Source organism: Candidatus Mycobacterium wuenschmannii, assembly GCF_030252325.1.
GTDB lineage: Bacteria > Actinomycetota > Actinomycetes > Mycobacteriales > Mycobacteriaceae > Mycobacterium > Mycobacterium wuenschmannii.
In genome coordinates this window covers 1,940,415-1,997,619 of record NZ_CP126981.1, presented here as the reverse complement: position 1 = coordinate 1,997,619, position 57,205 = coordinate 1,940,415, and the positions used below count along the sequence as shown (strand labels likewise).

The 57,205-nt window shown below is 65.5% G+C and carries 55 protein-coding genes (2 of these 55 only partly in view); 26 read left to right on the top strand and 29 right to left on the bottom strand.

What is annotated here, in order from left to right; translation table 11 throughout:
• Positions 1-721, bottom strand: the 5' portion of a protein-coding gene (locus tag PT015_RS09485; RefSeq protein ID WP_285190369.1) for an acyl-CoA dehydrogenase family protein. It extends 443 nt beyond the left edge of the window; 721 of the gene's 1,164 nt are visible here — the first part of the coding sequence; the start codon lies at positions 719-721; the stop codon falls past the left edge of the window.
• Between the two features lie 143 nt (positions 722-864).
• Here PT015_RS09485 and fabG point away from each other — a divergent pair, with 143 nt between their 5' ends.
• From fabG to PT015_RS09460, 5 genes are all read left to right on the top strand, one after another.
• A complete protein-coding gene (gene fabG, locus PT015_RS09480; protein WP_285190367.1) occupies positions 865-1,605 on the top strand; it encodes a 3-oxoacyl-ACP reductase FabG in 741 nt (246 codons plus the stop codon).
• A 59-nt stretch (positions 1,606-1,664) separates the two neighbouring features.
• On the top strand, positions 1,665-2,819 hold the full coding sequence (locus tag PT015_RS09475) for an acetyl-CoA C-acetyltransferase (RefSeq protein ID WP_285191022.1): 1,155 nt from the start codon (positions 1,665-1,667) through the stop codon (positions 2,817-2,819).
• Between the two features lie 68 nt (positions 2,820-2,887).
• Positions 2,888-4,012: a CoA transferase gene (locus tag PT015_RS09470; protein WP_285191021.1), complete on the top strand. Its 1,125-nt coding sequence runs from the start codon at positions 2,888-2,890 to the stop codon at positions 4,010-4,012.
• A 16-nt stretch (positions 4,013-4,028) separates the two neighbouring features.
• On the top strand, positions 4,029-5,222 hold the full coding sequence (locus PT015_RS09465; RefSeq protein WP_285190366.1) for an acyl-CoA dehydrogenase family protein: 1,194 nt from the start codon (positions 4,029-4,031) through the stop codon (positions 5,220-5,222).
• Between the two features lies 1 nt (position 5,223).
• Positions 5,224-5,898: a GntR family transcriptional regulator gene (locus PT015_RS09460; RefSeq protein ID WP_285190365.1), complete on the top strand. Its 675-nt coding sequence runs from the start codon at positions 5,224-5,226 to the stop codon at positions 5,896-5,898.
• Here PT015_RS09460 and PT015_RS09455 read toward each other — a convergent pair.
• The 6 genes from PT015_RS09455 to PT015_RS09430 are packed head-to-tail and all read right to left on the bottom strand — an operon-like array spanning position 5,895 to position 12,824.
• Positions 5,895-7,394 carry a class I adenylate-forming enzyme family protein gene (locus tag PT015_RS09455; RefSeq protein WP_285190364.1) on the bottom strand — a complete coding sequence of 500 codons (1,500 nt, stop codon included), beginning with the start codon at positions 7,392-7,394 and terminating at the stop codon, positions 5,895-5,897. The genes PT015_RS09460 and PT015_RS09455 overlap by 4 nt on opposite strands.
• Positions 7,387-8,931, bottom strand: a complete 1,545-nt coding sequence (locus tag PT015_RS09450) for a class I adenylate-forming enzyme family protein (RefSeq protein ID WP_285190363.1) — start codon at positions 8,929-8,931, stop codon at positions 7,387-7,389. The genes PT015_RS09455 and PT015_RS09450 overlap by 8 nt, the downstream gene beginning before the upstream one ends.
• A 1-nt stretch (position 8,932) precedes the next feature.
• Positions 8,933-10,393 (bottom strand): class I adenylate-forming enzyme family protein, encoded by a 1,461-nt coding sequence (locus PT015_RS09445; RefSeq protein WP_285190362.1) that lies wholly within the window; start codon positions 10,391-10,393, stop codon positions 8,933-8,935.
• Positions 10,390-11,172, bottom strand: coding sequence for an enoyl-CoA hydratase/isomerase family protein (locus PT015_RS09440; RefSeq protein WP_390887960.1), 783 nt, complete (start codon positions 11,170-11,172; stop codon positions 10,390-10,392). Before PT015_RS09440 ends, PT015_RS09445 begins: the two co-directional genes overlap by 4 nt.
• On the bottom strand, positions 11,169-11,981 hold the full coding sequence (locus PT015_RS09435; RefSeq protein ID WP_285190360.1) for an enoyl-CoA hydratase/isomerase family protein: 813 nt from the start codon (positions 11,979-11,981) through the stop codon (positions 11,169-11,171). Before PT015_RS09435 ends, PT015_RS09440 begins: the two co-directional genes overlap by 4 nt.
• 24 nt (positions 11,982-12,005) lie before the next feature.
• Complete coding sequence (locus PT015_RS09430; protein WP_285190359.1) at positions 12,006-12,824, bottom strand: enoyl-CoA hydratase/isomerase family protein; 819 nt, start codon at positions 12,822-12,824, stop codon at positions 12,006-12,008.
• 118 nt (positions 12,825-12,942) lie between these two features.
• On the opposite strand from PT015_RS09430, the gene PT015_RS09425 reads away from it, so the two are divergent.
• Genes PT015_RS09425 through PT015_RS09415 form a run of 3 tightly spaced genes read left to right on the top strand, consistent with a single transcriptional unit; the run spans position 12,943 to position 15,291 of the window.
• On the top strand, positions 12,943-13,611 hold the full coding sequence (locus PT015_RS09425; protein ID WP_285190358.1) for a hotdog family protein: 669 nt from the start codon (positions 12,943-12,945) through the stop codon (positions 13,609-13,611).
• A gap of 1 nt (position 13,612) precedes the next feature.
• Positions 13,613-14,410, top strand: coding sequence for a FadR/GntR family transcriptional regulator (locus PT015_RS09420; protein WP_285190357.1), 798 nt, complete (start codon positions 13,613-13,615; stop codon positions 14,408-14,410).
• Positions 14,407-15,291, top strand: coding sequence for an enoyl-CoA hydratase/isomerase family protein (locus PT015_RS09415; protein ID WP_285190356.1), 885 nt, complete (start codon positions 14,407-14,409; stop codon positions 15,289-15,291). Before PT015_RS09420 ends, PT015_RS09415 begins: the two co-directional genes overlap by 4 nt.
• Positions 15,292-15,315: 24 nt before the next feature.
• Here the strand turns inward: PT015_RS09415 and PT015_RS09410 are convergent, their stop codons facing one another.
• Positions 15,316-16,095: a TetR/AcrR family transcriptional regulator gene (locus PT015_RS09410; protein WP_285190355.1), complete on the bottom strand. Its 780-nt coding sequence runs from the start codon at positions 16,093-16,095 to the stop codon at positions 15,316-15,318.
• Positions 16,096-16,406: 311 nt separating this feature from the next.
• Between PT015_RS09410 and PT015_RS09405 the strand changes: the two genes are divergently transcribed.
• Genes PT015_RS09405 through PT015_RS09380 form a run of 6 tightly spaced genes read left to right on the top strand, consistent with a single transcriptional unit; the run spans position 16,407 to position 23,192 of the window.
• On the top strand, positions 16,407-17,297 hold the full coding sequence (locus PT015_RS09405) for an enoyl-CoA hydratase (protein ID WP_285190354.1): 891 nt from the start codon (positions 16,407-16,409) through the stop codon (positions 17,295-17,297).
• Positions 17,278-18,480, top strand: a complete 1,203-nt coding sequence (locus PT015_RS09400; protein ID WP_285190353.1) for an amidohydrolase family protein — start codon at positions 17,278-17,280, stop codon at positions 18,478-18,480. The genes PT015_RS09405 and PT015_RS09400 overlap by 20 nt, the downstream gene beginning before the upstream one ends.
• 22 nt (positions 18,481-18,502) lie before the next feature.
• Positions 18,503-20,122: an acyl-CoA synthetase gene (locus PT015_RS09395; protein WP_285190352.1), complete on the top strand. Its 1,620-nt coding sequence runs from the start codon at positions 18,503-18,505 to the stop codon at positions 20,120-20,122.
• A complete protein-coding gene (locus PT015_RS09390) occupies positions 20,119-20,949 on the top strand; it encodes an amidohydrolase family protein (RefSeq protein WP_285190351.1) in 831 nt (276 codons plus the stop codon). Before PT015_RS09395 ends, PT015_RS09390 begins: the two co-directional genes overlap by 4 nt.
• Positions 20,950-20,951: 2 nt before the next feature.
• Positions 20,952-21,989, top strand: coding sequence for an acyl-CoA dehydrogenase family protein (locus tag PT015_RS09385; protein WP_285190350.1), 1,038 nt, complete (start codon positions 20,952-20,954; stop codon positions 21,987-21,989).
• 15 nt (positions 21,990-22,004) lie between these two features.
• On the top strand, positions 22,005-23,192 hold the full coding sequence (locus PT015_RS09380; protein ID WP_285190349.1) for an acyl-CoA dehydrogenase family protein: 1,188 nt from the start codon (positions 22,005-22,007) through the stop codon (positions 23,190-23,192).
• 7 nt (positions 23,193-23,199) lie between these two features.
• On the opposite strand, the gene PT015_RS09375 is transcribed toward PT015_RS09380, so the two are convergent.
• From PT015_RS09375 to PT015_RS09365, 3 genes are read right to left on the bottom strand one after another with little or no spacing between them, the layout of a single operon-like run.
• Entirely contained in the window at positions 23,200-24,405 is a 1,206-nt protein-coding gene (locus PT015_RS09375; RefSeq protein ID WP_285190348.1) for a PPE family protein, read from the bottom strand.
• Positions 24,406-24,450: 45 nt separating this feature from the next.
• Positions 24,451-25,719: a PPE family protein gene (locus PT015_RS09370; protein ID WP_449248151.1), complete on the bottom strand. Its 1,269-nt coding sequence runs from the start codon at positions 25,717-25,719 to the stop codon at positions 24,451-24,453.
• A 13-nt stretch (positions 25,720-25,732) separates the two neighbouring features.
• Positions 25,733-26,755 carry a PPE family protein gene (locus PT015_RS09365; RefSeq protein ID WP_285190346.1) on the bottom strand — a complete coding sequence of 341 codons (1,023 nt, stop codon included), beginning with the start codon at positions 26,753-26,755 and terminating at the stop codon, positions 25,733-25,735.
• Positions 26,756-26,951: 196 nt separating this feature from the next.
• Between PT015_RS09365 and PT015_RS09360 the strand changes: the two genes are divergently transcribed.
• A complete protein-coding gene (locus PT015_RS09360) occupies positions 26,952-27,902 on the top strand; it encodes a LysR family transcriptional regulator (protein ID WP_285190345.1) in 951 nt (316 codons plus the stop codon).
• A 4-nt stretch (positions 27,903-27,906) separates the two neighbouring features.
• On the opposite strand, the gene PT015_RS09355 is transcribed toward PT015_RS09360, so the two are convergent.
• Both PT015_RS09355 and PT015_RS09350 read right to left on the bottom strand, forming a co-directional pair.
• Positions 27,907-29,058, bottom strand: coding sequence for a thiolase family protein (locus PT015_RS09355; protein WP_285190344.1), 1,152 nt, complete (start codon positions 29,056-29,058; stop codon positions 27,907-27,909).
• Positions 29,055-30,278 (bottom strand): cytochrome P450, encoded by a 1,224-nt coding sequence (locus PT015_RS09350; RefSeq protein ID WP_285190343.1) that lies wholly within the window; start codon positions 30,276-30,278, stop codon positions 29,055-29,057. The genes PT015_RS09355 and PT015_RS09350 overlap by 4 nt, the downstream gene beginning before the upstream one ends.
• Positions 30,279-30,644: 366 nt before the next feature.
• On the opposite strand from PT015_RS09350, the gene PT015_RS09345 reads away from it, so the two are divergent.
• On the top strand, positions 30,645-31,124 hold the full coding sequence (locus PT015_RS09345; protein ID WP_285191020.1) for an Hsp20/alpha crystallin family protein: 480 nt from the start codon (positions 30,645-30,647) through the stop codon (positions 31,122-31,124).
• A 68-nt stretch (positions 31,125-31,192) separates the two neighbouring features.
• On the opposite strand, the gene PT015_RS09340 is transcribed toward PT015_RS09345, so the two are convergent.
• Positions 31,193-31,681: a winged helix-turn-helix transcriptional regulator gene (locus PT015_RS09340; protein WP_285190342.1), complete on the bottom strand. Its 489-nt coding sequence runs from the start codon at positions 31,679-31,681 to the stop codon at positions 31,193-31,195.
• Positions 31,682-31,772: 91 nt separating this feature from the next.
• Here PT015_RS09340 and PT015_RS09335 point away from each other — a divergent pair, with 91 nt between their 5' ends.
• Positions 31,773-32,957 carry a thiolase family protein gene (locus tag PT015_RS09335; RefSeq protein WP_285190341.1) on the top strand — a complete coding sequence of 395 codons (1,185 nt, stop codon included), beginning with the start codon at positions 31,773-31,775 and terminating at the stop codon, positions 32,955-32,957.
• 55 nt (positions 32,958-33,012) lie between these two features.
• Here PT015_RS09335 and PT015_RS09330 read toward each other — a convergent pair whose 3' ends face one another.
• The 9 genes from PT015_RS09330 to PT015_RS09290 form a co-directional block, all read right to left on the bottom strand.
• A complete protein-coding gene (locus PT015_RS09330) occupies positions 33,013-33,531 on the bottom strand; it encodes a hypothetical protein (RefSeq protein WP_285190340.1) in 519 nt (172 codons plus the stop codon).
• Positions 33,532-33,539: 8 nt separating this feature from the next.
• The gene (locus tag PT015_RS09325; protein WP_285190339.1) at positions 33,540-34,574 is read right to left on the bottom strand and encodes a hypothetical protein; all 1,035 of its coding nucleotides are present in this window, start codon (positions 34,572-34,574) and stop codon (positions 33,540-33,542) included.
• A 364-nt stretch (positions 34,575-34,938) separates the two neighbouring features.
• Positions 34,939-35,643, bottom strand: coding sequence for a hypothetical protein (locus tag PT015_RS09320; protein ID WP_285190338.1), 705 nt, complete (start codon positions 35,641-35,643; stop codon positions 34,939-34,941).
• A gap of 13 nt (positions 35,644-35,656) precedes the next feature.
• Entirely contained in the window at positions 35,657-36,355 is a 699-nt protein-coding gene (locus PT015_RS09315; RefSeq protein WP_285190337.1) for a hypothetical protein, read from the bottom strand.
• Positions 36,356-36,625: 270 nt separating this feature from the next.
• Entirely contained in the window at positions 36,626-36,997 is a 372-nt protein-coding gene (locus PT015_RS09310) for a DUF2255 family protein (RefSeq protein WP_285190336.1), read from the bottom strand.
• A gap of 2 nt (positions 36,998-36,999) precedes the next feature.
• Positions 37,000-37,536: a hypothetical protein gene (locus PT015_RS09305; RefSeq protein ID WP_285190334.1), complete on the bottom strand. Its 537-nt coding sequence runs from the start codon at positions 37,534-37,536 to the stop codon at positions 37,000-37,002.
• 16 nt (positions 37,537-37,552) lie between these two features.
• Positions 37,553-39,271 carry a GMC oxidoreductase gene (locus PT015_RS09300; protein WP_285190333.1) on the bottom strand — a complete coding sequence of 573 codons (1,719 nt, stop codon included), beginning with the start codon at positions 39,269-39,271 and terminating at the stop codon, positions 37,553-37,555.
• Positions 39,268-40,764, bottom strand: coding sequence for a flavin-containing monooxygenase (locus PT015_RS09295; RefSeq protein ID WP_285190331.1), 1,497 nt, complete (start codon positions 40,762-40,764; stop codon positions 39,268-39,270). The genes PT015_RS09300 and PT015_RS09295 overlap by 4 nt, the downstream gene beginning before the upstream one ends.
• An 87-nt stretch (positions 40,765-40,851) precedes the next feature.
• The gene (locus PT015_RS09290; RefSeq protein ID WP_285190330.1) at positions 40,852-41,913 is read right to left on the bottom strand and encodes an AraC family transcriptional regulator; all 1,062 of its coding nucleotides are present in this window, start codon (positions 41,911-41,913) and stop codon (positions 40,852-40,854) included.
• Positions 41,914-42,059: 146 nt separating this feature from the next.
• Here PT015_RS09290 and PT015_RS09285 point away from each other — a divergent pair, with 146 nt between their 5' ends.
• Positions 42,060-43,292 (top strand): cytochrome P450, encoded by a 1,233-nt coding sequence (locus tag PT015_RS09285; protein WP_285191019.1) that lies wholly within the window; start codon positions 42,060-42,062, stop codon positions 43,290-43,292.
• On the opposite strand, the gene PT015_RS09280 is transcribed toward PT015_RS09285, so the two are convergent.
• Genes PT015_RS09280 through PT015_RS09265 form a run of 4 tightly spaced genes read right to left on the bottom strand, consistent with a single transcriptional unit; the run spans position 43,281 to position 47,197 of the window.
• Complete coding sequence (locus PT015_RS09280; RefSeq protein WP_285190329.1) at positions 43,281-44,951, bottom strand: acyl-CoA synthetase; 1,671 nt, start codon at positions 44,949-44,951, stop codon at positions 43,281-43,283. The genes PT015_RS09285 and PT015_RS09280 overlap by 12 nt on opposite strands.
• Before the next feature lie 7 nt (positions 44,952-44,958).
• Positions 44,959-45,579: a PaaI family thioesterase gene (locus PT015_RS09275; RefSeq protein ID WP_285190328.1), complete on the bottom strand. Its 621-nt coding sequence runs from the start codon at positions 45,577-45,579 to the stop codon at positions 44,959-44,961.
• Complete coding sequence (locus PT015_RS09270) at positions 45,576-46,208, bottom strand: cysteine hydrolase (RefSeq protein WP_285190327.1); 633 nt, start codon at positions 46,206-46,208, stop codon at positions 45,576-45,578. Before PT015_RS09270 ends, PT015_RS09275 begins: the two co-directional genes overlap by 4 nt.
• Positions 46,205-47,197 carry a Rieske 2Fe-2S domain-containing protein gene (locus PT015_RS09265; protein ID WP_285190326.1) on the bottom strand — a complete coding sequence of 331 codons (993 nt, stop codon included), beginning with the start codon at positions 47,195-47,197 and terminating at the stop codon, positions 46,205-46,207. The genes PT015_RS09270 and PT015_RS09265 overlap by 4 nt, the downstream gene beginning before the upstream one ends.
• A 77-nt stretch (positions 47,198-47,274) precedes the next feature.
• On the opposite strand from PT015_RS09265, the gene PT015_RS09260 reads away from it, so the two are divergent.
• From PT015_RS09260 to PT015_RS09240, 5 genes are read left to right on the top strand one after another with little or no spacing between them, the layout of a single operon-like run.
• Entirely contained in the window at positions 47,275-47,715 is a 441-nt protein-coding gene (locus tag PT015_RS09260) for a nuclear transport factor 2 family protein (protein WP_285190325.1), read from the top strand.
• On the top strand, positions 47,708-49,330 hold the full coding sequence (locus tag PT015_RS09255) for a flavin-containing monooxygenase (RefSeq protein ID WP_285190324.1): 1,623 nt from the start codon (positions 47,708-47,710) through the stop codon (positions 49,328-49,330). Before PT015_RS09260 ends, PT015_RS09255 begins: the two co-directional genes overlap by 8 nt.
• A 9-nt stretch (positions 49,331-49,339) precedes the next feature.
• Positions 49,340-50,458: an alpha/beta hydrolase gene (locus tag PT015_RS09250; RefSeq protein WP_285190323.1), complete on the top strand. Its 1,119-nt coding sequence runs from the start codon at positions 49,340-49,342 to the stop codon at positions 50,456-50,458.
• A gap of 40 nt (positions 50,459-50,498) precedes the next feature.
• Positions 50,499-51,572 (top strand): TIGR03857 family LLM class F420-dependent oxidoreductase, encoded by a 1,074-nt coding sequence (locus tag PT015_RS09245; protein WP_285191018.1) that lies wholly within the window; start codon positions 50,499-50,501, stop codon positions 51,570-51,572.
• 9 nt (positions 51,573-51,581) lie between these two features.
• Positions 51,582-52,418, top strand: a complete 837-nt coding sequence (locus tag PT015_RS09240; RefSeq protein ID WP_285190322.1) for an SDR family oxidoreductase — start codon at positions 51,582-51,584, stop codon at positions 52,416-52,418.
• Between the two features lie 7 nt (positions 52,419-52,425).
• Here PT015_RS09240 and PT015_RS09235 read toward each other — a convergent pair whose 3' ends face one another.
• Positions 52,426-53,922, bottom strand: coding sequence for an acyl-CoA carboxylase subunit beta (locus tag PT015_RS09235; protein WP_285190321.1), 1,497 nt, complete (start codon positions 53,920-53,922; stop codon positions 52,426-52,428).
• 68 nt (positions 53,923-53,990) lie between these two features.
• Here PT015_RS09235 and PT015_RS09230 point away from each other — a divergent pair, with 68 nt between their 5' ends.
• From PT015_RS09230 to PT015_RS09220, 3 genes are all read left to right on the top strand, one after another.
• Positions 53,991-54,446, top strand: a complete 456-nt coding sequence (locus PT015_RS09230) for a pyridoxamine 5'-phosphate oxidase family protein (protein WP_285190320.1) — start codon at positions 53,991-53,993, stop codon at positions 54,444-54,446.
• Positions 54,447-54,507: 61 nt separating this feature from the next.
• Positions 54,508-55,527, top strand: coding sequence for an LLM class F420-dependent oxidoreductase (locus tag PT015_RS09225; RefSeq protein ID WP_285190319.1), 1,020 nt, complete (start codon positions 54,508-54,510; stop codon positions 55,525-55,527).
• A gap of 26 nt (positions 55,528-55,553) precedes the next feature.
• Positions 55,554-56,774, top strand: coding sequence for a cytochrome P450 (locus PT015_RS09220; protein ID WP_285191017.1), 1,221 nt, complete (start codon positions 55,554-55,556; stop codon positions 56,772-56,774).
• On the opposite strand, the gene PT015_RS09215 is transcribed toward PT015_RS09220, so the two are convergent.
• Positions 56,771-57,205 carry the final stretch of a 13E12 repeat family protein gene (locus PT015_RS09215; RefSeq protein WP_285190318.1) on the bottom strand. Its footprint extends 927 nt past the window's final position, so 435 of the gene's 1,362 nt are visible here — the last part of the coding sequence; the start codon falls outside the window, past its right edge; its stop codon occupies positions 56,771-56,773. The two genes, PT015_RS09220 and PT015_RS09215, sit on opposite strands and share 4 nt — an antisense overlap.

Genomic DNA, 57,205 nt, shown 5'->3' with positions numbered 1-57,205 from the left:
GCGACGTCATCGCCGCCCGGTAGCCGATGTCCTCGCTACCACCGATCAGCGCGCTGTCGGGCACCCGCACATCGGTAAAGCGGACGTCGGCGGTCCAGGCGCCCTCCTGGCCCATCTTGGCGTCCTTCGGCCCCACCTCGACGCCGTCGGCGTCGGCGGGCACCAGGAACACCGCGATCCCGGGTCCGTCGTCGTCGGCGGGGCGCGTCCGTGCGAAGACGACGAACAGGTCGGCGACCGGGGCGTTGGTGATGTACTGCTTCTCGCCGTTGATCACCCAGTCGTCGCCGTCGCGAATTGCCTTGGTGCGCAATCCCGCTGGATTCGATCCAGCTCCGGGCTCGGTGAGTGCGAACGAGGCGACCTTGCCGGACGCCAGGCCCTCCAACCAGGTTGACTTCTGCTCATCGGTACCGAACCCGACCAGTACCTGGCCGGCGATGCCGTTGTTGGTGCCGAACATCGACCTCAGCGCCAGCGAGGTGTAGCCGAGTTCCATCGCCAACTCGATGTCCTGGGTGATGTCGAGCCCGAGCCCGCCCCACTCCTGCGGGATCGCGTAACCGAACAGCCCCATGTCTTTCGCCTGCTGTCGCAGATCGTCGGGCACCTTGTCGCTTGCGAGAATCTCCTGCTCTCGGGGCATGACCGCGGTGCGGACGAACTGGCGGGTCGCCGCCAGGATCTGCTGGAAGTCGTCGTCGTCGACGGCAGCAGGCATGAATCAACGCTCCTTCTTCGGCGATCGGCCTCGGATCCTGCAATTGCGGGACCCCACCGACCGCTGCTCGGCCGCGATCATATATGAAATATGATGTAGACGATGCCTCGGCGTGGAGGCCCCGACAGGAAGACGGTGATCGTGTGTCGTTGTTGAGCGGTAAGACTGCAGTGATCACAGGGGGAGCCCAGGGTCTGGGGTTGGCCATCGCGCAACGCTTCGTGGACGAGGGCGCTCGGGTGGTACTGGGCGACGTGAATCTCGACGCGACACACGAGGCGGCCGCGAAGTTGGGCGGGGACACCGTGGCCCTGGCGGTGCGCTGTGACGTGACCTCCGGTGCGGACGTCGACGCACTGCTCGGCGCCGCCGTGGACGGCTTCGGCGCGCTGGACATCATGATCAACAACGCCGGCATCACCCGCGACGCGACGATGCGCAAGATGACCGAGGACCAGTTCGACGAGGTCATCGCCGTCCACCTGAAGGGCACGTGGAACGGGCTGCGCAAGTCCGCGGCGATCATGCGCGATAACAAGAGCGGCGCGATCGTCAACATGTCATCGATCTCGGGAAAGGTCGGCATGATCGGTCAGACAAACTATTCGGCCGCCAAGGCGGGCATCGTCGGCATGACCAAGGCGGCGTCGAAAGAGCTTGCGCACCTGGGCGTTCGGGTCAATGCCATCCAGCCCGGGCTGATCCGCTCCGCGATGACCGAGGCCATGCCGCAACGGATCTGGGACGAGAAGCTGGCCGAGATTCCGATGGGGCGCGCCGGCGAGCCGGAAGAGGTGGCCAAGGTCGCGCTGTTCCTGGCCAGCGACCTCTCGTCGTACATGACCGGAACCGTCCTCGAGGTCACGGGCGGACGGCACCTGTGAGCCTGCGCGAGGCGGTCATCTGCGAGCCTGTCCGTACGCCGATCGGGCGGTACGGCGGAATGTTCAAGTCGCAGAGCGCCGTCGAACTCGGCGTCGCCGCGCTGACCGGTCTGCTCGACCGGACCGGCGTGCCGCCCGAAGCGGTCCAGGACGTCATTCTCGGCCACTGCTATCCCAACAGCGAGGCCCCCGCGATCGGGCGGGTGGTTGCGCTCGATTCCGGTCTGCCGGTGACCGTGCCCGGCATGCAGGTCGACCGTCGCTGCGGTTCGGGCCTGCAGGCTGTCATCCAGGCATGCATGCAAATCGGTTCCGGCGACAACGATCTCGTGGTGGCCGGCGGGGCGGAGAGCATGAGCAACGTCGCGTTCTACTCGACCGACATGCGCTGGGGCGGGGCCCGCGGCGTGCAGGTGCACGACGGTCTGGCGCGCGGCCGGACCACCGCTGGTGGCCGCGACTACCCGGTGCCCGGCGGAATGCTCGAGACCGCGGAGAACCTGCGCCGCCAGTACGACATATCCCGTCAGGAACAAGACGAACTCGCGGTGGCGTCGCATCAGCGCGCGGTCGCCGCACAGCAGGACGGCGTGCTGGCCGAGGAAATCATCCCGGTCACGGTGGTAAGCCGTCGCGGCGAGGAGGTGTTCGACACCGACGAGCATCCCCGCGCGGACACTACGATCGAATCGCTGAGCAAGCTCAAACCCGTTCTGCTACAGAATGATCCGGGTGCGACCGTGACGGCCGGCAACGCCAGTGGTCAGAACGACGCAGCAGCAATGTGCCTGGTGGCCACCCCGGAACGCGCGGCCGAACTCGGCCTGACGCCGTTGGTGCGCATGGTGTCGTGGGCGAGTGCGGGTGTGGCGCCCAACGTGATGGGGATCGGACCGGTGCCGGCCACCGCGGCCGCATTGGCCAAAGCCGGACTGCAACTCAGCGACATCGACCTGATCGAACTCAACGAGGCGTTCGCTGCCCAGGCCCTTGCGGTCATGCGGGAGTGGAACTTCGGCGCCGCCGACCACGAGCGCACCAACGTGCGCGGGTCAGGGATCTCGCTCGGACACCCAGTCGGCGCGACCGGCGGCCGGATGCTGGCGACGTTGTCCCGCGAATTGCATCGTCGTGACGCGCGATACGGACTGGAAACCATGTGCATCGGTGGCGGCCAAGGCCTGGCCGCGATCTTCGAGCGGGTTGTGCCGTAGTGACCGCGCCGCTTGCCGACCTCACCGTGATCGAAGTGTCCAGCTTCGTCGCGGCGCCGCTGTGCGGAATGACCTTGAGCCAACTCGGTGCGCAGGTGATCCGCATCGACCCGATCGGCGGAGCCTCGGACACCAGCCGGTGGCCGCTGACCGAGGACGGCACCTCGATCTACTGGACCGGACTGAACAAGGGAAAGCGTTCGGCCACCATCGATCTGCGCTCAGCCGAAGGACAGGAACTGGTCCAGCGGCTGATTGTCGAAGGTGACGGCATCGTGGTGACCAACATCGCGGGGCCGTCCTGGCTGTCGTACGAGACGCTCGTCGCCGATCGTCCCGACCTGATCCACCTCCAGGTGCTCGGTCGCCACGACGGTTCCACCGCCGTCGACTACACCGTCAACGCCGGCATCGGCTATCCCTTGGTCACCGGACCGGCGGACCACGCCGGACCCATCAATCACGTGCTGCCGGCCTGGGACGTCTGCTGCGGCCTCTACGCTGCGCTCGCCATCGTGACCGCGGCACGCCGTCGCGACCAGTCAGGGGTGGGCGCGCAGATCAGCGTGCCACTGGAGGACGTCGCGCTGGCCACCGCCGGCAACCTGGGATTGCTGACCGAGCCCCAGATCAACGGCACTCAGCGTGCGCGACTCGGCAACGCGATCTACGGCCAGTACGGGCAGGACTTCACCAGCCGCGACGGTGTCGCGTTCATGGTGGTGACGTTGACCAAGCGGCACTTCCAGGACATCGTCGCGGTAACCGGTTGCGGTGCAGCCGTTTCCGCGCTCGCCGAGTCACTTGACGCCGACTTCGCCGACGAGGGGGTGCGCTACCGCTACCGCGACGTCTTGAGCGCGCTGTTCGCGACCTGGTTCGCCGAGCACTCGGCCGACGACATCACCGCGGCCTTGTCCGCCACCAGCGTGCTGTTCGCGCGTTACCGTACCTTCGCCGAGACCGCCGCCGACGAGCGAGTCATGAAGAACCCCCTGTTCTCTCGGCTGCATCAGGACGGGCTCGGCGACTACCTGGCGCCCGGCCTGCCCGCCGTCTTCGACGGCCGACACGTCGCCGCTCGGCCCGCGCCGCGCCTCGGCGAGGACACGGCCGACCTGCTGACCCAGGCTCTGGGGCTTGGCGCCGAAGACATCGCCCGACTGACCGACGCGAACACGATCGCCCGCTGACAAGGAGACCCGGCCCATGACCAAACTCGCCCAGACCCTCGGCCTCACCGACGTCCAGAACGAAATCATCTCCACGGTAAGGCAATTCGTGGACAAGGAAGTGATCCCGAACGCGCCCGAACTCGAGCGCACCGACACCTATCCGCAGGCGATCGTCGACCAGATGCGTGAAATGGGGTTGTTCGGTCTGATGATCCCGCAAGAATACGGCGGGCTTGGCGAGTCGCTGTTGACCTACGCCCTGTGCATCGAGGAACTGGGCCGCGGTTGGATGAGCATCTCCGGCGTGCTCAACACCCACTTCATCGTCGCCTACATGTTGCGTCAGCACGGTACCGACGAGCAGAAGCAACGCTTCCTGCCCCGGATGGCCACCGGTGAAATCCGCGGTTCGTTCTCGATGTCGGAGCCGGAGTTGGGATCTGACGTCGCCGCGATCCGCACCCGGGCTACCCGCGGCGACGATGGCGACTACACGATCAACGGCCAGAAGATGTGGCTGACCAACGGTGCCAGTTCCAGCCTGGTCGCCGCGCTGGTGCGCACCGACGAAGGCGCCGAGGCGCCGCACCGCAACCTGACCGCGTTCCTGATCGAAAAGCCCACCGGCTTCGGCGAAGTCAAGCCAGGGCTGGTTGTTCCGGGCAAGATCGACAAGCTCGGCTACAAGGGCATCGACACCACCGAGTTGATCTTCGACGGGTACGCGGCAAGCGCCGACGACGTTCTCGGCGGGGCCCCGGGGCAGGGCTTTTATCAGATGATGGACGGCATCGAGGTCGGCCGGGTCAACGTGTCTGCCCGAGCCGTCGGTGTCGCCATCCGGGCCTTCGAACTCGCCGCGCGGTACGCACAACAACGGCACACCTTCGGCAAGCCGATCGCCGAGCATCAGGCGATCGCGTTCCAACTTGCCGAGATGGCAACCAAAGTCGAGGCCGCCCATCTGATGATGGTCAACGCGGCGCGACTCAAAGACTCCGGAGAGCGCAACGACGTCGCCGCGGGCATGGCCAAGTACCTCGCGAGCGAGTACTGCGCGGAGGTGACGCAGCAGAGCTTCCGCATCCATGGGGGATACGGCTATTCGAAGGAGTACGAGATCGAGCGGCTGATGCGCGACGCGCCGTTCCTGCTCATCGGTGAGGGCACCAGCGAGATCCAGAAGCAGATCATCAGCAAGCGCCTGCTTGCCGAGTATCGGATTTGACGTGAGCGCACCGGATTTCGCCGCGCGACCGCAACTCTCCGAAGACGTCGCCCGCTATGTCCGCAGGCGCATCTTCGATGGCACCTATTCCGCGGGCGAGTATGTCCGCCTGGATCAATTGGCCGCCGAGCTCGGCATCAGCGTCACCCCGGTGCGCGAGGCGCTGTTCGAACTGCGGTCCGAGGGACTGCTCGCGCAGCAGCCACGTCGCGGATTCGTCGTGCTGCCCGTGACCGAGCGCGACCTTGCCGACGTGGCCAATCTGCAGGCACACGTGGGCGGCGAGTTGGCCGCTCGGGCCGCGACCAACATCGACGACGAGCAGTTGCGCGAACTCAAGGCGATCCAGTCACAGCTCGAAGATGCCTACGCCGGCAACGACATCGACCGCACGGTGCGCCTCAACCACGAATTCCACCGGGCCATCAACGTTGCCGCCGACTCGTCGAAGCTCGCGCAGATGATGTCGCAGATCACCCGCTACGCACCCGAGTCCGTGTTCCCGACCATCGCCGGCTGGCCCGACCAGTCCATCAAGGACCACCGTCGGGTGGTGGCGGCGCTGGCCAGACACGACAGCGAATCCGCCCGCAGGGCCATGTCGGAACACCTGGCGGCCGGGGCGGCGCCGCTGATCGACCACCTCGCCGAACACGGCGTGGTCGATCCGACCTAGATATCGGCGAGCAATTCACGAAGCCGCGGGACGTCGACTTTGCCGGTCGGGCCACGCGGAATATCGGCGTCGGAATCGGTCAACAGCCACACGGTCGGGACCTTGAATGAGCTGAGAAGCGACTTGGCGGATGCGCGTAAGGACTCGACCGTGGTGTCACACACCACCGCCGCCCCCACCTGGTCTCCCTGTGTGCCAGGCACATTCGTGACAAACGCGTTGGCGACGCCGTCGATCTCGCGCAGCGCCCGTTCGACTTCGGTGGGGTAGACGGAGGCCCCGCTGACTTTGAACATGTCGTCGGAGCGGCCGTGGTAGAACAGGAAGCCGTCGTTGTCGAGGAGCCCGAGGTCGCCGGTGGGATAGAAACCGTCGTCGGTGAACAACTCTTCGCGACTGCGGCGGCAGATGCCACGCAGGGTGTGCGGCCCGCGCAGCTGGATCATGCCGACGGTTCCCGCAGGGACGCCGTGCCCGCTATCGGGGTCGACGATGCGGACCGCCATGCCCGGGAACGGTTTGCCGCAACTGCCCCATGCCGCGGGTGGCATGTCGGTGTCGGCGGGGTAACCGCAATACGGCCCGAATGTCTCCGTCATCCCGAATAGCCTTGCGCGCGAACCAGGTCGGGCGCGCTGCTCTTCGGGCAGCAAAGCGTCCAAGCTGCCGGGGCGTAGGGCGGACAGATCGAACCGCTCCCGAAGCGGGTGCCGGGCCAACGCTTCGGCCTGATCCGGCCAGCCGCGAAACAAGCTCACCCGTTCGCGTTCCAACAGTCGCAGTGTCGATTCCGGCTGCGGTGACTGCTCGGTGATCAGCGTCGCCCCGGCCACCAAAGCCGAGAGCACACCGCCGCCGAAACCGCCCACCCAGAAAAAGGGCATCGGCAGATACAGGCGTGTCTCGGAATCGATGCGGCGACTGGGTAATCCGGATCGGACGGCCCCCAGCGCGCTGCCGTGCGAGTGCAGTACACCTTTCGGCGGGCCGCTGCTGCCGGAGGTGAACATGATGACTATCGGATCGCTCGGTGTCACCGTGTCCGTCAGCGCGTCGACGATCGCGGGGTCCACGGCTGCGGGTAGTTCGTCAGCTGTCCACACCTGCCGCAGCGCGGGCAGTGCCGGGGTTGCCGGCGCCAGGTCGCCGAGGTAGCGGTGTCCACGAAACTCCTCGACACCTATGACACACTGCACCGCAGCCGTTCGTAGCTGCGCTGCGAGTTCCCGCGGCGTCAGCAAGGTGCTCAACGGGACCAGCACCGCGCCGATGCGGGTGAGCGCGAAAGCGATCTGCACCCATCGAACGCCGTTGGGCATGATCAGCCCGACCCGGGTGCCTTTCCCCACCCCGGCGTGGATGAACCCTGCTGCGAGATCTTTTGTACTGGAATCGAGTGCGCGGTAGGTCACCGCATCGTCGGTGTCGATGACCATCGCAGTGTCGGGGCGCTCGGTCGAGCGGCTACGCACGAGCGAATCGATGGTGTCAGGCATCGAACATGCTCCTCATGCGCCGCACATCGGGCTTGCCGCTGGCGAGCAGCGGCACCTCGGGGATGAAGGCGAACCGGCGTGGAATCTTGTAGGCCGAGAGTTGCGCGGCGAGTCCGCGCCGCAGTGCGGTGGCGTCGAGTTCGCCACCGGCGACCACGGCAACCACGACCTGGCCTCGCTCGGGATCAGGGATACCGAACACGAACGCCGTTGCGCCATGGGTGACGTCAACGATCGCTTTCTCGACCTCGGTGGGAGAGACGTTGGCCCCGGCCGTCTTGATCATCGAGCCGCGACGGCCGAGGTAGTAGATGAACCCGTCGGTGTCCGTGGCGGCCAGGTCGCCGGTGTGGAACCAGCCGTCGGCGTCGAAGCACTCTTCCCGGCCGCGCCGGTAGTAACGATCCATCAAACATGCTCCGCGGATGCAGAGTTCGCCGCGTTCGCCGTCGTCGACGGGTGATCCGGTCTGTGGGTCGGCGATCTTGACCTGCACTCCGGGCGCGGGCCTGCCGAACGAGCCCCGCCGATGCTCGGGCTGGTCGGTTTCGTCACCGCTGAGCAGGGCAACGCTGCCGGCCTCGGTGAGCCCGAGCATGTTGTGACGCAACTCGGGATCGGCGGGCCGCGCCGCCGGGTCCATGATCGGATACAGGTTTCCCCGACGCATGGACGACAGGTCGCGATCCACGAAGCTCGGGTGCCGCGTCAATGCCGTGATCCCGGCTGCGAAACCATTGGTGATCGTTGGCTTTTCGGCCTCGATCAGATCCAGCGTCCGGCCGGGGTCCTCACCGGTCGAGCACACCAGGGTCGCCCCCGCGATCATGGTGGCGAGCAACGCGAACCCCAGTCCGCCGATCCAAAAAAACGGGGAGTTGCAGAACAGCGTGTCCGTCGCGGTGAGAGTCCGCACCGCATTGAGGTTTCGCTGGTGATCGAGCAGCGACGCCTGGGTGTGCACGACGCCTTTGGGCGTGCTCGACGTTCCCGACGTGTAGACGATCGACAGCGGGTCGGAGCCGTCGACGTCGTCTTCCATCGCCGCCAGCAACGCCCGGTCGACGGTATCGGCGAGCCGATCGAGGCGCGTGAGGTCGAAGATCACGTGTCGCAATTGTGGTGCGGCGGTGCTGAACAGCCGATCGTCGGAGTCGACGGCGCAGCCCGGCAACACCTCGGCCACGCGTCGAACGTAGTCGTGCGACCGGAATGACGGCGCTGCCAGCAGGACTTCGGTGTCGCTGTCGACGAGTTGCGCACGCAATTCGCGGCCGGTGCCGAAGGTGGAATACGGCACGACGACAGCGCCGATCCGCGCCGCCGCCAACATGGTGACGACGAACGCGACACCGTTGGGGTACAGCACCCCGACGTGCGTTTCCTTGCCGACCCCGAGGGCGATGAGGCCGCGGCTCAGTCGAGCGGAGCGTCGTTGTGCTTCGGCGTAGCTGACCCGCTCCGACTCGCAGACCAACAGCGGGTGATCGCCCCTGCTTTCGGCCTGAGCGCGGAGAATCTCGCCGACGGTGGTCATGTCAGTCCACCGCGGCCTGGAAATGGCGTCGAACCTCGTCCAGGTCAGGCTTGCCGGACGGCGTCCTCGGGATCTCGCTCACGACGGCGATGTCGGAGGGAATCTCATAGCGCGCCAGATGATGTCGTAGATAGTCGGCGATGTCGGCGGCGTTCGTCGTCTCCGGCCCCCGCAGTTCGACCATCGCCACCGGGGTCTCACCGAGGCGTCGGTCCGGCCGCCCGACCACCGCGGCGCCCGCCACGGCGGGATGGCTCTCCAGCGCGGCGCGCACGTCGTCCGGCATCACCTTGAACCCACCGCGAATGATGGCTTGATCGGCCCGGCCGACGATCCACAGGAACCCGTCGGCGTCGATGCGCGCGAGGTCGGTGGTTCGCATCCAGTCCGCTGTCGGGCCGAGCTGTGCGGGTTTGACCTCCAGCAGGCCGACGGCGTCGGGTCCCAGCGGAACGCCGTCGTCGTCGACCACACGGAGTCGCGCGCCGGGATTGGCGCGACCCACGCTGCCACGTTTGGCGAGCCAGTACTGCTGGTGGTCGGCCAGCGTCCAACCGGCCACTCCGCCGCCGAATTCGGTTGCGGCATAGGAGGTCAAGACCGGAATGCCGTACTTGTCGGTGAACGCGTCGGAGTCGTCGGGTGACAGTGGGGCGGTCCCCGAGGTCACCGCGCGGATGCTCGATAGATCGTCCCGCGGTAGATCCGCGTGCAGGACCATCCGTAATGCGGTGGGCACCAACGACACCGCGCGCGGCCGATGCGTGCGGACCGCCTCGGCCCACCGGTGGAGTTCGAACCGCTCCAGCAAGACGAACGGCCGCGCCTCGGCGACGCACTGCAGGATCCGGAAGACGCCGCCGATGTGCACCAGCGGGGAATTGACGATCGCCACCCCGCGACGCACGCTCGTCGGTGCCGATGCCTGGTCGGCCGGGCCGAGGACGCTATGCGCCAGCATGTCGTAACTGAGGTCGACCCGTTTCGGCGGCCCGGTCGTTCCGCTGGTCAGCATGCGCACGGCGATCGCGGGCCGCACGGCCGCCTCGTGCTCGTGTTGCGCCGCAGTCAGAGTCGGCGTGGACAACAGGTCCGGGATCGAGATGGTCGTGGTCGTGTGCTGTGTGCCCAGCAGCGCGAGATCGTCCGGTTCGCCGACGATCAGCGGTAGCGCAAGTCGATCGACATCGGCGCTGGTACGTTCGTCGCCGCGAGCCGGATTGATGACGACGATCGTTGCGCCGCGGCGCAATACGCCGAGCAGGGCCGCGACATGCGGAGGGCGGTTGCGCAGCATGATTCCGACCTGCGGGCACCCATCGCCGACGAGAGTGGCTATCCGGTCGGCCATCGAGTCGAGTTGCCGCCACGAGAACCATTGACGCTCATACTCCAGGGCCGGCGCGGCCGGATCGAGACGCAACACATCGTCAATGCGTCGAGTGAGCCGGTGCCCCGTCATCGGAGTTTCGGATCGGATGCCCGACGATCACCGCGTTTCGCCAATTGGGCGGCGCCGATTGGGTTTCCGAGCCGCGTGTAGATGAGGCCCTGCTCCATCGCCGCGCGGTAGGGCTTGTCCAGCGATTCCCAGATCGCCTTGACGGTGCCCTGAGTCGCGGACGGGGGTTTGGCGGCGATGCCCGCCGCGATCTCGTGCGCGCGCACCCAGAGGTCGTCGCGTGCGACCACCTCGGACACCAGACCGATCCGCAATGCGGTCTCGGCGCTGACCCGTTCGTCGTTGCCCATCAACGCCATTCGCAGCGTCTCACCCAGACCGATGCGGCGCATCAGCCCGATCGGCTCCAGCGCACACACCAGGCCGGCGGAGACATGCGAGTCGAAGAATGTCGCATCGCTGGAGCAGATCACCACGTCGGATTCGTTCACGAAATAGAACGCGCCAGCCGTGCACATCCCCTGAACCGCGCACACCACCGGCTTCCACATCTTCTGCCACTTAGGGCTGAGCGCCTCGCCGGGATCCTCGTGGTTCCAGACGTTGTCGGGCTGGCCGTAAGGCGTTTTGACGTCGAGACCCGCACTGAACGCGCGATCACCGGCGGCGCGCAACACCACCGCGTTGACGGAGTCGTCCGCCTTGACGATGCGCCAGGCCTCGGCCATCTCCTCGCACATCGTCCGGTTGAAGGCGTTGAGCTGTCCGGGCCGGTTCAACGTGATGGTGGCGACCTGGTCGTCACCCGCCACCTCGACCTCGATGGTCTCGAAGCTCATCGGCACTGCCATTCCGGGGGCCGCTTCTCGACGAAGGCGCGCGGACCCTCGAGGGAGTCTTCGGTGTGCAGATTGCGCTCGCGGAACGACTCGGCGAGCATCTCCGCCTCGTGCAGCGGGAGATCAAGGCCTTTGAGGATGGCCAACCGCGTGCCCCGAACGGCAAGTGGTGCATTCAGATTGACGGTATCGGCGATCTCGTGCGCGCGCTGCAGCAGGTGCTCGTGGTCGACGACCTCACTGATCATCCCGAGCTCGTACGCGCGTTGCGCGCCCATCCGTTCATGCTTACCCATCATCGCCATCCGCAGGGCGATGGAACGGGGGAGTACCCGGGCTACCCGGACCAGCTCTCGTGCAGCCACCAGGCCGATGCTGACGTGCGGATCGAAGAACGTCGCCTGATCGGAGGCGATCACGATGTCGCCGGTGGTCACCCAGTCGAGCCCTGCGCCGCAACACAATCCGTTGATGGCGGCGAGCACGGGCTTGGCCATGGTCCGGAACGGCGGGGTGCCCTCCTGCGGCGCCTCCCACTGTTCGTAGGTCGACAGGTACGGACGTTCGTTGATGACCTTGCCGTCCCCGGGGATCGCCTTGACGTCGGCGCCGGTGCAGAAGGCCCGCCCGGTGCCGGTGACGATGAGAATCCAGACGCTGTCATCGTTTTCGGCCTCGTCGTAGGCGTGCCGCAACTCGGTGACCATGTGCGGGCTGAGTGCATTCAGGGCATCCGGCCGGTTCAGCGTGATGGTGGCTTTGTGCCCATCCACCTCGTAGGTGATGGTGTCGTAGGACCGGGATGGCATCTCAGTAGTTCTCCTCACGCACAGTCATCGCCCCTGAAACCGCGGTAGCCGCTGCTCGCGGAAAGCCAGCATTCCCTCTTTGAAATCGGCAGTCCGACAGGAAAGTTCGACGTCGAACAACTCCTGTGTCATCGCTTCGCCCAGCGATGCGCGCTGGCCGTAGTGGATGGCCTGCTTCGCCAGGCCCAGCGCCACCGTCGGCCCGTCGGCCAGCCGGGACAGCAGGTCGTCGGTCGCGCGATCCAACTCTGGTGCGGCCACTGCCTGGTGAATCAGACCCCAGTCGGCGGCATATGCCGCGCCGACCTTGTCGCCGAGCAGCAGCATCCGCTTGGCGCGCGCAAGACCGATCAATCGCGGCAGTAGCCAGGTCGCGCCCGAGTCCGGGCTGAATCCCCGCGCCGCGAACGGCTCCCAGAACACCGCGTCGTCGGCGGCGAGGGTGAAGTCGGCGGCCAGTGCGAGATTGCAGCCCAGCCCGGCGGCGTAGCCCCGCACGCTGCAGACCACCGGCAGGTGAATCTCGTGCACCAGCTGGATCACCCGGTTCGCGGTGTGGGGGATGCGCCGCAGCATGTCGCCCGCCCGGGGACGCCGCTCGTCGTTGTTGGTGGCGACCCAGTCGACACCCGAGCAGAAGTCGTCGCCCTCGCCACGAATGTGGATGGCCCGCAGCGACTCGTCGGTGGCAGCGTCGGTCAATGCTTGCACGAATGTCGCAATCATGCTCGGAGTCAACGAGTTACGCCGGGCCGGCCGATCGATGGTGAGCCGAAGGACGGCGCCGTCGCGACTCGCGACCAGCGCGCCGTCGACCGCCGCGGGGTCCGCATCGTGGCTCACCGGTGAATCGGCCCTTCCCAGTGGATATGGATACCTCTACAGTAGGCACTACAATTGCTTCGCTGTATAACTTAGCAAGGAAAGCCGCCAGGTGGAATACGCGCCGGGAAGGGGACCGATGGGCGAACGGCAGACGGCGGCCGGCGCGCGGTTTGGTGAGGCGCCGCTGGAACAGACGGTCGCGGCGGCCGGGGCCATCCGGCGGCTGGGCGGTCTGCTGCTGTCGCTGGAGCATCCCCATCCGGCCGTGGACGCGATCGTCGCCCGTATCGCGGAGTGGGAAGCCGAGCTGGGCGCGGTCCTTCCGCCGGACAGTTCGCCGCGAATCGGGGCCGACGATTCCGGCACTCACCGCGTCTATCTGGACCACGCGACGGACATCGGGGCGTTCAATCCGTGCTTTCCCGAGTATCGCTTCGATCGGTTGGACGGCGACTTCGCCTCGGGGACGGTCGCTTTCCCGTTGGTCTACGAGGGACCGCCCGGTCTGGTCCACGGGGGATTTCTCTCGGTGTTCTTCGACAGCGTCATCCAGCACCAGAACTGCGTGACAGGGCTGTCCGGAAAGACCCGGTCGCTGCAGGTCACTTTCCGGCGACCGACGCCGTTGCAGACCGAACTACGTTTCGACATCTCGCGCGTGCAGGAGGAGCGCGGCATCACCTCGACGGCCCGGTTGTTGCTCGGCGAGGAGGTGCTGTGCGTCGGCGAAGTCACGACGCTGGCCCTGCCGCCGGAAAAGCTCACCGGGCACCGCCTGGGCAAGCGGCGAGTTGAGCAGGCCTGACGTGGCGTCCCAGCGTTTCCGTCAACCGCGGGTGGCCGAGCTCGTCGCCTCGAAGCTGCGCGACGACATTTTGTCGGGTCGCTTGAAGGAGGGTGACGTTCTGCCCTCGCAGGAATCGCTCTTCGCCGAATTCGGCGTGAGCCCGCCGGCGCTGCGGGAGGCGATCCACCTCTTGGAGACCGACGGGCTGATCTCGGTGCGGCGCGGCAATGTCGGTGGCGCGCTGGTGCACCATCCGACAGCCGAGCGGACGGCGCACATGATCAGCATGGTGTTGCAGACCAGGTCCGCAACGCCCGTTGATGTCAGCGAAGCGCTCATGCACCTCGAACCGGTCTGCGCGGGAATGTGCGCTGCCCGCGAGGATCGGATGACCGAGGTCGTGCCCTACCTGCAGGGTGAAATCGACCTCCAGACAGCTCAATTCGATGATCTATCGCGCTACGTTCCCAACGCCCGCAGATTTCACGAAACACTGGTGGCGCGGTGCGGCAACGAGCCGATGATCCTATTGATCGGATCGCTCGAGCTGATCTGGTCGGCCCACGAATCGGCCGTGTGGAACGGGCACGGCGAACCGCCGATGGTGGACAAGACCCGGCGGGCTGCGCTGCGTGACCACCAGCGATTGCTCGACGCCATCCGTGACGGCAACGCCGCCAAAGCGGTACGACTGGCACAGGATCATCTGGCCGCGGCGCGGCGCAACACGCTCGCGTTCGGCACCGAGCAGACCATCGAGGCCAAGCTGGTCTCGAATCTCGATGTGCCCCAGCACAGGAAGGGGGCCAGAGCATGATTGCCTCAGACGACGACCGCGTTCTCTTCGAGGTCGAGCCGGACAAGCGAATCGCGACGATCACGCTGAACAACCCGCAGCAGCGCAACTCCTACGATGCCGCCATGCGCGATGCGGTGGCCCGCTGCCTCGACCGGGTCGCCGACGACGACGACCTCACGGTCGTGCTGCTGCGCGGCGCGGACGGGGTGTTCAGCACCGGGGCCGACATGAACAACGCCTACGGCTGGTACGGCGAACGCGGCGCGAAGGGGCCGGAGAAGAAGCGCCCCAGCCAGCGACGCCGGCTCACCGTGGATCGCAAATCATTCGGCTTCTACCACAACCTGATGGGTTTCCCGAAGGTGACCGTGGGCGAGATCGATGGCTATGCCCTGGGTGGCGGCTTCGAGATCGCCTTGATGACAGACATTTCCGTCATCGAGCGCACCACCAGAATCGGGATGCCGGCCACTCGATTCCTCGGTCCGGCCTTGGGCAGCCTGCACATGTTCTTTCACCGGCTCGGTCCGGTGCTCGCCAGAAGGCTGCTGCTGACCGGCGACATCATCGAGGCGGCAGCGGTCGAACATCTCGGCGTCTTCACCGAGACGTGCGATGCCGGGCAAGCCCGGGCGCGGGCGCGGTACTGGGCCGAGAAGGCGGCGAAGATGCCCGCCGATGGTGTCGTCATTGCCAAGGAGGCATTCCGGCTCGTCGAGCAGAGCCAGGCCTATCAGGGCGAAGAGGTCGCGAGCTACCTCTTCCACGCATTCGGCACCAACCTGCAATTCGCGCCGGACGAGTTCAACTTCGTCAAGACGCGCGCACAGCACGGCACCAAAGAGGCATTCCGGTTGCGCGACAAGCACTTCCACGTGCCCGAGCCACCTGACAGCTGAGCCGCCGGCGAGCTCTGATCCGGCTCAGCGGCGAGCGGTCTTGCTACGGCCGGCGGGGGAGGCCTTGCGGGGCGTCGACTTACGTTGCCGGGCAGTCGACTTCGCGCCCTGCTCGATCAACCGGGTGGCGTGATCGAGGATGCAGTCCAAGCCGTATTCGAAGTTGTTGTCGTCGGGCGCGCCGATGTGGTGCCCCTTACCGGTCATCTGCGCGAGCAACGGCGCCACCTCCGGGTCGATCACCATCGCGTCTTCGAATGTGCGCCCGCCGTTCTCGGTCGTCTCGTTCTTCTCATGCAGACGGTGCAGCACCACCGACCCCCGAACGTGCACCGAGATCGCGGAGTAGGTGTCGAATGCCTCCGCCGGCGACAGCCCCGCGTCGACGAGACCTGATATCGCCTTCTCGATTTCCTGCACGCCGAGTTTGGCCGCCCGCGGGCTCAGGGCGGACCTGATCAGAATCAGATCGCACAGAATCGGGTTGCCCATGAACGTTTTCCGCATCGAACGGGCATGGTTGCGCAGTGTTTCGCGCCAGTCGTTGGACTCGACATAGGGAGTGGAGAACACGTACTTGCGCAACGCGCGATCGGTCATCGCGTTGAGGAGATCATCCTTCTTGCGGAAGTACCAGTAGATGCTGGTGACGCCGACACCCAGGTGCTTGCCGAGCAGTGGCATGCTCAGATTGTCGATCGACACCTGCTCCGCGAGTTCGAACGCGCCGCTGATGATGTCGTCGGGATTGATCGACCCGCGTTCGCGTCGCTGCCGTTTCTCGGCGGTTGCTTGCTTGGCCACTGCGGGCACCTCCCTCACCTTCAGCTGACTACTGTAATCGCTATCGTAGGGTTTCTGATACGTACGGCGCCGGGCGAACATCGGACGACCGCCCGCGCGATACCCGCATATGACTCCAAATAAGCCCAGCGACAAACGTTTTCGTGCGGCGCACCGGCCCCGGCGTGACGCCTTGCGCAAGGCCGAAATCAGGCTGCATGCAAGCCGCCGAACCAGCGCCGTCGGTTGTTGCGGAACGCCATACTGATAGGTATACAGTATGGATACAAACTTCCGCGAAATTGCCGCCTGAACTCAGGGGAGGACGGTTGATGAGCACCACCGAAGACCGCATCGCCGACCCCGGTCAGGACGCGGCGGTGGTCTACGAGGTCACGCCGACCGGCGTCGCGGTGCTGACGCTCAATCGACCCGATCGCCTCAACACGTGGGGCGGCGACATCGCGTCAGCCTTCTACGCCGGACTGGACCGCGCCGAGGAAGACCCGGACGTCCGGGTGATCGTGCTGACCGGACGCGGCCGGGCATTCTGCGCCGGAGCGCAGTTGGGCGCCACGGGAGACTTTGCGCAGTCGCTCGAGAAGACCGACGAAAGCAAATTGGCCAGCCTGATCGGGGATCGCCAGCCCTACCACCTGACCACGTTGTCGAAGCCGATCATCGCCGCGATCAACGGATCGTGCGTCGGCATCGGGCTCACCCAGGCGCTGATGTGCGACATCCGGTTCGCGGCGGCCGGCGCGAAGTTCGCTGCCTCGTTCGCCCGCCGCGGGCTGATCGCCGAATACGGCATCTCGTGGATCCTGCCGAGATTGACCGGCTGGGGCGTCGCGCTCGACCTGCTGCTCAGCGGCCGGACGTTTCTCGCCGACGAGGCGGCACAGCTCGGACTCGTCAAAGAGGTCGTTCCACCCGAGCAGCTCATGGAACGCACGCTGGCCTACGCCGACGACATGGCCCAAAACTGTTCTCCCGCTTCAATGGCCGTCATCAAGCGGCAGGCCTACGGTGACGCGATGCGCGAGGTGGCCGACGCCAATTCGCGCTCCGAGGTCTTGCTACAGCAGTCGCTGAAGCGTCCCGACCTCATCGAGGGCATCACCAGCTTCCTGGAAAAGCGCGCGCCCAGTTTTCCGGGGCTACGCGCATCCGACGAAACGTGCGGCAGCGGAAAGGATCACGATGGCCAGCTTGGACTATAAGGCGATCGACGTCGACAACCACTACTACGAACCACTCGACGCGTTCACCCGGCATCTGGACAGGAAATTCCGCCGACGTGGGGTGCAGATCCTCCAGGACGGCAAGCACTCCCAGGCCGTCATCGGTGACCGGGTCAACCGTTTCATTCCGAACCCGACGTTCGACCCGATCATCGTCCCCGGCTGCCTGGACCTACTCTTCCGTGGCGAGATTCCCGACGGCGTGGACCCGGCCTCGCTGATGAAAGTCGAACGGCTCGAACAGCATCCGGAATACCAGCAGCGGGACGCCCGCATCACGGTGATGGACAGCCAAGGCATCGAAACCGTCTTCATGCTGCCGACCTTCGCGTGCGGAGTCGAGGAGGCACTCAAGCACGACGTCGAGGCGACGATGGCCTCGGTGCACGCCTTCAACCTCTGGCTCGACGAGGACTGGGGCTTCGACCGACCCGACCACCGGGTCATCGCCGCTCCGATCATTTCGCTCGCCGATCCTGCGGGGGCCGTCGACGAAGTGCAGCACGTCCTGAGTCGCGGCGCGAAGTTGGTCCTGGTGCGTCCGGCGCCGGTGCCCGGCGTCGTCCGGCCGCGTTCGCTCGGCGATCCGGCGCACGACCCGGTCTGGGCCGCGCTGGCCGAGGCCGGTGTTCCGGTCGGCTTCCACCTCAGCGACTCGGGATACCTCCAGATCGCCGGAATGTGGGGCGGCAAATCGACTTTCGAAGCGTTCGGCGGCTCGAACCCGTTGGACCAGATCCTGGTCGACGACCGCGCGATCCACGACACGATGGCCTCGATGATCGCCCACGGGGTGTTCACCCGCCATCCCACACTCAAGGCCGTCAGCATCGAGAACGGGTCTTACTTCGTGCATCGCCTCATCAAGCGACTGAAGAAGGTCGCGAACAATCATCCGAAGCTGTTCCCGGTGGACCCCGTCGAACAGTTGCGCACCAATGTCTGGGTCGCGCCGTATTACGAGGACGATCTGCCCGAACTGGCCGAAGTGATCGGTGTCGAGAAGATCCTGTTCGGATCGGACTGGCCGCACGGCGAGGGGTTGGAGGATCCGGTGTCGTTCACCGATGAACTCGTCGGCTTCAGCGATTCAGATATCCGAAAGGTGATGCGCGACAACGCGTTGGACCTATTGGGTGTCAAGGTCGGCTCAGCCGCGTGAGCACCCGGAGCCGCATGACACCATGAGCGAGTGGACCATAGGCGCGGTTCTCGACGTCATCGCCGAAGTCATCCCCGATCGGGTGATGACCGTATGCGGTGAGCGACGCCGGACGTTTGCCGAAGCCGCCGATCGTTCCCGGCGGCTGGCGAACTACCTGTCCGGCAAGGGTTTCGGTGCCCACCAGGAACGCGCGTCGCTGCAGAACTGGGAGTGTGGCCAGGACCGCGTCGCGCTGCTCATGCACAACGACCTCTACGCCGACATGGTCATCGGATGCCTGAAGGGCCGGACCGTCCCGGTGAACGTCAACTACCACTACACGCCGCGCGAAGTTCAGGAACTACTCGATTACGTCCGGCCGCGCGCGGTGATCTATCACAAATCGCTCGGCGCCAAGTTCGCCGACGTATTGCCGCCGGAGAGCGCCGATCTACTGTTGTCGGTCGACGACGGCAGCGCGGCAACCGATCTGCCCGGCGCGGTGTCGCTGGACGACGCCCTTGCGCAGGGAGACACCGACCAGGACATCGCCTGTTCGCCCGACGACCTGCTGATGATCTGCACCGGCGGCACCACCGGCCGGCCCAAGGGTGTGCTGTGGCGGCAATCCGACATCTACGTCTCGTCGATGGTGGGCGCCGATCACGCGTCCGCGCAGGACATCCGCGACAAAGTCAGCCGTAACGGCGGGCCACCATGGTTCGCGGTGTCGCCACTCATGCACGCCGCGGGCATGTGGACCGCATTCTCGGCGATCATGGCGGGCCTGAGCGTGGTGCTCTACGACACCAGCAAGAAACTCGACCCACGGCTGGTGTGGCGGACCGCCGAGCGTGAGAAGGTCGCCATGATGACGATGGTCGGGGATGCGTATGCGGCGCCGCTGGTCGACGAGTTGCGGCGCGGCGGCTACGAGCTGTCCACCCTGGGGGCGATCGGCACCGGCGGCGCCGCAACGAATCTCAAGCATCAGGAAGCGCTTCTAGAGCTGTTGCCGCAGCTCACTCTGATCAACGGCTACGGATCGTCCGAGACCGGGAACATGGGATTCGGGCACAGTCGCCGCGACACCCGCACCGACACCTTCACCCTGCGCGAGGGCGGCCTCGTGCTGTCGCAGGACTACACCCACTTCCTCGCCCCCGGGGATGACGAGGTGGGTTGGGCCGCCCGCGAGGGCCGTATTCCGTTGGGCTACTTCAATGATCCCGATGCCACCCGTAAGACCTTCCCGGTCGTCGACGGTAAGCGGGTGGTGATCTCGGGCGACCGCGCCGCGCTCGCGGTGGATGGGACACTGCGTCTGTACGGCCGCGACTCTTTGATTGTCAACACCGGCGGCGAGAAGGTCTTCGTCGAGGAAGTCGAGGAAGTGCTGCGGGCGCATCCGGACATCGCCGACGCCTTGGTGGTTGGCCGACCGAGCGATCGGTGGGGCCAGGAGATCGTCGCCGTGATCCAGCCGCGGGGGAGCGCGGTGCCGGATTCGTTGGCCGAGTACTGCGCCGCGCAGCTTGCCAAGTTCAAGGTGCCCAAGGAATTCATCGGTGTGGACAAGGTCCAGCGCCTCGGCAACGGCAAGGCCGACTACCGGTGGGCGAAAAGGCAAGCGACAGAGAAAGCACCGATGTCGACATGAACGTGATCGACTGTCTCATCAACGTGCATTTCGGCGAGACCGAGACGCAACCCACGTGGATGGTCAAGGTCCGCGACGATTACTTCAAGGGTCCCGACTCGATGTTTGCGCCAGTCGATATGTCTGCGCTCCTCGACGAGATGGACTCCCACGGCGTGCGCAAGGCCGTGCTGATGGACAACCTGGCCGAGCCTTCGGTGACCGCGCGAAAGTTCGTCGAGGCCAAGCCGGATCGATTCGCTCTGGCGATGGGCGGGGTCAATCTGTTGCGGCCGATGCCGTCGTTGCGTGAACTCAGCGCGGTGGTCAACGATCTGCCTGTCGCGTATGCCGTTGTCGGACCGAGTTTCTGGGGCGACGGAATGTACCCACCGAGCGACGCGGTCTATTACCCGCTGTACACCAAGTGCGCCGAACTCGGTTTGCCGCTGTGCGTCAACACCGGCATACCCGGGCCGCCGATCCCCGGCGAAGTGCAGAACCCGATCCATCTCGACCGAGTCTGCGTGCGGTTTCCCGAACTGAAGCTGTGCATGATTCACGGCGCGGATCCCTGGTGGGAGATCGCAATTCGCTTGCTGATCAAGTACGAGAACGTGCGATTGATGACGTCGGCCTGGTCGCCGAAACGCCTGCCGGAGAGCCTGCTGCACTTCATGCGCACCCGTGGCGCCGGGAAGGTGATCTACGCCTCGGACTGGCCGGTGCTCAAGATGCACCGCGTCGTCCCGGAAGCGCAGGCGCTGGATCTGCCCGCCGACGTCCTGGAGAACTACCTCCACAACAACGCCCAGGATTTCTTTTTCGAAAGCCACGAGGAGCACTGATCATGGATCGCTACGAACTCCGCAGACTCGACTACAGCCTCAGCGACGATCATCAGGCGCTGCAGGCTGCGTACAAGGACTTCTTCACGACGCACTGCTCGATCGAGACCGTCCGCGCCGCAGAGGAATCCGGGTTCGACAAGAGCCTCTGGGAGCGGTTGTGCGGGATGGGCGCGACGACGATGGCGTTGCCAGACGAGGTCGGGGGGGACGGCGCGACGCTCGTGGACCTGACTCTGGTGGCCGAGGAGGTCGGTCGCGTGTTGGCGCCGGTGCCGTGGGTCGACCATGTCTGTGCGGCGCGACTACTCGCCAGGCTCGGCGCGGCGGAGCCTGATGTGGTCAGTGGCCGGCAACTCGCGGCGTTCGACCCCCAGCACGACGAGGTGAGCGGGCGGCGGCTCATCCCGACCGGATCGATCGCCGATCACATCGTCGTTCGCGACGGCGAGGACGTGGTACGACTCAGCTTCGGCACCCGGCCGGCCAAGGTGGACAACATCGGTCGGCTCCCGATGGCCTGGGTCGACCCGGCGGCCGCGGACAGCCGTACCGTCCTGGCGAGCGGTCCCGAAGCGCTAGCGGAATACCAACGCGCACTGGACGAGTGGCGTGTGCTGATGGCTGCGGCGATGGTGGGGCTCGTCGAGGAAACGATGACCATCGCGGCCGAGTTCGCCAAGACCCGTTACACGTTGGGCGTGCCGATCTCCACCCTGCAGGGCATTTCCCATCCGCTGGCCAACATCGCGATCACCGTCCAAGGCGGGCGCAACCTGGCGCATCGCGCGGCGTGGTTCCTGGACAACGAGCCCGACGAGCGGCCCGAACTGGCTCCCGCCGCGTTCGTGTTCATGGCCGAAGAAGCGTCGAAGGCCGCGACCATGGCGGTGCACGTGCAAGGCGGTCTCGGTGTTTCCGCAGAGGCAGCGGCTACGGCGTATCTCGTACGGGCGCGCGGCTGGGCGCTGGCCGGTGGCGACCCCGGCACCAGCGCAAAGTATGTCGGCGAGCTGGTCGCAGCCCGCGAAAGTCGTTGACGGAGGGACGGATAGATGGATTTCTCACGAGTCGCCCTTGTCGACGGCGATCAAGACTTCCGTAACCAGGCGCGCGACTTCCTGACGACACACGTGACCGACGAGGTCAGGCGTCGCGATCGGGAGACTGGTGACAACTTCGACGAGGGCGTTCACCTGGCTCTGGGTGCCGAGGGCTATCTGGAAGGCGAATGGAAAGGCGCTGCCGACGGTGGCTTTTCCCGGGTACGGCGGCGCATCTGGGAACTGGAGAAGCGTCGTGCCCACGTTCCCTGGGTGACGTGGGGGACCACCGCGATGGTGGCCCACTCAGTGGCGAAATTCGGCTCGCCGGAGTTGCAGGCCGAGGTCATGCCCAAGGTATTCAGCGGCGAGGTACGGCTGTGTCTCGGCTACACCGAGCCCGAGGGCGGTTCCGACATCGCGACCTGCAAGACTCGTGCCGTCCGCGACGGGGACGGCTGGGTCGTCAACGGTTCCAAGATGTTCACCACCGGCGCACACAAGTGCCAGTACGTGTTCCTGATCACCAACACCGACCCGGAGGCTCCAAAACACAAGAGCCTGACCATGTTTCTGGTACCGCTGGATTCGCCGGGCATCGAGATACAAGGCATCCGCACCGTCGACGGCGACCGCACCAACATCGTGTACTACAGCGACGTCCGGGTCGACGACAAGTACCGGCTCGGTGACGTGAACGCGGGATGGACGGTGCTTCGTGAGCCGCTCAATACCGAGCACGGTGCCGTCGCCGCGGCGCCCGACGGGCTGCAGGACGTATCGATCATGATGCACCAGGCCAGCTTCATGACGCATGCGCTCGATCGCACCGCCGCGACGGCCGGAGAGCGAGACCACAACGGGCACAGGCTGGTTGACGACGATTCGGTGGCGTACCGGCTGGGCCGCAGCACGGCCCGGATCGAGGCGGCGCTCAGCGCGCCGAGCATCTTCGGCCGGGTGGCCATCGCGCAGACCATGCGGGATGTCTCACCGGAGTTGATGGATCTGCTCGGCTCCGCGTCGACACTGCCGCTGGGCACCGACGGTGCCGCCGACGACGGGGCATCGGAATATGTCTACCGCTTCGCCCCGCTGGTCGGCATCTACGGCGGCACCCTCGAGGTGTTCCGCAACATGATCGCGCAGTACGTGCTCGGCTTGGGTAAGCCCAATTACTCGGCGCCGAAGAAGGTTTGACCTCGAATCAGCCGGCGAATGGTGGCCGTGCCATCACCTTCGGTCGAAAGCCATACTTCGGTCCAGTGGCTGCAGCACCCCCGTGCGGGGCGGACAACGGCATGCCGCCCAACATGTTCCCGGGTTCGGCGGAGGCCGGTGTCATGGTGTGGTGCGCCACCCGCGCGGCACCGCTCGACGCCCCGCTCACCTGGGCCCAGTTGGGTGGAACTGAGATATCTCCGATGACGTCAGACGTGCCGAGGGTGGCATTGACCGGGGCGCCCCCGCCGAGCAAGCCGCCCAGGTTGCCCAGCCCCGTCGCGGGAGCAGTGGCCGCTCCGCCCGCCGCCGCACCGCCGACGCCGTTGAGCAAGCCCAGCGTCTTTCCCATCTGGATCCCGAAGTTGCCCATACCGACACTGAAGTAGGGCAAGCCTTCGGTGTTGTAGAGCAGCGATGAAAATGGGGACACGCCGTTGAGGAGCGTGCCGAGATTTGACGGCAGCGCCGTCTGTCCGCTGATCAGAAACCAGATTTCACTCAGCGCCGAAGTCGACGAGGCATCGGCGGCGACCGGTGCGGCCATGCCGCTCAGCTGAGTGGGAATAGTGGACGTCAGCTGACTGAGTGCGGATTGCGATGTGCCGGCAGAGGTCGCCGCTGCGGAGTGGGTCGCGGCGGTTTGGGCGGCCTGAGCGCCAGGGCTGGTGATCGTAGGCGTGTCGGTGAACGGCGTCATCGTGGTGGTGGCGGCGGACTGTCCCGCGTAGCTGTACATGGCGCCGGCGTCTTGGGCCCACATCTGGCCGTATTGTGCTTCGATAGCCGCGATCTCGCCGTTGTACTGCCCGAATACGTTGTACGCAAGTGCCTCTGCAAGCGCCTCGCGGTTGGCTGCGATGAGAGGCACCGGAACCATTGTGGCCAGGGCGGTTTCATACGCGGCCGCAGATGCGCGGGCTTGGCTGGCGGCCTGCTCGGCCTGCGCGGCGGTGGCGTTCATCCACTCCACATACGGCGTCGCCGCCGCGGCCATCGCCGTCGACGCCGGGCCCAACCACTGTTCGCTGCTGAGTTCTGTCAATACTCTCTCGTAACCAATTGCCGCCGAGCTTAATTCGGCTGCCAACTGATTCCACGCCGACGCGGCGGTCATCAGCGAACCCGAGCCTGGGCCGGCGTACATGCGCCCAGAATTGACCTCTGGCGGCAGTGATCCATAGTCCTGCATGTTGAGACCTCGATTCTCGACAACGGGCGGCGGACAGTGGTTTCCCTATCCGCCCGCAGGCGGTCGGGCGACGACGTTGTATCGCCAGCCGTATTTGTGAATGAAACCTCCGGTGGGCCGGGTGCCGAATCGTGTTGGCACACCGCCCAACACCTCGTTAGGGTTCGCGCCGGCGACTGCAGAATGAGTCACGCTTGACTGTCCCAGCGGTACGGCCGAGTGCTGCGTCGACGCAGCGGACCAGCCCGGCGGGAACTCCTCGAATTCTTCGATCTCCTCGAGTTCGTCGAACTCCTCAGGATGTTCCTCAATCGACGCGCTCCAATTGTGCGGCACTGACAGGTGGCCGATTCGCACCGCCCGACCGGTACTGGCGGTTATCCCACTGCCGAAACCGGCATGCGCGAATTCGGGTGTGGCATACCAAGCACCGCCCGCACCCGCCGTCGTTCCCTGCCCGAAAGTGAGTTGCTGCCCGATTGACCACCCGCTGTTTCCGATGCCCAACGCGAAGTATTGCTGCAGCAGATCGTGAAAGACGGTTTTGTAGTTGGCGGGCACCAGTCCGAGCCAGTTGTTAGCCGGAGTGGGTAGCAGCGAGAACGGCCATGGAAGCTCGCCGCTCGTAGTCGAGTCTGCTCCGGTTGACGCGGCGGTGAAGACATTCTGCAGCAGGTGGCTTCCGGTCGAGCCCGACGTCAGGTGTGGGACTGCATTCTGGGCGGCGCTTTCCACCTGGGTAGCGGCGGATTGCGCTAACGGTGTGGTCTGTTGAACCACCCCGCTGTCGCCGGTGGTGTTCGGCGCCGACGTGAATGACTTGAGCCTTGCCGCTGCGGCCGAAGAGGCCGAGTAGGAATACATGGCTGTGGCGTCTTGCGCCCACATGTCGGCGTATTGGGTTTCTGTTGCCGCGATTGCGGCGCTGTTCTGTCCGAAGAAGTTGGTCGCGACGAGCGCGGCCAGCAGTATTCGATTGGTCAGGACCACAGGTGGCGGCACCGTCATCGCATAGGCCGCCTCGTAGGCCGCCACCGCGGCCATCGCCTGGTCGGCCGTGTGTTCGGCCAGCGCGGCGACGGTGCTCAGCCATCCAACATAAGGCATTACCGCGGTCACCATCGCTCCCGACGACGGACCCACCCACTGCGAACTCGTCATCTCGGAAATCACCGATCCATAGCCGCTGGCAGCGGCACTCAACTCGGCGGCGAGTTCGCTCCACGCTGTCGCGGCGGACAGCATCGGCGCAGCGCCTGGGCCGGCATAAAGGCGACCGGAGTTGATCTCCGGTGGGAGCGATCCGAAATCGATCACAGCGGACGCCTCATCGCACTGACCGGTCGGCATGTACGTTGCCTCGTACCAGTCGCAGTGGCTCCCACGCCCACGTGTGGAACCCGCCCTCGACCGGGTCGCTCGATGCCCGTGTCGACCAGAGGGCGGGAACCGACAACGGTCCGATGCTGTGCGCGATCCCAAATACCGAGGCGGTGCGTTCGCCACGCGTCGCTGCCAGTGCGGCCGCCCGGAGCACCATCAGCCCTCTGTTCGTCGCCTGCAGTCGCTGAAGGGCGACATCGGGCGGCGCCGCCGACGAACACAGGGTGGACAGGGCCGGGGTCACCGCTAGCAGATGGGTGTCCAGCGTGCCTTGTCCCGACGTTGAGATAGCTTGCAGCGCTTCGGGAAGTGCCTCGATGACCTGTCTTCCCGCGGTGATGGCACGTGGAGCTGCCGCCACCCGGCGAGCCCGCCGTCGAGCGTTCACATCGGTGCTGTCCTGTTGTTCGATGGCCGAGACAGCTGAGGTGAACGGCGTCAGAACCGAGGCCTTGGCCGAGGCTCGGGCATAGGCGTACATGGCCTCGGCGTCCTCAACCCACATCCGGTGATACTCGTGTTCGATCTGCGCCACCGCCGGGCAGGCCTGTGCCAGATAATTCGTCGCGGCCAGCGATGCCAGTCGAATTCTGTTGCATGCGATCACTTCCGGTGGCACCACTGCCGAGACTGCCGTGTCGTGAGCGCTGGCCGCGGCGGCGGCTTGAGTCGCCGTCTGGGCAGCGTGCGCGGCACATACGTTGAGCCAGGCGACGTACGGTGCCAGCACGCGGCCGATTGCCGCGGTTATGACGCCCGGCCAACCCGTGGCGAAGCTGACGGTCAGTGCTTCGTAGCAGGCCGCAGTTTTGCGCAGAGTGGCCGCCAACTCGTTCCACGCCCGGGCGGCTCGAGCCAGCGATTCCGACCCTGACCCCTCGAACAGCCGGCCGGAGTTGATCTCGGGAGGCACCCTTGCAAAACACATCGTCGGCTCCTGAATCTCGGCGATCGGCCTGAAAGTCATGCGCTGACAGGCACGGGAGTCATCGTCTGCGAGCGCGCGCGGCGGCAGTAGACGGTTTGACGTTGTGGCGTCACAAGCGTTGGTTGTGCCCGGTGTTATCCAGCGCATACGGCCCCACATCGCGGCGCAGAGCCCCGGAAATTCTCCATGTGTTTCCCAGCTAGTCATAAGTTCTGTGTGATTCGATCCGTCGACCATGACACTCAGTTCGCGAATGCCCGACCTCGACTCGTTCGAGGTCTTCCTCGCCGTCGCCGAAACCGGCAGTCTCGGTGGCGCAGCTCGCGAATTGGGGCTGACGCAGCAGGCCGTGTCTCGTCGGCTAGCCCTGATGGAAGCGAGAGCTGGCATCCCACTGGCGACGCGGACCACACGAGGGACCGAGCTGACCGCCGGCGGACAGTTCGTGTTCGATTGCGCTCAGCGGCTGCTCGAGGTGGCACGCGACATCGATGCCAACTTGGGTGCGCTGCGCCAGCAGCACCAAACGCAGATCCGTGTCGTGGCCAGCCCGACCGTTGCGGAATTCCTTGTACCTCTGTGGATGCTGTCCATGAAACTCACCGAAGCCCATGAGACTCATCCGCCACCGAAAGTTGTGCTTGCGGCGAGCTCCAGCTCTGAGGTCATCGCATCGATTCGCGAAGGCCGAGCCGACCTCGGTTTTGTCGAAAACCCTGGCGCGCCGGTTGGATTGGGGCATTGTGTGGTTGGTGAAGACGAGCTGGTCGTGGTCGTGCCACCCGGTCACCTGTGGGTTCGGCGCTCCAATTCCATTTGCGCCGAGGAGTTGTCCGAGACGCCGCTGATTTCGCGTGAGGCCGGGGTCGGTATCCGCGATTCCCTGACGGTCGCGTTGCGCAGGGTGCTGGGCGACGACATGAACCAGGCAGCACCTCTTCTCGAATTACCGTCGATGGGCGCGATGCGGGCTGCAGTCCTCGCAGGTGCCGGCCCCGCCGTCATGAGTCGACTCTCGGTCAGCGACGACTTGGCGGCTGGTCGACTACACGAGATCCCCGTGCCTGGATTGGACCTGCGACGGCAGTTCCGTGCCGTTTGGCAGGGCGGCCGCACCCCGCCTGCGGGCGCTGTCCGGCGTCTACTCAGCCACATCGGTAATTACGCGGCGGCGCAGAGCCGTTAGGCACTCACGTCGTCAGCACGGTGGCGGCCGCGGTCCCGGGCGCGCCGTACACCTGGGCAAAACCGACCTTCGGGTTGCCCGGGACCTGACGATCGCCGGCCTGGCCCCGTAACTGTCGCACCAGCTCATGCATCTGCCGAAGCCCTGATGCGCCAATGGGTTCGCCGTTGGCGATCAATCCGCCGTCGGTGTTGACCGGCAGCGAGCCGCCGATCTCGGTGGCGCCGTCGGCCAGCAGTCGCTCTTGGTCGCCGTCGGCGCAGAAGCCCGCCTCGGCCATGTGGATGACCTCGGCGCCGGCGTCGGTGTCCTGCAGTTGGATGACATCGACGTCCTGCGGTGCGACGCCGGCCTTCTCGAATGCCGCCTTGGCGGCGTACACCGTCGGTGAGACGTCCTCTTCGACCGGGGCGTAGGTGGTGTTCACCTCATAGGCGCCGTAGCGGCGAGTACGGAGTTCGACCGCCCGTACGTAAACCGGAGTGCTGGTGTAGCGGTGCGCGATGTCGGCCCGGCACATCACCACCGCGGCGGCACCCTCGTCCGGCGCACAGAACATGTACTGGGTCAACGGGTAGTTGAGCATCGGCGAGGCAAGGATGGCCTCCTCCGAGATCGGCTTACGCCGAAAGGCGTTGGGGTTCAACGCGCCATTGCGGAAGTTCTTGGCGGCGACCTTCGCCAGCGTCTCGACGGAGATGTGATGGTCGTGCAGATACCTGTTCGCTTTCATGCCGAAGAACTGAGTGGTGAGGTACTGGCCGTTCTGCGCGTACCAACTCGGCATGCCGACCAGTGCCGGGTCTTCGGTGAAGGCGCCTCGTGGATGTTTGTCCATCCCGACCGCGATGCCGATGTCGAAGTCGCCCAGCCGAATGCTGTCGGCGCACAACTTGGTTGCGCTCGCCGCGGTGGCGCAGGCATTGAACACGTCGGTGAACGGGATACCGGTCAGACCGACCATGCCCACGATCGCGTCGGGGTTGGCTACCGTCCAGCTACCTCCGACGGCGAATTGGACGTCCCGCCAACGGATGCCGGCGTCGGTGAGTGCGAGTTGGATGGCGTCACCTGCCATCTGCATTGCGGACTTGCCCTCGAAGCGGCCGAACGGGTGCAGCCCCACGCCGATGATCGCGACGTCGTTGCGACTCATGCGCGTGCTCCCGTCGGAACGAAGGTGACCGGAAGTTCGGTCGGCGAGCGGAAGGGTTGGCCGTAGATGTGCGGATCTTGATCGACGACGAGCTCGATCTCGGAGAGCCGACTCAGCAGACACTCCAGCGCGACCCGGGTCTCCATGCGGGCAAGGTGGAGACCGAGGCAGGTGTGCTCGCCGGCCGCGAAGGAGATGTGCGGTACCTGCTGACGGAAGATGTCGAATCGCTCCGCATGCTGCCAGCGGCTCTCGTCGCGGTTGGCTGAGCCGATGCAGAGGTCGACCGCCGAGCGCGCGGGAATCGGGACACCCTGCAGCACAGTGTCTTCGGTGGTGAATCGCTGCACTGTGGTGAGGGGCGTCTCGAACCGGAGAGCCTCTTCGATCGCCGGCCCGAGTAGCGCATTATCGGCCTGCACGGCGGCGAACTGCTCTGGGTGGGTGAGCAGTAGATACAGCAGATTGCCCGACGAGCGGTAGGTGGTTTCCAATCCGGCCGGGAGCAGTAGTCGGAGAAACGAGTAGATCGCTTCGTCGCTGAGCTTTTCGCCGTCGATCTCGGCGGCGACAAGATCGCCGATGATGTCGTCCGTCGGTGCTGCCCTGCGCTGTTCAATCTGCGCCACGAAGTAGTCCTTGAGGGCCGCGGATGCCTCAAACGCCCGCTCGTACCTGATGGTGTAGTTGATCAGTTCGACCGCGCGCCGGCGAAATGCCGGCAGATCCTCGGCGGGCAGACCGAGGAGCGTGGCGATGACCCGGGTCGGAAATTCGAAGGTGAAATCGCGGACCAGGTCCGCGCTCCTGGCGTCGATGAATTCGTCGATCAGTGCGTCGCAGATCGGGCGGACGATCTCGGGCTCCCAACGCGTAAGCGCCTTGGACTTGAACGCCGCGGAAACCAAATTGCGGTGTTCGCGATGGGTCTTGCCGGCCATCGCCAGGATCGACGGTCCGATGAACAACCCGATCGTATTGTCGTAGTAGGTCGAGCTGAAGGTCTGCGCGTCGCGAAACGCCGCGTTCACCGCCTCGAACGACACGGCCGCAAACGAGTTCTTGGGTCGCAACGACTCCGGGGTCTTCGAGTAGTCGACGACCGTGCCGTGGAATACGCCGCACTCGGCACGCTTCCCGGCGAAGTAAGGGTAGGGGTCGCGGATGTAGTCGGCCGGTTTGTCGTCGCCGACGGCGGCGTCCCGAAGTTGACCTTCCACAGCTGCGCTCCAGCCTCGTCGAGCGAAACGGCGTCTCGCCGCATGATCTTACTGTAATTATTACAGTAGAGCACATCAACGAGGAGACGTTCGACGCACTCGGTCATGGGCTGCGCCTGCACAGATCGGCCTCGGCGGTTACGAGCCGGCCGATGGCACTGGGACACGTTGGCGCATTGAACGATTCGCCGGCGGGGCGCGACTCGTCGGCTTGCGCTCGCCGCATTCCAAAAAAATCTTGTCTCGCCTCTTGCCTCCGACCTGATCCCGGTGCTATATAAAAATCTATGCCAGTTGGCACATATAAGCCGTTCTGGTAGACGCACAAAGTGTGGAAACAGGAAAGGATAAATGGAGGTGGCAACCATGCTGATGCGTACCGACCCGTTCCGTGATCTGGACCGGCTCACCCAACAAGTTCTCGGCACCGCGGCCCGGCCCGCCGGCATGCCTATGGACGCCTGGCGCAGCGGTGACGAGTTCATCGTTGAGTTCGATCTGCCTGGGGTGGACACCGATGCGCTGGATCTGGACATTGAGAACAACGTGGTGACCGTGCGCGCCGAACGCGCCGCGGTAGACCCGTCCCGGGAGATGCTCGCTACCGAGCGACCGCGTGGTGTCTTCTCCCGCCAGCTGGTGTTGGGCAACAACCTCGACACCGCGCGGATCGCGGCGGATTACCAGGACGGGGTACTGCGACTGGTGATACCGGTGGCTGAAAAGGCCAAGCCTCGCAAGATCACCGTAGGTCGTTCCAAGGCCGCGAAGGACAACACGGTGATCACCGAAGAAGGCAGCCCGGTGCTCAACGGAGCGTCTGCAAAAGAGCCCGCCGGGGTCTGATCCGTGGATGCCCGGGACCACGTGAACGGTCGGCTGGTCCCGGGCATTCGCAACCCACTGACTGATCCTCAGGAGTCGCGGTTGCGGTTCCGCTTGGTCAACTCGACGCCGAGCTCGTCCGGCGGGACCGGATGTCCTTCGGTGCACCGGACCTCGACGGTGGCGTCGGCGCCGCAGCCCAGGTGGGTCAGGCGTAATCGGTTGCGGCCGGGGAGATGTCGCTGGCCCCACTCGAACATCGCCCACACCACCGGCATGAAGTCGACGCCGGCCTCGGTGAGGATGTATTCGTCACGGGTGCGTTGCCCGGGCTCGCGGTAGGGCCTCCGCGTCAGCAGGCCGAGGTCGACCAGCTCGGACAGTCGGGCGGCCGCCGCGGCCTTGGTGATACCGACGCGGTGGGCGAAGTCGTCGAACCGGGTGGTGCCGTAATAGGCCTCGCGCATGATCAGCATCGCGGACTTGGTGCCGAGTGCGGCCATGGTCTTTCCGATCGAGCATTCACCGACCGCCGACCAGGCGTCGCGATCGGCCAGTACGCCCTGCAGGAGTGGCATACATCACCTCCGTTCTGGGTTGCTCCCAGTATACCTAGGTGTTACATCTGGGTATAGCTGGATAAACCTAGCGCGGACTCAAGGAGGAGTCATGTCATACCAGGATCGAGACGCCGTCATTGTCGGCGCGGTACGAACGCCCGTCGGCAAGGGCAAGGCAAGCGGGGCGTTGCACGACGTTCTGCCCGCGGACCTGCTGGCGCACAGCCTGCGCGAGCTGGTTGCGCGCACGGGCGTGGACCCGGCTCAGATCGACGACGTCATCGCCGGAGCCGTGACTCAGGTGGGCGATCAGGCCGTCAACATCGCGCGTAACTCGTTGCTGGGTGCGGGCTTTCCGGAGTCGGTTCCGGGCACCACCATCGACCGCCAGTGCGGCAGCAGTCAGCAGGCGATAAGCTTCGCCGCTCAGGGCGTGCTCGCCGGCGCGTACGACATCGTCGTCGCGGCCGGGGTGGAATCCATGAGCCGTGTGCCGATGGGCACCTCGGTACTGCCCGGCAGCAACCCGTTCGGTGCGGGCATGAAGGAGCGTTACCCCGACGGCCTGGTACCGCAGGGCATCAGCGCCGAACTCATCGCGTCGCGCTGGGGCTTTTCGCGCGCCGCTCTCGACGAGTTCTCCGCGAACAGCCACGAAAAGGCTGCGCGCGCAACCAAAGACGGGCTCTTCGACAACGAACTGGTCCCGATCGCGGGATTGAGCACGGATGAGATCATCCGGCCCGGTACCACCGTCGAGACGCTGGCCGGCCTCAAGCCGGCGTTCTACGACCCGGCAGTGGGGGAGCGCTTCCCGCAGATCAACTGGGAGATCACGCCCGGCAACTCGTCGCCGCTCTCCGACGGCAGCGCCGCGGTACTGATCACCAGCGGGGCGGCCGCCAAGAAGCTCGGCCTTCGTCCGCTGGCCCGCATCCACACCACCACCGTCGTTGGATCGGACCCGCTCTACATGCTGACCGGCGTCATCCCGGCCACCGAGAAGGTGCTGCACAAGTCTGGGCTGAAGCTGTCCGACATCGATCTGTTCGAGGTCAACGAGGCCTTCGCTCCTGTGGTGCTGGCCTGGGCCAAGGACACCGGTGCCGATCTGGCCAAGACCAACGTCAACGGCGGCGCGATCGCGATCGGACATCCGTTGGGCGCCAGCGGCGCTCGCATCATGACGACGATGGTCAACGCGCTGGAACAACGTGGCGGCCGGTACGCGCTGCAGACGATGTGTGAGGGCGGCGGCATGGCCAACGCCACCATCATCGAGCGACTGGACTAGTCCGCGGCACCGAACGACCCCTGCGCCCAGCCGTTTTGGGCGCGGGGGTTGTCGTTCACGGTACGACCGGGATGAAGCGGCGTCTGGAATTTCTATACCAGGCGTTCGTCAGGATGATGGCACTGTCATGGGTGATGAACCAGTGCCCGTGCTGATCGGCGAGCACGAATGGTCTGGCCGCTGTCTGGGTGTATCTCGGTCCCGGCCCCATCGTTTCGACGGTCGCTCCGGCCAGATCGTCAGGGGCTGGCTGGATGTTGGTGACGAGGAAGTCGATTGGTAGGCGCCCGCCATGCGCATTCATCTGGTTCAGGTGATCGTCGAGTGTCTGGTCTTCCTCGGGCGTAAAGCCGGGAACGACGATGTCGGTTTTGCTCGCGGCTGGCCTCTCTGGGTCAGTCAACTCGGCCAAGATTCCGACCACCTGATCGACGGTGGGCACAGGTCCGGTGCAGGGGTCTTGACCGGGGTCGCCACAGTCCGCGTGAGCCGTTGCGGGTGCCACCAGTGATGCAGCGAACAGCGTGGCAGCCGTGATGAAGCCGGAAAAGCTATGCAGCAACTGGATTCTCACCCGTATTCCTAGAGCCCGATAAACGACAGTAAGTCCGCGAAGATCGAGGGATCGACGGCGGTGACCGGGTCGACGCTTGCCGCAAGATCGGCCGCCGGCGTGAGATCGAACAGCTTGTCGACCAGGCTGCCGAAGATGTTGACGGGCAGCGATTCTCCCAGCAGCGACCCGTCGAATCCGAAGCCCGCTGAAATGAGATCGAGGGTGTTGGCTGCCGAAGTGGGGTCGGCGACGTAGGCGTCCGCGGCCGACAGGAAGGCCGCGCTGCTGTCCGCGAGCTGCTGGTCCGGGCCGTTGAACAGCACTTCACCCAGTCCGGAGAACACCGGGTTGCCCGACGTCAGGAGGGGCGTCTGGATGGCCTCGAATTGACCGGTGAGTTCGGCGAGTGCGGGCGGAATGGTGCCCTGCGTGCCCTCCAGTTGGCTCAAGGCGGTCAGTCCGTCGGAGATGTCAGTCTGTGCCGTCGTCAGCAGTCCGATGTCCGTGGTCACGCTGACTGGCGTGCCGTCGGTGGCCGCCGGGACTGCCTCCGCCGCAGCGGATCCCGTGTAGTTCATCAGGTACTGGATGATGGGGGTGATGTTCTCGTTCCCGAACGGTGTCTCCAGGAAATCGCCGACGGTGGTGGGGGACCCGGTGATGTTGACTTCTTCCAGAACGTTGCCCCATCCGCCGCCGAACTGCTCGACGAGGAAGCCGGTGTTCTCCGGCAGCAGTGTTCCAGGGACGCCGGTCACGTTGATGTCTTCGATGTAGGGGTTACCGAACAACAGGGCCAGCGGATTCGAGGCATCGCCGGGGCTGTATTCGACGTATCCGGTGAAGGTGCTGAGCGGGATGCCGAGGGTGGATAGCGAATACTCTTGAGTACCAAAGACATCCCCGGCCGCATCCGTGGCCGTCACCGTCTCGGCCCCTAGCGGCGCGACGCTGTAGACGGGCGAGAACACGTTCGTCGGGTCGGCGCTGTAGACGAACGACGCGGGGTCGTATTGATTGCCGATCGCGGCCAGGAGAGTGTCGGAGACGGCGGGATCCACTGCGACGCTTCCGGTGTCGCCCCGACTGATTGCAGCCCCGGTCACGCTGATGATGGCTGCAGCGAGTGTCCCGCCAACCAAACTGCTACCGGCGACCCACGCGCGAACTCTGCTCCTCATCATCGCGACACCTGTCTGCATTGGAACGCCAAACCTGAACGGGGCGTAAGCGTTACTAAGAGTCTCTAAGCGTCCATGAGGGTGTCAAGCTTGTTTAATCGACTGACAGCAAACTCGCAGCAGTCCTGACAGCGATTCGGGTGCAACACAATTCGGCTTCTGAAAATGAATAGCAGATCGCACGCCGGGTGTTTGGCGGTGAACTGAACACATGGCCGGCGACCGCGGCGGGGCCAGTTCAGATCTAGAACAGGGTCTGGATTTCAGCAGCCAACGATGCCAGCGAAGTCACGTCGCCCAACCCGGCCAGGTCGGCGGGGTTGAGAGCCGCGGCGGTGTCGCCTGCTGCCGGGATGTCGAAGATCGGTACGTAACCGACATCGGGTGTGCCGGGCCCGTAGACCAGGTAGTCGATCGTTCCGGCTGGGCCCTGGTAAAAAATGTTGTCTAAGTCGATCGAGGGGAATCCGGTGACATCGACAACTCCATCGCCGGTGCTCAAGGTGTCGTTCGTGGCAAACGTTATGCCACTTCCAAAGAAGTACAGCCCAAATACAGATTGGTCGTAGTTTGTTCCTACGGCGGGAGCTGATGCTCCGTCGCTGGCGATGACCTTTGCATCGAGATCTGTGTAGACCGGTGTGAAAAGTGTGCCCAGCAGGGTGTTGTTGTCCTCCACCTCATAACTGCCGCCGTCCGGCAGCAAGTACAACTGGTGGTCGTGAGAAAAATTGGCGATCAGTAAGTATGTAGATCCTTGGTCCGATTGCACGCTCGGATCGCCGGGTAGCGAGATGTAGTGCCCGACGGGGGGGTCGAACGGCGGAACGGGCAGTGTCGGTAGAACGTCGGCGTGTGCGATCGGTCCGATAGCAAATCCCGCGCTCAGTAAGGCTCCCGCAACGGCACCGAGCAAGTAGGCGGCTGCTGCTGTGTGGATTCGGCTCATCAGTGCGTCTCCTTTAGAACAGCGACGGAATGTCAGCGGCCAGCGTTGCCAGAGAATGGGCGTCGGCAAGCCCTACGAAATCGGCGGGGTTGATGGCCGCTGCGGTGTCACCGGCGGCGGGGAAGTCGAAAAGAAAAGTGTATGTAGGAGCGGTGGCGTAATCGTTGACGAGGTAGTCCATAGTCCCCGCCGGACCCTGGTAGTACACGTTTTCCCATCCTGAGTTACCGAACAAAAAGTTATCAACCATGCCCTCCGGGGTCGTCAGGTTCAAATGGTCGAACACCGAATATGTGCCCCCCAAGCCTAAATTGATTTCCGAGTAGGAGTTATCAAACGTCGTTCCCACTGCTGGGGCCACTCCGTCGCTGCTGGTGACCGTTTCCGTGTAGTCAGCGTAAAGCCCCGAATATTGAAACAACGGATGAATGGCGATCTCGTGAACCTCGAAGCTCCCCGTGGGCGACGAATAGGCTTGATCAAAGGACTCGGAAAAGTCGGTTCGGGTACCAACGTCGTTCGTTATGTCCCCCGGCGTCCCGTAGTTGCTTGGGTAGTAGAGGTAGTAGTACTGGTCGTAATCGAACGGCGGCACGGGCAGCGTCGGTAATACGTCAGCGTGCGCGACATCTCCGAATAACGCGACACTCAGCATCGCCCCAGTGGCAGCGCCGAGGATGGATGCCGTGATCGTTGCGCGAGCGGTGCCCATAGCGAACTCCCGATTGGCTAGGTGTGCGGGTTAGCCCGCGTGGCGTATCGGAAGAGTACCTGAGATTTGCCTGAAAAACATATGAGAATAATATCTCTGTATTGCAACACGCATCCCCCCCCGAACGCCGCCGGGCGGTCGCACCGCGCAGCAGTTACAGCGCAGCGGACATCGCATCAGTACAGCTCCACGGGGTGCGTAGCGATGTCGTCCAGCTAGTTCCAGCGCCAGCTTGATGTCTGCGGGGTTATACGGAGAGCGGAGCTCAACTCATTCCGGTGTCAGGCGCAGGGTCGTCGCCGCGGCGTCGTCGCCAACCATCCTGTCGGCTGAACTCCCGCCGTACTTGCCGCGGTAGGCGTCGTCGACGGCTGCCCGCAGCGTTGCAGACCCGGTGCCGACATCCTCAGCGCACACGTCGATTTCGACGCCCGGCACGCGAATGCGGGCTCGTGCCGTCTTCAGGACGCGGCCGAACCAGCCCGTCGAGCGGCGGTACCAGGTACGGACGAACACCTCGCCATCCGTCGTCACCACCCAGATCGGTGTCCACGAGCCCTGGGTCCCATCGCTGCGCGGCACCGCGATCTCGAGTTCGACGGCCGAGCCGATGTGGTCGAGCTGGCCCGGCGTCCAGCGCACCGTCAGAGCCAGCCGGTGCGAGCGGCCGCGACGGGTTCGGGGGGCTCCGGTGCCAACTCGCCGTCGCGCACGCCGTCGAGCATCCGCTTCACGGCAGCGACGATGTCAGGTGCGGCCGCGGCTAGCCCGGCCTTGTCGGCGTCGCTCACGTCGTCGGGGTCGACGCCGGCTCGGCTCAAAACCGCGTCAGGGTCGCCCAATTCGCCGGTGAGCCAGGCGACCGGATCGGCCGATAGTTCGGGAACGAAGTTTCGGCGGCCCGGCTCCCAGTCGCTGAATTTCGGATGGTGGTGCGCACGATCGAGTGTCCCGGGCGGGCTTTCGGTGGACCCGAACAGATCCACCCGCCACACCGGGCGGCCCAATGAGATCGGCACTCCGGCGTAGATCGAACCTTGCGGCTCACCCTTGTCGACCAGGCGCAGTTCCAGTCTGACGCCGCGTTCTGGCGTCTCCTGGCCCTCATTCGGTGTCGGGTCTACGAAGAACATGTCCCCGACGACGACTCCCATGGTCTCGAATCCGAATGCTGCAAACATGTATCCGAGGGTAGCCCTACCTATCGGCGGGGGTCGGGCTCGCGAAGCGTAGGGCGCCGGGCGCGGAACGTGGCACCGCAGGCCGAATCGGAGCCACCGGCGCCACCCGGACGTACGGCGATCCCAGTGGTGGACGCGCGTCCGCGTCGCCCTTGTTGGGCCACAACGACGTCGCGCGCTCGGCCAACGCGGTAATGGTGAGTGACGGGTTGACGCCCAGATTGGCCGTGATCGTCGAACCGTCGATGACGTGCAGCCCGGGGTGGCCGTGCATGCGGTGATATGGATCGACAACCCCGTCGTGCGCGGTCTCGCCGATGACGCAGCCGCCGATGAAGTGGCCCGTCATCGGGATGTCCGCCAGATCCGCCCACGCGCCGCCGGCGATCCCGTCGAGGTGATCCGCTGCGCGACGGGCGATTTCGTGGCCCACCGGAATCCAGGTTGGGTTCGGATCGCCGACGCCTTGACGCGACACCAGTCGCCGCCTGAACAGCCGACGCCGCGTGAAAGTTGTCAGCGAGTTGTCATGGGTCTGCATGACCAACAAGGGGATGGTCTGCTCCGACCAATTCGTCGGGTTGAGCAGCCGCCACAGGTCTCGGCGTTGCTTCACAAGCTCTTTCAGTCCGGTCCGCCAGCGCCGCCGCCCGTCCAGGCCGTCGACCAGAATCGTGCCGAGCAGCCCCATCAGATTCGAATCGTGGCCGTAGCGGCAGGGTTCGACATGGGTGTGATCGTCAGGATGTATCGACGACGTGATCGCGACGCCCTCCGAGTAGTCCACGTCGTCGCCGCGCGCCCGCACCGCCAGGATCGCCTCGGAGTTGGTCCGCGAGAGTTCGCCGAGCCTGGGCGAGACGTGCGGCAGGCTGCCACGGTCGCGCAGTCGGTGCAGCAGTCGCTGGCTGCCCAATGCGGCCGCCGAGAACACCACCTGCTCGGCGGTGAACGTCCGACGACGCCGGCGCACCTTGCCGCCCGTGCGGCGTGTGACGACGTCATACCCGCCGTCGGTGCGCGGGTGGACGTCGACGACCGTGGTGAGCGGATGGATTGTCGCGCCGAGGTTTTCGGCGAGATACAGATAGTTCTTGACAAGTGTGTTCTTGGCGTTCTGTCGGCAACCCGTCATGCATTCGCCACAGTGCAGGCACGCGTTGCGGTCCGGCCCGGCGCCGCCGAAGTACGGATCTCCGACCGGGGCGCCCGGCGCCGCAAGGTCACCGTCGGAGTCGCTGAAGCACACGCCGACCCGGGTGGCGTGGAAGGAGTCGGCGACGCCGAGGTCGGTGGCGATCTGCAGCATCACCTTGTCCGACGGCGTGGTCCGCGGATAGGTCTCCACCCCGAGCATCCGTTTGGCCTGGTCGTACCAGGGCGCGAGTTCGTCCTTCCAGTCGGTGATCCCACTCCACCGGGAGTCGGCGTAGAAGCCGTCACCCGGTTCGTACAGTGTGTTCGCGTAGACCAACGAACCGCCGCCGACGCCCGCACCGCTGAGCACGACGGCGTCGGACAGCAGGTCGATGCGTTGGATGCCGTAGCAGCCGACCGCGGGCTGGAAGAGATAATCCCTGACGTGCCAACTATTCTCGGCGAAGTCCTGGTCGCGAAATCTGCGGCCCGCCTCGAGCACGCCGACCCGATATCCCTTTTCGCTGAGGCGTAGCGCGGTCACGCTGCCACCGAAGCCGGATCCGATCACCAGCACGTCGTAGTCGAACTGAGTCACGCGTCAACTCCTTCCGCTATCGATGTCGGGAGGACCTGCCGATAGTCCGAGAACGCCACTGTCGTTGTGCGGCGCTGGTATTCGTGCACCAGCCCGGGCCAGTTCGTGGTGACGCGGCCGGAGTCGGTGCGGTACCAGGAGTCGCAGGTCGTCCAGACGCCGTTGTCCAGTCGCGTCTGCACATCGGTGTCGTAGGCCTGCTCCACCTCGGGCCGCACTTCGAATGCGCGCCGATCACCAGAGCGGATCAGTTCCTCGACCAGCTGGCGGATGTAGCGGGCCTGCTGTTCCATCATCAGGATTATTGAGCTGCTACCCAGGTTGGTGTTCGGGCCGTAGATCAGAAACAAATTTGGAAATCCGGGCACCGCCATGCCGAGGTGGGCCCGCGCCCCATCGGCCCACACCGACTGCAGGCTGAGCCCACCGCGTCCGGAAACCGTAATCGGCGAAAGGAATTCGGTGGCTTTGAATCCGGTGCCATAGATGATCACGTCAACCTCGTGATGCCGCCCGTCCGCGGTGCGTACGCCGGTCGCCGTCACCTCGGTGATCGACTCGGTCTCCACGTCGACGTTGTCGCAGGCGAGCGCCGGGTACCAGTCACTGCTGAACAGCACGCGTTTGCAACCGATCGCGTAATCCGGGGTGACCTTGTCGCGCAGCACCGGATCCTTGATGTGCCGCAAACGATTTGCCGACGCCCACCAGCCCACCAGCCGGGCCAGTGGCGCGGCCTTGGTCAGCGCGAGGCTGAAGAACTCGCTGAGGTACCAGATCAGCGCGCGCATCGCGGCGGCGAACCCGGGCACACGCCGGAACGCGGAGTGGTGGCCGTCGGTGTAGGCGCGGTCCAGCTTCGGGACCACATACGGCGCGGACCGCTGAAAGACCACGACGTGCTTCGCAACTCGACGAATGCGCGGAACGAATTGAATGGCTGAGGCGCCGGTGCCCAACACGGCGACCCGCTTGCCGGTCAGGTCGATGTCGTGTCGCCACTCGGCCGAGTGAAACGACGGCCCGGCAAAACTCTCGAGCCCGGGAATCGAGGGCAGCGCCGGGCGTGACAACTGGCCCACGGCCGGGATCAGGATGTCGGCCTCGAGCGTCTCGCCCTGTGACGTCCGCACCCGCCAGGTCGCGGAGGCGTCGTCGTACTCGGCCGAAGTGACCTCGACCCCGGTCCGCACCAGGTCGCGGAGTCCGAACCGGTCGGCGGTGTCGCGGATGTAGCCGAGGATGTCGGGCTGCTCCGCGTAGCGCCGGCCCCAGTCGGTCTTGCGGGCGAACGAGTAGGAGTACAGGTTCGACGGGACGTCGCAGGCCGCGCCGGGGTAGGTGTTTTCGCGCCACACACCGCCTATGTCTTCGGCCTTCTCCAGCACCGTCACGTCGGCCAGGCCGTCCCTGGACAACTCGTAGGCGGCGCCGAGGCCGCCGAAGCCCGCGCCGATCACCAGCGCTCGCGGGCGGTTGGTAGTCGTAGTCATGACGGCCACGTTAGGAGTGGTACCCGCCCCGGCGGGAGACGATTGCGGACGCAAAATCCATGATTCCGGCCAAATGGCCGATGCGGTTCAGACCGGCTGGCGCGCGCGGGGGCCGGCCGAGCGCTGAAAGCGGGCGGGAGTCGTACCCGTCCAGCGCTTGAACGCCGCGATGAAGCTCGTCGCCTCGGCGTAGCCCAGCCGCAGGGCGACGTCCTCAACCGACAGCGCGCCGGTCGCCAGCAGCTCCTCGGCGAGGCCCCGATGGACCTCGTCGGCGAGGTCCCGGAACGACGTGTTCTCTTCGGTCAGCCGGCGCCGCAGCGTCCGCTCGCTCATCGCCACGTGCCGGGCCACGCTCGCGACCGTGTGCGGTTCGCCACTGATCGACGCCAGTCGGTCGCGAACCCGGCGGGCGACGCCGGTCCGGGCCCGGCGGCGCTCCAGCAACTCCTCGCACTGCTGCGTGCACGTTGCGACCGTGATTTCGCTGGCCTGCGGCAGGCGGTCGGCCAGCATCGCCGCCGGAAACCTCGCGGCGTTGAGCGCGGCGTCGTATCCTGGGGCAACGCCGAACATGTCGCGCATCGCCCGGTCACCCGAGATCGGTGCGGGAGAAGCGAATTCGATCGACGTGAACGGCACGGGACTGCCCAGCAGGTCGGCCATGACCTGCGCGATCGCCGCGAGATCGCGTCGCACCAGGAACTCCGCCACCGGCCCGGTCAGGTCCGGCAGGTCGAGTCGCAACGCCGCCACCGGTCCCTCGACCGTCACGCTCGGTAGGCAGAACCCGTAGCTGAGCTCGTAGAAGCGGGCCGCGAACCGGACGGCATCGCCCAGCGTCGAGCTGGTCAGGCAGGCGAAACCGAAGATCCCCATGGATCCGACGTGGTAACCGTTGCCCACGCGTATTCCGAGATCAGCCGGGTCGCCCAAGAGGTCGACCAGGTTGGTGGCGACCGTCAACTCCTGGCGCCCGACGATCGTCGATGTGGGGTCGCGCAGATCGGCGTCGGTCAGGCCGGAATCCCTCAGCACGTCTGCGGCGGCAAGTCCGTTGTCGCAACCGAATTCGGTCATCAAGGCAACGCTGACGGTGCTTCGCGGGAAGTCCCAGTGCGACACCTGCTGCCCCGCGAACACGGTCATGCACCTCAGTATGACCAACGATGTCGAAGACGCCGAAGACAGAGCATTAGGCTCGTGCGCAATCAGGTGACAGGGAGTGTGGGTACGTGGACCTTCCGATCCGCGACGCGGTGCATTGGGCGACGGGCTACGGGCTGCCACGGACGATGCTGGGCCTGCTGGCTCGGCGAAACGATCCAATGGCCAAGCTGCTGACGATCGACAGCAACCCGGTCGACGACATCTATCCCCTGATCGAGCAGGTGCGCGCCCGCGGCCGGATGTCCCGCGTGGCTGGCGCCGGCTGGGTCTGCGCCGACGCGCGGATCCTGCGCGAGCTGCTGCGCGACAGCCGGATCAGGACCGCCAAGCCCAGCGATCGGGCCCCCTTCCGGCTCGGCCAGTGGATCCTGGCCAGAACCGACCCGGGCGTGATGAACCCGATCGAACCGCCCTCGATGCTGGTCACCGACCCTCCGGACCACGCCCGGCTGCGCCAGCCGGTGACGCGCGCCTTCACGCCGCGGGCCCTTGATCGGCTGCGCGCCGGCATCCAGGATCTCGTCGACGGGCTGCTGGACGGTCTCGACGGCAGGACCGACTGCGATCTGTTCACCGAGTACGCCTCGCAGATCCCGATGGCGGTGATCGCCGACCTCATGGGGATGCCGCGCGACGACACGCCCTATCTGCTGCACGTCGCCGAGACGGCCACCAGCCTGCTGGGCAGTGTCGGGCCGTCGTGGCGGCACTACCGCGCCGGCACGGACATCCTGCGGGAGTTCGAGAGATACGTCGGCGACCACATCGCGCGGCTACGCCGCACCGGCGGCGACAGCATCCTGTCCGATGTCATCCGCAACAGCGACTTGACCGAAGCCGAACTCAAGATGCTCGCCGCCTTGCTGTTCGGCGCGGGGTTCATCACCACGACGCACATCCTCGGCAAGTCCGTCATCGCGCTCACCCGTCACCCGGATCAGTTGGCGACGCTGCGCGCGAACCCCGACGGATGGCCCAACGCCGTCGAAGAGGCCCTGCGCTACGACACCCCGGTTCAGTTTGTGCCCCGGGTCGCTGCGGAAGACATTGAGATCGAAGGTTATTCGATCCGGGCGGGCGAGGCGGTGTTCGTCATGTACGGCGGGGCCAATCGGGATCCGGCGGTCTTCGACAACCCGAACGCCTTCGACGCCGCCCGTGCCAACGCCCGCGAACACATCACCTTCGGCACTGGCGTACACACCTGCCTGGGCGCGGCGTTGGGGCGGATGGAAGTCCAGATCGGCTTGCAAACACTGTTCGAGCGCTTTCCACGGTTGAGTCTCGCCGGCCCGCCGGTCTACAACCACAACATTGGACTGCACGGGCTCAAACATCTGCCGGTGTCACTCGGCTGATTCGCCGACCGCCTGCTCGCGGGCCCACCGGTAGTCGGCCTTGCCGGCGGGGCTACGCACGATGGCCGCACGGAACACGATTGCTTTCGGCAGTTTGTAGCGCGCCAAAGTCCGTGCGGCATGGTCGATCAACTCGCCTGCAGCGGCGGTAGCACCGTCGGCGAGCGCGACCACGGCGACGACTTCCTGTCCCCATCGCTCGCTGGGGCGTCCGGCGACGACGACGTCGGTCACGGCCGGATGCGACGCGATCGCGGTTTCAACCTCTTCGACGAAGATCTTCTCGCCTCCGGAGTTGATCGTCACGGAGTCGCGGCCCAGCAGTTCGATCCGGCCACCGTCGAGATGCCGCGCACGGTCGCCCGGCACCGCGTAGCGCACACCGTCGATCACCGGGAACGTGGCGGCCGTCTTGGTGGCGTCGCCCTTGTAACCCAAAGGCACGTAACCCCGTTGGGCCAGCCAGCCCATCCCGTCGTGACCCGGCTGTAGCAGCGCACCGAGACCCTCGGCGGCGACGAAAGTGTCCGGCCCGGCGTTGAAGGTGCCGGTCGACACCGTGCCCGATGTCGACATGTGGTGCATCTGCGCGCCGGTCTCCGACGAGCCGACACCGTCGACGACGATCGCATTCGGCAGCACCTCGATCAGGCGCTGCTTGACGTACGGGGTCAGCAGCGCGCCGCCGTTGGCCACCACCGCCAGCGACGACACGTCGGCTGTCCCGTCCTCGCGCGCCTTCTCGATCGCGGCGACCAGCGGGCGCGCCATCGCGTCGCCGACCACCGTCACCGTCATCACCTTCTCCCGATCGATGGTGCGGACAACGTCGTCGGCGTCCAAATGGTCGACCACAGAAGGGAATACGACGGTCTGGCCGGTCGTGATCGCCGTCATCACACTCCACTGCGCGGCGCCGTGAATCAGCGGCGGCAGGATCATCAGCTTGGTGGGGGTGCTGCCGTCCAGGCGCCCCAGGATCTGCTCGAGAGAATCGGTGGGCTCGCCGGTCATCAGGTTTCGACCGCCGAACGACGTCATGAAGATGTCGTGTTGCCGCCACAGCACGCCCTTCGGCATGCCGGTGGTGCCCCCGGTGTACAGGACGTACAGGTCGTCGGGGGAGTGCTCGACGGCCGGTGCCGGAGACTCGGCGTTGATCGCTTCTTCGTAGTCCACGGCGCCGTCGAGCAATTCGTTACCCGAGTCGTCGGCAATCTGGATCAGGACGCGCAGCTGCGGAAGATCCGGCAGCACCTCGGCGACCCGCGGGGCGAAGGCGGCGTGATAGATCAACGCCGTCGCGCCGGAGTCGGCGAGCAGGTACTGCAGTTCGCTCTTGACGTAGCGGAAGTTGACGTTGAACGGCGCCACCCGCGCGGCGAAGGCACCGACCAGCGACTCGACGAACTCGTTGCCGTTGTAGGCGTACAGACCCACCAGATCCTGCCCGACCTCATGGCCACCGAGTGTCGATCGTTCTGTGTGGCAACCCAATCCGCGGGAATGCAGATACGCGGCCAGCCGCTGCGAGCGATCCATGATCTGGGCGTAGGTATAGCGCCGGTCGCCCTGGATGATGAGCTCTCGGTCGGGAATCGTCGCCGCAACGGCGGCGGTGACGGCGGGAACGGTGAATTCGACTGCGGTGGCGGGCATCTGGACCTTACGGCTGGTGTGGAAGCAAGCGGACCATCAGGCCGTTGGCTTCGCTGAGCACGGCGCCGTCGGCCGATGTCATAGTAGCCTCTATGAAAACTTTCCGGCCGTCGATCCTGCTGACCGCGCACCTGGCTTCCAGCGGCTCGTCGATCGGGGTGATCTTCCGGTAGTCGACGTGCAGGAATGCGGTCCTGGTCGGGAAGACGTCGGCCGCGGTCACTGCCATCCCGAACAGCCAGTCGTACAGCAGCGGGATGATCCCGCCGTGCACGGCGCGGTTGCCGCCCACGTGTGCCTCGGTGAAACCGCCGGCCATCGTGACGCCGTCAGGTCCGGACCGGATCACCGTCCACGGGGGCATCAGCGGATGGCCGAGGCCCGGGATGCTCAGCACCCGACCGGCCACGTTCTCCGCCTCCGGAACCTGATGTCCATCCAGCAGCGCGCATGCGCTTTCGAGATGCGCGGCCGCGTCGGCCCACAGCGCGTCACCCGGGTTGGTGGACACGGTCAGGTCGTGCAGTCGGCGCAGCGCTGCGACATATCGGCGCAGCTCGTCGGGCGCGTCTTCCACCGGTCGAACGTCGGGGAATCCACCCCGATCCGCGGGTGCGGTGTCGGTCACGTAGTCCCCCCGTCCGGCCGGCCCCACGTCTGCATCAGATCGTCGGTGGTGGTGATCGTCGCCAGCAGCGACAACATGTTGTCGATGATCGCATTGCCGTAGTCGGTAGGGATGCCGGCGACGGCATCGCGCGGCACGACAACCCGATAGGCGGCGTTCACCGCGTCCATCACGACGTTGGGGATCGCCAGGTTCAGCGACACCCCGACTACCACGATGGTGGTCACCCCCAGGTTGCGCAGCACCGCGTCGAGATCCGTCCCGCCCATCGGGCCGATGCCGTGCCAGCGGCTCAACACGAGATCGCTTGGCTCGGGTCCCAATTCGGGCAGCACGGTCGCGCCGGGAGTGCCGGGGAGGATGTTCACCTCGCCGCGGCCGATGGTGAAGATCTTGGCGTTGTGGTTGGCTCCGAGCCCGTCGGGCCGACGCTGCACGGTGCAGTGCACCACCCGCACCCCGGCGGCCCTCGCCACCGGCAACAGCCTGACGATATTGGGCAGCGCGACGCGGCGGGCCTCGTCGGCCAGTTGCGCCAGGCCGGCGTTCGGGCCGATGACCGCGCCCTGGCATTCCTGGGTGACGATCGCCGTGTGCTCGGGCGCGGCGATCTCGGCGAGGGGACTCACGCCGGCACTTCGTAGAACTGGGTGGCCCACTTGCGCAGGGCCATATAACCTTTCGCGTCTTCGCGGGACAGCGCGGGATTCTCGACGTACCGCTGGTAGCGCCAGATCTCCAGGTCGTCGAAGACCGTTGAGAGGAAGTGCTTTTCGATGGTGTCGCGCAGTTCGCCGTGTGGGACGTCGGCGGTGTCGCCGGGCAGGCGTGGCCACCAGATGGAATAGAACAGGTCCGAGCACTCGTCGTCGACCGGCGTGCAGGTGAAGATCAGTCGGTGGTTCTGTGCTCCCTCGAACACACTGATCGCCCCGCCCAGACCGAACAGATTGCTGTGAAACCTCAGCGCCAGGTCCTCGGGGTCGTCGCTGCGGGCGTCCGGCCAGCCCGCGACGAATCGCCATTCGTGGTCGACGATCTTCCAGTCCAGCACGCGGGGCGTAACGGTCGCGTGGTGGACGTACTCGAAATGTGCACTGTCGGGTGCATTCTCGGCCACGATCTGTGGATGCACCGGCTCGCGTTCGGCCCGTCGGGAGAACTCCGGGTAGGCCCGATAGTAGGTCGCCGGGTCGGTCTCGAACTGCGGGAACGAGCCGAAGATGTCCGGCATGTCCCATTGCGGCTCTTTGCCTTCCGGCTGATGCCAGATGAATACGCAGTCGTGCTGTTCGCGGACGGGATACACCCGCAGCCGCAGCACCTTGTTGGGCCGGTCCGGCTGGTAGGGGATGTAGCGGTTGCTGCCGTCGGGCCCCCAGCGCCAGCCATGGAACGGACACTGCACGCAGTCGCCGACGACGGTGCCGCCGTGGCCGATGTGGGCCCCCAGGTGTTTGCAGTGGGCTTCCATGACGTGCAACTCGCCGTGCTCGTCGCGGTAGGCAACCAGATCCTCGCCGAAGTAGTGCAGCGGCCGCGTCTCGCCGACCGGGAATTCCGGCGACCATCCGACCATGAACCAGCCGGTGACTTTCCAGGTGAAGGGGACTTTCACGCCGGCGCCTCCTGGCCTCGTCGCGATGATACTAAATACGTTACAGTATTGATTTCAGCTGAAGGAGGCGCTGCGGAATGTCTGACGATCTCGAAGCGATCCGGCAGGTGAAAGCTCGTTATTGCCGCTTTCTCGACGCCAAGGATGCCAGCGGGTGGCGCAGCGTATTCGCCACCGACGTGGTGGTCCTGTTGGACTTGGCGGTGTCGACCGGCGGGGCCGATCCGATGACCGCCCCGCCCGTCGAGGGCGTCGACAACTTCGTTCCGATGGTGCTGGCCAGCCTCGAGGGCGCGCAGACGATGCATCATTGTCACACGCCGGAGATCACCTTGACCTCATCGGAAACCGCCACTGGCATCTGGGCGATGGAGGACTGGATCGTCTTCGCCAACGGCAATGAACTGCACGGCGCGGGCCACTATCACGAGACCTACGAAAAGCAGGACGGCGCTTGGGTGATCAAGACGCTGCATCTCACGCGCACCATTCAGCAAATCACGGGTGACAATGCCTGAGACCGGTCGGCGTCTCGACGCGATCGTGATCGGTGCCGGCTTTTCCGGGCTGTATTCCTTGCATCGACTGCGTGAGCTCGGTCTGCGGGTACGGGTGCTGGAGATGGCCGAAAACGTCGGCGGTACTTGGTTTTACAACCGATATCCGGGCGCTCGCTGCGACATCGAGAGCATCGAGTATTCCTACAGCTTCTCCGACGCGATTCAGCAGGAGTGGGTGTGGACCGAGACGATGCCGGCCCAGCCCGAGGTGGAGGCCTACCTGAATTTCGTCGCCGACCGACTCGACCTCCGCCGGGACATCCAGTTCGGCGCCAGGGTCGTCGCGATGACTTTCGACGAAGACGCCGCGGAGTGGGAGGTGCGCACCGATGCGGGGCAGTCCTTCGTCGCGCCGTTCGTAATCGCAGCCTCGGGCATCCTGTCGGTGGCACTGCAACCCGGCTTCCCCGGCATGGACGAGTTCGCCGGGATGTCGTTACTCACCTCGCAGTGGCCGCGGGGCGGTGTCGACTTCACCGGCAAGCGGATCGGCGTCATCGGCACCGGCTCGACCGGCGTCCAACTCATTCCTGTGGTTGCTCGAGAAGCAAAGCAGCTGTTCGTGTTTCAGCGATCGCCGGCATACACGCTGCCCTGGAAGGTGCGCCGCTTCGAGCCGGGCGAACTCGACGCGATGAAGGCCGACTACTCCGGCATCCGTGCCGCGCAGCGGATGCACCCGATCGGGGCCGCCCGGCTGAGCGCGTTCTCGGTGCTGCTCGAGATGCTCGGCAAGCCACCGCTGAAGTCGGCGTCTCGCGAAGAGCAGTTGCGCGCGATCGACGAACACGGCGTGCTGGGCGCGCTGAATTGGGGCGACATCTTCTTCGACATCGAGGCCAACCGGATGGCCGCAACGTTGTACGGCGAGGCGGTGGCCCGGATCGTCGAGGACCCGCAGACCGCGGCGTCCTTGGTGCCCGACTATCCGTTCGCCTGCAAGCGGCCGATCATCGACCAGGGCTACTACGAAACATTCAACCGCGACAACGTGACCCTGGTCGATCTGCGAGCCGCGCCGATCGAACGTCTGACGGCCGCCGGTATCCGGACCGCGCGTGAGGATTTCGACCTCGACGTGATCGTCTACGCGACCGGCTTCGACGCCATGACCGGCGCGCTGAGTCGCATCGACATCCGCGGCCGCGACGGCGCTTCGCTCGCCGAGTTCTGGGCTGACGAGGGGCCGCTGTCGTATCTGGGCATAGCGGTCGCCGGCTTCCCGAACCTGTTCACCATCCAGGGTCCAGGCAGCCCGAGCGCGGCCACAAACTTCGTCGCTGCGCTGGAACAGCACGTGGAATGGATCGGCGACTGCCTTGAATACCTGCGCGCCAACGGTATTCGCACCATCGAGGCAATGCCATCGGCGCAGCAGGACTGGATCGAGCACGCCACCTCGCTGGTTGCCCCCACCGTTCTCGTCCACCCGTCCTGCAACTCCTGGTACAACGGTGGCAACGTGCCCGGCAAGAAACGGATGTACATGGGTTATACCGGCGGAATTCCCGAATACCGGCGCCGCTGCGACGAGATCGCGGCGGCCGGGTACACCGGCTTCACGCTCGCGTAGGTGACCTGCATGTCATTGGCGACGATCGGTTTCACCGCGGCCCGTGAGCTCAGCCTGGTGGTGCCGCGCACGATAGCCGGGCTCAACGAATCGACCGGCTGGAACCCCGCGTCCCCACGCGGCGTCCGGCAGTTCGGTGAGGTCATGCTGGACGAGCTTGTGCTGTCCGGTTTTTCATTGGTGGGCGGAATCCCTGCGGATGTCCGATCACCGGGAGCGTGCGTCGCCGCGGCACAAGAGTTGTCCGCGCTCGGCGTCGACGGCGCCCACGCCGACCCGGAGCCCATCCGGATACACAAGCTCGAACTCAAGCGCATCGCCGGGTTGGCTTACGAGCGCCTCACTTTCGAGCACGACCCACGATTGCCGCACAGTCTGGCGAGCGAACGGTTGGGCGGACCTGCCAAGGCCGTCGTTCATCTGTGCCGGCACGCGGGCGGGCCGAGGCCCTGGCTGATCTGGGTGCACGGCGCGGGCCAGGGCGGCGTCGAGGACTTGCTACTCACCCGGGTCGCGCGCATCCACCGGCAGTTGGGTTTCAACGTCGCGATGCCGGTGCAGCCCGGTCATGGTTGCCGACGACGGGACTGGCCCGCCTACCCCGACATGGATCCGCTCGGCAATGTGGCCGGCATGATGCGGGCGGTGTCGGAGGTTCGGGCGGTCGTCCAATGGGCGCGGCCGAAGGCGAGCGCCGTTGTGGTGGGCGGTATTTCGATGGGCACGCCCGTCGCGGCGCTGGTGTCCCACTTGGAGCGCGACATCGACGCGGTCGGACTGTACACACCCATCCTCGGACTCAACGCGATGATCGCGCGACACCTCGGGCGCTGGGGTGCGTCACGGCGCGAGTTTCGTGAGCTGCTGAGCTCGCCGGTGGTCGCGAGGCTGACGTCGGTGATCGACCCACTTGCCGTCGACCCGGCGCCACCACCGCACCGCCGGCTGATCGTCGGAGCCTGGCACGATCGGATGGCGATGCGCGATCCCACCGATGCGTTGCAGGAGCGCTGGGGTGGTCAGTTGTATTGGTATGACGGCGGCCATGTCGGCCATGTGTTCTCCCGCAAAGTTTTTGGGGTTACCGAACGGTTCCTGCAAGGAGTTGCCGAGGAGTCTTCGGCATGAGCTCGCCGGCCCGCGTCGTCGCAGGGGAGATCACCGAAGTCTGGAATTGCGGCTACAAGCAAGGAGTGTGGCGTTGACCAAGACACTGGACGAACTCGGTTACTACCTGCTGGCCGGCGCCGGCGGTGAGGGCCCGGCGACGTTGATGGACGAGGCCCGTCGCGGCGAGGAGTTGGGCTTCGGCACGGCGTTCATCTCCGAACGCTGGAATGTCAAGGAGGCGTCGTCACTGGTCGGCGCCGCCTGCGCGGTGACCAGCCGGATGCAGATCGCAACTGCCGCAACCAATCACAACACCCGGCATCCGCTGATCACCGGCTCGTGGGCCACCACTATGCACCGGTTGTCGGGTGGCCGCTTCACCCTCGGTGTCGGCCGCGGCATCGCCGCTATCTACGGCGCCTTCGGCATTCCCGCGGTGACCACCGCGCAGATGGAGGACTGGGCCCAGGTGATGCGCCGGCTATGGCACGGCGAGGTCATCTTCAACCACGACGGGCCGATGGGGAAGTACAACATCCTGTTCCTCGACCCCGACTTCAAGGAGGACATCCGCCTCGCATTGGTGGCATTCGGGCCGAATACTCTGGCGCTGGGCGGCCGGGTGTTCGACGACGTCATCCTGCATACCTATTTCACCCCGGACACGTTGCAGCGCTGCGTGAAAACCGTCAAAGACGCCGCGGAGAAGGCGGGCCGTGATCCCGACAGGGTGCGCGTCTGGTCATGCTTCGCCACAGTCGGCGACCACCTGCCCGAGGAGTTGCGGTTGAAGAAGACCGTCGCCCGGCTGGCCACCTACCTGCAGGGCTACGGCGACCTACTGGTGCGGACCAACGACTGGGATCCTGCTGTCCTGAACCGGTTTCGGGCCGACTCGGTCGTGACGTCGATCGCCGGCGGCATCGACCACAAGGCCACCGCCGAGCAGATCGAGCACATCGCGGGACTGATTCCCGACGAGTGGCTGGAACCGTCGGCCACCGGGTCGGCGCAGCAGTGCGTCGACCGCATCCGCAAGGAGTTCCAGTACGGCGCCGACGCGGTGATCATGCACGGCGCGACACCCGACGAACTGGAGCCGATTGTCGAGGAGTATCGGGCCACCAGGTAGGAATGACCCATGTCGACGTATCTTCAGGACAAGGTCATCATCGTCACCGGTGCCGCCAGCGGCTTCGGCAAGCTCATCTCGGAGAAGTGCGCCGCGGGCGGCGCGAAGGTGGTCGGCGTCGACGTCAGCGCCGACGCCTTGAACGAGGTCTTCGAGGGGATCCAGGCTGCCGGCCACGACGGCACCAGCCAGCTGGCCGACGTCGCCGACATGGCTCAGATGCGGGCCGCCGCCCAGCACGCCGTCGACACCTACGGCCGCATCGACGTGATCGTGAACAACGCCGGCGTGATGCCGCTGGCCTACTTCTCCGACCATGAAGCCGCATGGGCGAAGTGGCACAAGGCAATCGACATCAACATCAAGGGCGTCGTCAACGGAATCGCGGCCGTCTATGACACGATGATCGCGCAGGGGCGCGGCCAGGTGGTCAACATCTCGTCGATCTATGGCAACGCCGGCACCGAGGGCTCCGGCGTCTACAGCGCGACCAAGGCCGCCGTCGACGCACTGTCGGAGTCGTTGCGGATCGAGGCCCAGGGCCAGATCAAGGTGACCAACCTCAAGCCGACCGGCGTCCTGGGGACGCACCTGGCCGGCGGGGTGGTCAACCAGGCGGCGGTCACCGGCATCCTCGGACACAAGGCGCCGCTGTTCTTCGAGAACGCGATCAAGACGCAGAGCGGTGAGCTGCAGCCGGAGCAGCTCGACGTCGACTCAATCGGCTACTGGCTGATCAACCCCGACGATCTGACCGACGCCGTCATCCACGTCATCGACCAACCGTGGGGCATCAACATCAGCGACATCACCGTGCGGGCCAGCGCCGAAAACTATATCTACTGAGGCCTTCTCACGGCATGATGACGGTGCGGCTGACCGGTTCCGCCGCAGCCTGACGGCTGGACAATCCGCGCTGCAACGCAGCCATCAACGCATCGCGGGTCTCCCGCGGGTCGATCAGCTCGTCGAACCCCATCGACTCCGCGGACCGGAACGACGCCTGCAACTCCGCGTCGCGCAGTTTGGCCGTGAGGTCCTCGCCGGCGTGCGACGCCTTGCTCAGTGCCGCCGCGCTCATCGCGCCCATCGTCGCGCCGGGGTAGGCGAAGGTCGCGCCTTGGCTGTCAAAACTCAACAGCGACATGACCATTGACCCGAACCCGTAGGCCTTGCGCAGCGTGACATGGAGCTTGATGGTCGTTGCTGCCGTCTGCGCGGCGAACATCCGCGCCCCCGCCCGCAACACACCGCTGCGCTCCGAACGGCTGCCCGGCAGCATCCCGGGGTTGTCGGCGAGGAACACGATCGGCAGATGGAACGAGTCGGCAACCATGATGAAATGCGCCGCCTTGTCCGCGGCGTCGGCATCGATGGAGCCCGCCAACACTTTTGGCTGATTCGCCACCACCGCGACCGGATGACCGCCCAGATGGGCCAGCGCGCAGATGATGGCCTTGCCGAACCGCGGCTGCACCTCGAACCAGTCTGTGCTGTCGAAGACCACGTCGAGGACGGCCCGCATGTCGTAGACCCGGCGGTTGTCCCGCGACACGATGTCGGTGAGCTCCGGCAGTGGGCGCGGCTTCGCAACTTCGGCGTCCGTGTGCGACGGCGGATACGACCATGCGCTGGAAGGGAAGTAGGACAGGTACCGACGGATGTCGTCGAGGACCGCTTCGTCGTCGTCGGCGACGTTGTGGATCACGCCGCTGGGCAGGGCGACACTGGGTCCGCCGAGGTCTTCCTTCGAGATGTCTTCTCCGGTGGACTCTTTCACGACGGGCGGGCCGGCTGTGAAAATCGCGCCCTGTTCACTCATGATGCGGAAGTCGCAGACCGGGGCCACCAACGCACCGTGGCCGGCCGAAGGGCCCAACACGGCGCCGACGGTCGGCACCTTCCCCGAACACTGCGCCTGCGCGAGAAGATCGGTCGGGGAGCGGCCGTAATGCCCTCCGCCGGGCCGAAAGCCGGCACCCTCGAGCAGCATAACCAGCGGGATCTTGTCGCGCAGCGCCAACTCCGCAATGCGATAGCGTTTGGAGTTTCCGCCGGGGCCGATGCTGCCGGCGAGCGTGGTGAAGTCCTCGGCGCCGAGCATCACCGGTGCGCCGTTGATCAGGCCGGAACCGACGATGATGCCGTCGGCGGCAACGTCGCCACCGACCAGTGTGCCGATCTCGCGAAACGACCCCGGGTCGAGGAGGTGCTCGATGCGCCCGCGGGCGTCGAGCTTGCCCTTGCCGTGGTGCTTGGACAGCCGTTCCGGGCCGCCCATCGCCCACGTCCGTTCGCGTCGACGAGTCAGGTCGTCGAGCGTCTCCTCCCAATCTGGGGGTTTCGTCATCGGCACGTCCTATCTACTGAAGTGCTTACTGTAGCGTCTGCGAGAGGTGGACGGCGAGAGGCGGTGCGATGGGCATCCGGTTGACGGAAGACGAGGCGTGGGAGGCCGTGGACGCGGCGCACACCGGAACGCTGACGACGCTGCGCCGTGACGGCATGCCGATCGCGCTGCCGGTGTGGTTCGCCGTCGAAGACCGCACCGTCGTGCTGACGACGCCGTCGACCACGAAGAAGGTCGCTCGAATTCGCCGCGACCCCCGGGCCTCGTTCCTGGTCGAATCGGGGGAGAAGTACGTCGACCTTCAAGGCGTGCATCTGACCGGGCGCATCGAGGTGGTCGACGACGCGAACGCCAAGGCGCGCATCGAGGAGGCCGTAAACGCCAAGTACGCCGCGTTCCGCCCGGCCGCCGGTGCGCTGCCCGCGAAGGCGCAGGCGTTCTACGCCCAGCAGGCGTTTCTGCGTTTCGTGCCCGAAGGCCGGATCCTGACGTGGGACAACGCTCGACTCGGGCTGCCGAAGTGACGAAGCTGCTGTGCCGCAGCGTCATTGACCTTACCGAATTGCTTACTGTAGCTTCACGAGTATGACGCCCCTCAAAGTCGACGGCGGCATCTTCACCGACCTGGCGCGGGTGCCGGAGCTGGTCGGCGAACTCGAGACGCAGGGCTACGACGCCTGCTGGACCGGGGAGATCAACCACGATCCGTTCTTGCCATTGCTGCTGGCCGCCGAACACACGTCGCGGCTGGAGATCGGGACCAGCATCGCGGTGGCTTTCGCGCGCAGCCCGATGACCGTCGCCAATATCGGCTGGGACTTGCAGACGTATTCGCAGGGCCGTTTCATTATGGGACTCGGAACGCAGATCAAGCCGCACATCGAGAAGCGGTTCAGCATGCCGTGGAGCCGCCCGGTCGCCCGGATGCGCGAGTATGTGCTTGCGCTGCAGGCGATCTGGTCCGCGTGGAACGACGGAACCAAGCTGCGGTTCGAGGGTGAGTTCTATACCCACAAGCTGATGACGCCGATGTTCACCCCTGAGCCGCAGGTGTCGTGGGTGGCGCCACCGATTTTCATCGCCGCCGTCGGCGAGGCGATGACCGAGATGTGCGGCGAGGTCGCCGACGGCCTGCTGGCCCACGCCTTTACAACGCGGCAGTACCTGCACGAGGTCACGTTGCCCGCAGTCGAGAGCGGGTTGCAGCGCTCCGGCCGGAATCGCAGCGCGTTTCAGGTCGCGTGCCCGGTGTTCGTGGTGACCGGCTTGCAGGAATCCGAATTGGACGCCGCCGCAGTCGGTGTCCGCAAGCAGATCGCCTTCTACGGGTCGACGCCCGCGTACCGCAAAGTCCTTGCGCTGCATGGCTGGGGTGAGGTGGCCGACGAGTTGCACCGGCTGTCGCTGCAGGGCGAGTGGGACGCGATGGCGACGCTGGTCGACGACGACATATTGCGGGCGTTTGCCGTAGTGGCGACGGTCGACAAGCTGGCCGTTGCCATCAAGCAACGCTGCGACGGTGTCATCGATCGGGTGATGCCGTCGTTTCCCCGCACCCTGCCCGCCGACACGGTCGCCGCGGTGCTGAACGAGTTGCGCCAGTAGAGGAGTTGCCGATGAGCACGCCGACGATGGACGAAGCTGCCAAGGTGTTCGCCGACCCGCAGGCCTACACCCACGAGGCGTCGTTGCATGCGGCGCTGACGCATCTGCGGGCCAACGCTCCGGTGTCGCTGGTTGATGTGCCGAATTACCGGCCGTTCTGGGCGATCACCAAACACGCCGACATCATGAATATCGAGCGCAACAACATGTTGTTCACCAATTGGCCCCGCCCGGTGCTGACGACGACCGAGGGCGACGAATTGCAGGCCGCCGCCGGGGTGAAGACACTGATCCACCTCGACGATCCGCAGCACCGGGTCGTACGGGCGATCGGTGCGGATTGGTTTCGCCCAAAGGCGATGCGGGCGTTGAAGCTTCGTGTCGACGAGCTGGCCAAGACCTATGTCGACAAGATGCTGGCCGTCGGGCCGGAATGCGACTTCGTGCAAGAGGTCGCGGTGAATTACCCGCTGTTCGTGATCATGTCGCTGCTCGGCATACCCGAGTCCGACTTCACGCGGATGCTCAAGCTCACTCAGGAGTTATTCGGCAGCGACGACAACGAATTCAAGCGTGGCAGCAGCAACGAGGATCAGCTGCCGGCGCTGCTGGACATGTTCGGCTACTTCAACGGCGTCACCACGTCGCGGCGCGAGCACCCGACCGAGGATCTGGCGTCTGCCATCGCCAATGCCCGCATCGATGGCGAGCCGCTGTCGGATATCGAGACGGTGTCGTACTACCTGATTGTCGCGACGGCCGGGCATGACACGACGAGCGCGACCATCTCCGGGGGGCTGCACGCGCTCGTCGACAACCCCGACCAATTACGCCGGCTGCGTGAGGATCTCGACCTGATGCCGCTGGCCACCGAGGAGATGATCCGGTGGACCACTCCCGTCAAGGAGTTCATGCGGACCGCCGCCGAGGACACGACCGTGCGCGGCGTCCCGATCGCGGCGGGGGAGTCGTTGCTGCTGTCCTATGTGTCAGGCAACCGCGACGAAGAGGTCTTCACCGATCCGTTCCGCTTCGACGTCGGCCGCGACCCCAACAAGCACCTGGCCTTCGGCTACGGCGTGCACTTCTGCCTCGGCGCGGCGCTGGCCCGGATGGAAGTCAGCAGCTTCTTCTCCGAGTTGGTGCCGCGGTTGAATTCGATTGAGCTGACTGGCGATCCGGCACACGTCGCAACAACCTTTGTCGGTGGGCTCAAGCATCTGCCGGTCCGGTATTCGCTGCGCTAGAGCCCCTCGTCGTCTTCGCCGTCGCGGAGCAGTTTTTCGGGGTGGTGGTAGGTGTTGATGCGTGGTTGGCCGCGGTCGAGGTGTGCGGGTGGGATCCATTGGGTTTGGTAGCGCGTGTTTTTGCGGGTGGTCCAGCCTTGTTCGGTCATGGCGTGGTTGGGGTGGCAGGTGAGGGTGAGTGTGTTGATGTCGGTGACGGGGTTGTTTCTGTAGGGGTCGTCGTGGTGGACCTCGCAGTGGTAGCCCGATACGTCGCAGTTGGGGAAGGTGCAGCCACGGTCCCTGGCGTGCAACATGATTCGCTGCGCAGCCGAGGCGAGACGTTTGGTGTGATACAGCGCCAACGCTTTGCCGTGGTCGAAGATCGCCAGGTAGTGGTGGGCGTGCGATGCGAGGCGGATGATGTCGGACATTGGCAGCAGGGTGCCGCC

Excerpts from the sequence above, each read along its gene's own strand:
- PT015_RS09240 (WP_285190322.1), top strand. The coding sequence starts at position 51,582 with ATGTCGACGTATCTTCAGGACAAGGTCATCATCGTCACCGGTGCCGCC.
- PT015_RS09285 (WP_285191019.1), top strand. The coding sequence starts at position 42,060 with ATGCTGGGCCTGCTGGCTCGGCGAAACGATCCAATGGCCAAGCTGCTG.
- PT015_RS09295 (WP_285190331.1), bottom strand. The coding sequence starts at position 40,764 with ATGACTACGACTACCAACCGCCCGCGAGCGCTGGTGATCGGCGCGGGC.
- PT015_RS09465 (WP_285190366.1), top strand. The coding sequence starts at position 4,029 with ATGACCAAACTCGCCCAGACCCTCGGCCTCACCGACGTCCAGAACGAA.
- PT015_RS09280 (WP_285190329.1), bottom strand. The coding sequence starts at position 44,951 with ATGCCCGCCACCGCAGTCGAATTCACCGTTCCCGCCGTCACCGCCGCC.
- PT015_RS09250 (WP_285190323.1), top strand. The coding sequence starts at position 49,340 with ATGTCATTGGCGACGATCGGTTTCACCGCGGCCCGTGAGCTCAGCCTG.
- PT015_RS09360 (WP_285190345.1), top strand. The coding sequence starts at position 26,952 with ATGACACTCAGTTCGCGAATGCCCGACCTCGACTCGTTCGAGGTCTTC.
- PT015_RS09305 (WP_285190334.1), bottom strand. The coding sequence starts at position 37,536 with ATGTTTGCAGCATTCGGATTCGAGACCATGGGAGTCGTCGTCGGGGAC.
- PT015_RS09390 (WP_285190351.1), top strand. The coding sequence starts at position 20,119 with ATGAACGTGATCGACTGTCTCATCAACGTGCATTTCGGCGAGACCGAG.
- PT015_RS09355 (WP_285190344.1), bottom strand. The coding sequence starts at position 29,058 with ATGAGTCGCAACGACGTCGCGATCATCGGCGTGGGGCTGCACCCGTTC.
- PT015_RS09340 (WP_285190342.1), bottom strand. The coding sequence starts at position 31,681 with ATGCCACTCCTGCAGGGCGTACTGGCCGATCGCGACGCCTGGTCGGCG.
- PT015_RS09455 (WP_285190364.1), bottom strand. The coding sequence starts at position 7,394 with ATGCCTGACACCATCGATTCGCTCGTGCGTAGCCGCTCGACCGAGCGC.
- PT015_RS09345 (WP_285191020.1), top strand. The coding sequence starts at position 30,645 with ATGCTGATGCGTACCGACCCGTTCCGTGATCTGGACCGGCTCACCCAA.
- PT015_RS09470 (WP_285191021.1), top strand. The coding sequence starts at position 2,888 with ATGACCTTGAGCCAACTCGGTGCGCAGGTGATCCGCATCGACCCGATC.
- PT015_RS09225 (WP_285190319.1), top strand. The coding sequence starts at position 54,508 with ATGACGCCCCTCAAAGTCGACGGCGGCATCTTCACCGACCTGGCGCGG.
- PT015_RS09255 (WP_285190324.1), top strand. The coding sequence starts at position 47,708 with ATGCCTGAGACCGGTCGGCGTCTCGACGCGATCGTGATCGGTGCCGGC.
- PT015_RS09475 (WP_285191022.1), top strand. The coding sequence starts at position 1,665 with ATGTTCAAGTCGCAGAGCGCCGTCGAACTCGGCGTCGCCGCGCTGACC.
- PT015_RS09335 (WP_285190341.1), top strand. The coding sequence starts at position 31,773 with ATGTCATACCAGGATCGAGACGCCGTCATTGTCGGCGCGGTACGAACG.
- PT015_RS09260 (WP_285190325.1), top strand. The coding sequence starts at position 47,275 with ATGTCTGACGATCTCGAAGCGATCCGGCAGGTGAAAGCTCGTTATTGC.
- PT015_RS09385 (WP_285190350.1), top strand. The coding sequence starts at position 20,952 with ATGGATCGCTACGAACTCCGCAGACTCGACTACAGCCTCAGCGACGAT.
- PT015_RS09435 (WP_285190360.1), bottom strand. The coding sequence starts at position 11,981 with ATGCCATCCCGGTCCTACGACACCATCACCTACGAGGTGGATGGGCAC.
- PT015_RS09400 (WP_285190353.1), top strand. The coding sequence starts at position 17,278 with ATGGCCAGCTTGGACTATAAGGCGATCGACGTCGACAACCACTACTAC.
- PT015_RS09220 (WP_285191017.1), top strand. The coding sequence starts at position 55,554 with ATGGACGAAGCTGCCAAGGTGTTCGCCGACCCGCAGGCCTACACCCAC.
- PT015_RS09425 (WP_285190358.1), top strand. The coding sequence starts at position 12,943 with ATGGGCGAACGGCAGACGGCGGCCGGCGCGCGGTTTGGTGAGGCGCCG.
- PT015_RS09450 (WP_285190363.1), bottom strand. The coding sequence starts at position 8,931 with ATGACCACCGTCGGCGAGATTCTCCGCGCTCAGGCCGAAAGCAGGGGC.
- PT015_RS09320 (WP_285190338.1), bottom strand. The coding sequence starts at position 35,643 with ATGAGCCGAATCCACACAGCAGCAGCCGCCTACTTGCTCGGTGCCGTT.
- PT015_RS09290 (WP_285190330.1), bottom strand. The coding sequence starts at position 41,913 with ATGACCGTGTTCGCGGGGCAGCAGGTGTCGCACTGGGACTTCCCGCGA.
- PT015_RS09235 (WP_285190321.1), bottom strand. The coding sequence starts at position 53,922 with ATGACGAAACCCCCAGATTGGGAGGAGACGCTCGACGACCTGACTCGT.
- PT015_RS09365 (WP_285190346.1), bottom strand. The coding sequence starts at position 26,755 with ATGACTTTCAGGCCGATCGCCGAGATTCAGGAGCCGACGATGTGTTTT.
- PT015_RS09445 (WP_285190362.1), bottom strand. The coding sequence starts at position 10,393 with ATGACGGGGCACCGGCTCACTCGACGCATTGACGATGTGTTGCGTCTC.
- PT015_RS09415 (WP_285190356.1), top strand. The coding sequence starts at position 14,407 with ATGATTGCCTCAGACGACGACCGCGTTCTCTTCGAGGTCGAGCCGGAC.
- PT015_RS09380 (WP_285190349.1), top strand. The coding sequence starts at position 22,005 with ATGGATTTCTCACGAGTCGCCCTTGTCGACGGCGATCAAGACTTCCGT.
- PT015_RS09395 (WP_285190352.1), top strand. The coding sequence starts at position 18,503 with ATGAGCGAGTGGACCATAGGCGCGGTTCTCGACGTCATCGCCGAAGTC.
- PT015_RS09315 (WP_285190337.1), bottom strand. The coding sequence starts at position 36,355 with ATGGGCACCGCTCGCGCAACGATCACGGCATCCATCCTCGGCGCTGCC.
- PT015_RS09405 (WP_285190354.1), top strand. The coding sequence starts at position 16,407 with ATGAGCACCACCGAAGACCGCATCGCCGACCCCGGTCAGGACGCGGCG.
- PT015_RS09230 (WP_285190320.1), top strand. The coding sequence starts at position 53,991 with ATGGGCATCCGGTTGACGGAAGACGAGGCGTGGGAGGCCGTGGACGCG.
- PT015_RS09440 (WP_390887960.1), bottom strand. The coding sequence starts at position 11,172 with ATGAGCTTCGAGACCATCGAGGTCGAGGTGGCGGGTGACGACCAGGTC.
- PT015_RS09375 (WP_285190348.1), bottom strand. The coding sequence starts at position 24,405 with ATGCAGGACTATGGATCACTGCCGCCAGAGGTCAATTCTGGGCGCATG.